Origin of the sequence: uncultured Microscilla sp. (genome assembly GCF_947493425.1) — a bacterium.
Classification (GTDB): Bacteria; Bacteroidota; Bacteroidia; order Cytophagales; family Microscillaceae; genus Microscilla.
This window is the reverse complement of the sequence record NZ_CANLRP010000056.1, coordinates 1-44,270: the sequence shown is the minus strand read 5'-3', so window position 1 is coordinate 44,270 and position 44,270 is coordinate 1. Positions and strand designations below refer to the sequence as shown.

Here is a 44,270-nt window from a genome sequence, read left to right as displayed (position 1 = left end):
ACTAATATGCAGGTTGATCAGCTTCAAATGGCGCAAATGGTGTTTGAGTTATACTGCAAGAGAGCCAAGATTGAAGGGGTATTTAAGTTTTGTAAGGAGGTTTTAGGTTGGGAAGATAACAGGATACCTGACTACAATGTGGTTAAAAACCTTATTTCTCTCATTTACTTTGTCGCAGGCTACTTTTATGAAATAGAGGATCAGCTTACTCAGGATAAAACTATTGAGTGGATTGCACAACTGGGAGGAGGAAAAGGGAAAATAACAAGGCATTTTATATTAAATGGCTTTGCACAACTCATTAACTACAAACTTGCTCAGCGATTTTTTGAACAACAAGACATCTCTCCAGAACAAGTCAATGATGCCCTAAACAGGTTTTCATTTGGTAACGAATAATCTGTAGAGTTTTAAGATAACATATAAAATTCCTTTTATTTATACCAAACAGGCATTTGGTACAATACATGTCTGTTATGTCTATACATCACCAAACAATCTTTTCACTATTATTTGTCAAATCTACAATAACAAATGCAGCGATTTAAAGAATTTATTACTGAGTTAGAGTTTCTAGAGGTTGAGTTTCTGGCAATACTTTTTGTCCTCATACCTATTTGGATCATCTACATGGCAATCAGAGATATTTTGAACAAACGCCAAACCATCAAGCACAATTTTCCGGTGGTAGGTCGCTTACGTTATTTGCTTGAGTCGATAGGTCCAGAGCTAAGACAGTATATTGTAGCAAGCAACCGCGAAGAGCTCCCCTTTAACCGAAGTCAACGCTCTTGGGTGTATGCTTCATCGAAGAAGCAAAATAACTATGAAGGTTTTGGAACCGATAAAGATATTTATGCTCCTGGTCATGTATTTATCAACCCCGCCATGTTTGCCTACCAGCTTCCCGAAAACCACCCCAACCTGAAAGACCCTCATTTTTTGCCTTGTGCCAAAGTGATGGGTGAATACAACCAACGCAAAAGACCTTTTCGTCCCTATTCGGTGGGCAATATCTCAGCCATGAGTTTTGGCTCGCTTTCGCGAAATGCTGTGACAGCCCTCAACCGAGGTGCCCAAACCAGCGGTTGTTATCATAACACAGGCGAAGGAAGCTTGTCACCTTACCACAGCCACGGCAGCGATGTAATGTTTCACTTTGGTACAGGTTATTATGGGGTACGTGACAAAGATGGTAACTTTTCGATGGACAAATTGGTAGAACTAGTTGAAAAAAACGCTTTTATCAGAGCAATTGAAATCAAATTGTCGCAAGGTGCCAAACCAGGCAAAGGAGGCATTTTGCCCGCCTCTAAAATTACCAAAGAAATTGCTGAAATACGTGGGCTTCCAATGGGCAAAGACATATTATCGCCTGCCTCACACACAGCTTTTACCAACGTGCCCGAAATGTTGGATTTTATAGAAGACATTGCCGAAAACACGGGCTTACCCGTAGGTTTTAAATCGGCGGTGGGGCAACTCAAAATGTGGGAAGAACTAGCCGACCTGATGGTACAACGGGGGAAAGGCCCCGACTTTATTACCATTGATGGAGGCGAAGGTGGTACAGGGGCTGCGCCTCACTCTTTTGCCGACCATGTATCATTGCCTTTTGCTTTTGCCTTTACCAGTGTATATCAAATATTCTTAGAGCGAGGACTTACCGATAGGGTTGTATTTGTTGCCTCTGGTCGTTTGGGCTTTCCAGCCAAAGCTTTAATGGCGATGGCCATGGGTGCCGACCTTATTCAGATGGCACGCGAACCTATGATGTCTATTGGTTGTATCCAGGCGCAAGTATGCCACACCAACAAATGTCCGGCGGGAGTAGCTACCCAAAACAAGTGGTTGTCTTCAGGTCTTGACCCTACTTTCAAATCGGTACGTTTTCATAATTATATGACTGCTTTCCGCAAAGAGGTATTACAAATATCCCACGCTTGCGGATATGAACACCCTTGTCAGATTACGATGCATGATGTAGAGGTGGGAATGGGCGCTAGTCGTAGTACTCAAACCCTTGCCGATAATTATGGTTATACCAAAACTCCAGTAGAGTTTAAAGGCATGCAATCGTTGTTAGACTGTCCTCACTTGGGTGGCTTGGGTAAAAACATTACCAGTGCAGAGGCTTTAACCAAGGCAAAGGCAACCCATTGACAATATGCATAGCTCTGAAAAGGTGCTGGATATTTAGTACTTGCTTTTAAGTGTTTATAAACTTGTTAATTAAAAACCCTGACAAGGTTTACAAAAATATCACTGTATCAACCCTGGCAAATCAAGTCAGGGCTTTTTTATGTTTGCTTATATAAAAAACCAACCAAAATAACCGTACCCTGCCCCTACCCACAAAAAACTATCAAAACGATCGGTGATGCCGCCTTGTCCTGGCAGTACTTTGCCAAAATCTTTGACTTGGTGCAGTCGTTTGTAATAAGAGGCTGCAAGGTCGCCCGCAAGCGCCAACGCTATGCTTGCCAATCCAGTAGCAAGGGCTTGCCACCAGGCATAGTCGAGCCAGGTTTTGGCAAGCAAAGCAGCTGTCAAACCAAAACAAGCTCCTCCTATAAAACCTTCACGGGTTTTGGCGGGGCTAATGTGGGTAAAAAAGGGAGTTTTGCCAAAAAGTTGTCCTGCTATCTGGCTAAAACCATCAAATGTAACTACCACAAAATAACCAGTAAGAATAACTGTGGAAGGTAAGCGAAAGGCAAACAATAAAAATCCAGCAACAAGTAGAAGATATAACAACCCTATTTGCCCATAGGCAGCAAATGACAAGGGGTTTTGCCAAGCTACACCCACCACTTCAACTAAAATGGCGAGCATCAATAATATGGCAAAAGCCATAAACCAGTAACCCTCTGCCAAAATACATATTTTGACTCCTAGAATAATACAAAGGTAACTGACAAGTTTTATCCAACGTTGCTGTTGCTCTTTGGGCGGTACTTTGCGGTTGCCCAATGCCATACCCACTATGCCGATGAGCATATAGGGCATAAGGTAGTAAAATACAGGATGCATTGATTAATTTTTTAAGACCCAGTACAAGCCCTTTACATTGGAGCGAGGCTCAGGAATGATAAGAATAATAATAATTTCTTCAATACAGGCAAGGGTACCCCAACCCAGTGCCAGGTAACACAGCCAGGCTTGAAACCCAAAAACAAACCACACAAACATAAATATGCCTTGCAAATAGCCCGTCACCTTAAACATATAAGTATGCAAGCCTATCAAACCTTTGAACTTAATAAACACTACCAAATAGGCCAAAAACCAGCAAAACAGGTACAAAATAAAAAGCCAGTACAAGCCTTTGATGTCTGCCAGACGAAACTGATACGCTGCAAAAAAAGCCAATACAAATACCCCTAAGTCTGCCCAGGAGTCAAGCTTTGCTCCTAGCTTGGTTTGCATATTAAACCCACGGGCAATGGCTCCATCCAGAATATCGGTAATGAGACTGATGGCAATAAAAACCACAAAGAGTTGTTCTTGTTGGCTCACAATAAAGTAAAGGATCAAAGGAAAAACCAGCAAACGATACAACGAAAGTATATTAGGGATTGTCCATATTGGTTCTTGAGAGTTTTGTGCCATGTTTCATATCAAATTATATAATATTTTACCTTAATGAAGTACCTAGGCAGCATTAAATATATCATACTATGCCCATTGCCCTTACTTGTAGCTAATCGCTCATTACTTGCCACTTCTATGGCCTCTAGGCATGCTCGTTTCGTAATACCTCTAACGGTGGCTTGTTTAATATTCCGCGACTATTGAGCATACCAATCATAATAGTGACAGCAGTAATGATAAAGTAGATCGCAAAGGTAGACCAGTAGTGGATATAGAAGGGTACTTTAAAAGCAAAATGTGCCAAAGCATAGGTACTGAATACGGCAAGTACAATACCCGACAAGGAAGCCAGGCTACCCAAAAAGAAATACTCTAACACATTGATCCAAAGAATTTGACGGCGACTGGCACCCAACGTGCGCAAAAGCACACTTTCTTGTACCCGCTGAAAACGACTGATAATAACCGATCCTGCCAACACCACTAAACCAGTAAGAATGCTAAATAACGCCATAAACTGAATGACAAAAGCCACTTGTCCCAATACATCGTCAATGGTTTTGACTACCAGCCCCAGGTCTATGACAGAAATACCAGGGTATTTTTCTACAAGGGCTTTTTGAAACCTGCCCGATACACTGGTATTGGGCACCCGCATCATCATTACATGAAACTGAGGGGCTTCTTCTAACACTCCTTTTGGAAACAACAGCAAAAAGTTTGGAGAGAAACTACCCCACTTAATTTGTCTGAGGCTACCCACAATAGTAGGTACCATTAACCCTTGTACATTAAAAGTGATCTTGTCGCCAATAGACAGCCCCATTCGTGTAGCATGTTGCTCATCTACTGATATATAAATAGGCGCGTTGACACTACTCACTTTACCCTGCCAGGTACCCTTTGATACTTTCTCCAGTTCGGTATTAATGGTATCACGATATGTTACGCGGTATTCGCGGTATAAAGTCCAACGGGGTATTTTTCTTTGTTGATCGTTCAATAAAGCTTTTCTGCTTCTTCCATTGATTTTGGCAATACGCATAGTAACTACTGGCATTTGCTGTTGCACTTTTAGGTTAAACTTGCGTACAATATCTGCCACCGCATCTTTGTCTTTGTTTTGAATATCAAACAACACCATATTGGGTTGCCCTTCGATGCCAGAGCGTGCCACCCGATTGATGAGCAAACCTTGAGTAAAATACAAAGTAGTGATCAAGGCAGTGCCCAAGCCTATAGATACCAATAAAATGAGGGTTTGATTGTTGGGGCGGTATAAATTGGCCAGGCTTTGGCGCCAAAGATAGTTCCAGGATACAGGAAAAAACCTGCGTACCAACCACATCACGGTGCGCCCTAGCCCATTGAGTAGCAAAAAAGCCAGCAATAAGGCAATCGTAAAAAAAAATGCAGGAGCAATGCGCTGCAACTGGAAATAAACAAACCCAAAAATAAACAGTAAAATCAACAGTATTACCAACCCACGAAGTGGGTCAATGCTTGATTTTTTTTCTTCTACTGAAGCCCGTAAAGTTCGCAGAGGAGAGATTTTTCTAATGCTTAACAAGGGTAACAAACCAAACAAGACTGCTACTACAACGCCTGTTATTGACAACTCCCACGACTAAAGCCAGTGGGATTCTTGCCCAACGCACAGCCTAACGGCTCACGTTAACGGACATTGGCATCTGTCCCTACCAATTGTTTTCATAAGATGAGAGAAAGATTTGGTTATCATCTATCTCATTGATCCAAATATACAAAATCATTTGCCATTCGGCAATTATTTTTCATCCCACGATTGAAACCAGTGGGCTTTCAAATAATATTTATCGTAAACCTTGCCATACAGCAGTGAACGAAATACTCATTGTGACATCAACTACCAAAAAATCACTAAATATTTTTGGTAATATCACTTGAACCAACACCCCCAAACAAGCTCCAATAAAAGCTCCGGCAAACCCCATCAATGCAATTTGCAACAAATAAATGGTAAACGCCTGGTTACCGCTTAAACCTAAACAACGTAAAACCGCTACCGTTTTAAGTTTGTCTTTGATATACACATGTACAGAACTAGCCACCCCTAAACAGCCTAAAAGCAAGGCAACAAAAGCCACCAAATTAAAAAACTCTGATAAGTTCTCGAACACCCGCCCTACTCTTTGCTTGCGATCGGCTACCGTCTCAAAACGGAGGCTTTCTTGCTGCAGCAAAGGTTTAACGCGTGTCTCAAGTTGCTCTAAATTGACCGAGGGAGGCAGTTTGAAATAATATCGATAATTGATACGACTTCCTTTTTTTATTAAATTGGTTTGAGACAAGTATTTCAAAGGAAAGTATACAATCGGCACGGCAGTAGTGCTTAGTTCGCTTTGCCCTGGAATCTGAAAGATGCTCCCAGCCACCCTGAACGTCACTTTGCCAATGCGTATCGAGTCACCCACTTTTGCACTGTATTGGGTCATAATAGTGTTGTCTACAATTGCTTGTTGTTGGCTTGAGTAGGTCTGAGCAGCAGACACTGGCTGAGTTTCAATTTTGCCATAAAATGGGTAGTTGCCTTTGAGTGCCCGCACACGTACCAAACGACTGCCTTGACTTTTGGGCAGATAAATCATAGATAGAAAAGCGACCTCTTCTGACACTTCGCCCAAGGCTGCTAACGAGTCAATCAACTGTTTTACCCGCGTTTTTTTATCAAGAGATTGTGCACTACTAATGACCAAATCAGCCCCTAATAAATCTTTAGATTGGGAGTCAATAGAAGCACGCATATTGTTACCAAAAGAGTTGATGGCCACCAAAGCAGCTATACCCAAAATGATGGAAGCAGTAAATAGCAACAAACGCGACAAGTTACGTCGGCTGTCGCGCCACGCCATTTGTAAGAGCCACCTGAAGTTATAAGCATTTTTTTTTATTGTTGGTTGATTCATAGTTATATCAGTGCTTTGACGAAATATAGTCGTTTTGTCGGCATTTATGCAACACTGTATATACAAAAATGACAATCTTTTGAAAGTTTTAACATCACTTGCCTGCCTAAAATCTAAGTACCCGTAACCCTCCTAAGGAAAAATAAAATAGTGGAGCTATTACTTATTTTGAACTATCACAGAAAATAGAAAACGTAAAAAAAGCAGTTATTTCAAAACAACCCATCTGTGTTTCGAATAACTGCTCTTATGATTAAATTCAATAATATTTATTGTACTTTTTCCAGCCATAAAAAGCTTACTGATTGTATTTATACCCAAACTTTCGGGTAATTTTCTTCTTGCGCATTTTTCGCACCTTAATATCCATTTTTATATCTTTATAAGGTCGATTTGCCCGGTCTTTTTCTTGTTGGGCTATTTTGTCTATTACCTCAAAACCTTTCACTACTTCACCAAAAACCGTATACTCTTGATCTAAAGGAGGGAACCCTCCAACTGTTTTATAAGCCTTGCGTTGCTCATCGGTGTATTTTATACCTTTGCGTAGTTCAATGGCGTTCAATTCTTTATCTGTTACAGGTCTGCCCTGTACTATGTAAAACTGACACGCATTAGAAGCCTTTTTGGGATTGCCATCACGTGCAGCTGCCAACGCACCTTTTTTATGTATATGGTTAGGTCTAAACTCTGCCTCTATTTTTGCCATGTTTGATCCACCCATGCCCAACATTTTGCCCTTGGGAGCATTGCGTGAATCGGGGTCTCCCCCCTGAATCATAAACCCTTTGATTATACGGTGAAATAATAAATCTTTATAAAACTTTTTCTTGATTAGTTTTATAAAGTTATTCTTGTGTTTTGGGGTATCTTCATATAAAACAAGGTACATATCACCAAACGAAGTGGTAATCTGTACCAAGTGATCTTTAGACGATTTTCGGCTTTGCGCCTGGAGCTTCAAACTACCAAAACTCAAAAATATCAGCAGGGCGACCTGGATAAAAAAGTACTTTTTTTTCATTTTTCTGCTATCGATTAGTTTTTGGGGTAAATTATACAAAATAAAATAAGCAGTCAATACATTCTAAGATGAATCACTCAGAAAATTGACTGCTTATTGCTATATACTATTTTAGTAACTTATACCAATTGCTCTAAGGCTATTTTGAAAGCTGCTTTTGCAATGTTTTTAGTATTGGGGTGGGCCTCCTGTACTTTTGCCAAAGCCTCTTTGATGATCTCAGATGTATCAGAAAAAATTCCCTCATCACTGAGCTCTACTTCACCTGACATTAAGTAACCAAATACCCTGGCCATACCACAGTTGGCAATAAAGTCAGGAATAATAGCCACCTGAGTATCAGCAAAATCGCTGATAGGTCCAAAGAAGATTTCTTCGTCGGCAAAAGGCACATTGGCACCTGCCGAAACCACTTCCAAATTGGCGGCAATCATTTGCTCTACCTGCGCTTTGGTTACCAAACGAGAAGCTGCCGCTGGAATAAAGATTTCGGCACCCATGCTCCATATTTTTTGGTTGGCCTCGTCAAAAGGAACCAGTTTATCGGCCACCAGTTTATTTCCATTCTTATTTACAAACAGTGTTTTTATCTCGTCAAAACTAAAGCCATCTGAGTTTAACAAGCCACCCACACGATCAATAATACCTACTATTTTTACTCCCATATTGGCAAGGTATACAGCAGCAGCGGCACCTACATTACCCCAGCCTTGTATAATGGCACGTTTACCAACAAAGTCGCCACCCCAAATATTGTAATAGTGTTTTACAGCTTCTGCTACTCCATAACCTGTAATCATATCAGCCACTACATATTTGTGGGCAGCATTGGAAGGAATATAATTTTGGTTTTCTATGACTTTAGAAACGCCTTGACGCAGTTGACCAATTTTTTTGATTTTTTGAGGCTCATTGGCATGGTAGTGTCCATTTACCACCCCTTCTTGTGGGTGCCATAAGCCATATTCTTCGGTAATGGGAATCACCTCAGCTATTTCATCCACATTCAAGTCGCCACCAGTACCATAATAATTTTTTAGCAATGGAATTACTGCTTTATACCAGCGTTCCAATACACCATGCTTTCGCGGATCGTTAGGATCAAAGTTAATTCCTGATTTTGCTCCTCCTATAGGGGGGCCAGAAACCGTAAACTTTACTTCCATTGTTTTAGCAAGCGACTCAACCTCTCGCTTATTCAACCCCTTTCGCATTCGGGTACCTCCACCAGCAGCGCCATTACGCAATGAATTGATAACCACCCAACCTTCAGCTTCTGTTTCTGAATCCTGCCACTCAAATACAATTTCCGGGCGTTTATTTTCAAATTTTGCTAAAAGATCCTTCATTTTACTTCTTGTGTTTTTAGAGGTTAAATTATAAATATGTCAGTAAATATAGAAGGTTTTTTGACCATTACCACTTCTATATATTTTAAAATGTTCTGCTTCTTACATACCCAAAGGAGACAAAAAAACATTGGACTGCGTAAAGACCACAGATATATGTTATTTTTGTAGTCATAAAAAGCAATGTGCAAATTTATAGGAAAACTTTGTAATTATACATGCATAAAACGTTGATAATCACACACTTTTTTTATTAGCAAATATTCTTCTTCTAATAAAGCAAATATTCCAAATTATCAATATTTTATTCTTCCTATTTATTTATACAACCAAAGCCTTAACAAAAAATCGCGTAATGCATCCACTGAACTTGTGTATTGATTTAGGCAATACAACGGGAAAAGCCGCTTTTTTCAGGCAACAAAAAATGCTTGAGTACCATGAACAATTGTCTGAAAAATCAATTTTACACCTGGTACAAAAAGAGCAACCCCATTATATTATTATCTCTTCGGTAAGAAGCAATCTTGACAACTTGCTTGATCAACTCAAGCAATATAGCAAGGTAGTAGTGCTGGACAGTACTTTGCCAGTGCCAATGATAAACCATTATGAAACCCCTCATACTTTAGGCACTGACCGCATAGCAGGTGTTGTGGGTGCAAGGGTGCTCTACCCGCAGGACAGTTGTTTGGTAATAGATGCAGGCACTTGTATTACTTATGATTTCATAGATCAACAAAACAATTATTTTGGTGGGAGTATTTCATTAGGTTTACAAATGCGTTTTAAAGCCCTCCATCATTATACCGATCGTTTACCACTGATAGAGGCGGCAACAACACGACCAGCACTGGTAGGTACCAGCACTCCAAAAGCGATGCTTAGTGGGGTAATAAATGGATTGGTTGCCGAAATAGAAGGGGTAATAGCGGGTTATAGTGAAATTTTTGGTAATTTTGCGCCGATTTTATGTGGGGGAGATGCTGCTTTTTTTGAATCAAAAATAAAAGAGTCCATATTTGTAGCCTCCAATTTGATACTCATCGGGTTGAACAGAATATTAATCTACAATGTCGAAAACAAACTCAAGTCGTAAATTTCATAGATTATTTTTGATTCTATGTCTAAGCGGGCTATTTCATATTAGTTACGCTCAGAACTTTGGTAACTCTCCATATTCACAAGTGGGTATTGGCGAAATGCTCGGTTCCACATTTTCTCACCAAGCAGGTATGGGAGGGGTAGGTGTCAGTAACAACTCTATAAGCTTACTCAATATATATAACAACATAAACCCTGCACTACTTGCCCGCAACCGCCTGACTGTTTTTGAAGCAGGAGTATTGGGACAAGTCAAAACATTAAAAAACACCAATGACTCACAACAAGATGCTGGGGGTAGTTACAACTACCTTGCACTCTCTTTTCCTATAGGCAAGGTATGGGCAACAGGAATAGGGCTTACTCCTTATAGTACCATTAATTATGAGTCAAGATCACGTATTAATATAGTTAATTCCGATTTTTCTACTGATTTGACTCAAAAAGGCGAAGGAGGTGTGAACTCTATTTTTATTACTAATAGTGTGGCTATATTCAAAAAACTTTTTATTGGCTTAAAGGTTAACTGGTTGTTTGGTTCTATCATCAATGAGTCCTCATCTGAGCTATTTTTAGGTTCAAGCCCTCTACGTACTACTGTTACTTATTTTAACCGTACTCGTGTAAACGATTTATTACTGGAACCAGGCGTGTCATTCCAACAAAACCTGGGCAAAAACCTGTTTTTAAACCTGGGAGGCACCTTTAGCATGGCTACAAACCTTAACGCCAAACGTTTTGTATCTTTTGACCGTCGCAATGATAATGATATCATTTTAGTTCAAGATACACTTACTAATAACCAGGCAACCAGCATTGACATGCCTAATCGCTTACGCTTCGGCGCAAGCATAGAAAGAGCTTACCGGTGGCAATTAGGCGCAGATGTGATACTCGAAAACTGGTCAGCTTTCAAAGTAAATAATTCTACTACCAACTTAAGCAATATTTACGGAGTAGCAATAGGAGGTGAGTATACCCCCAACGTAAGCAGCTTAAACAATTATTGGAAGAGGGTGACTTACAGAGCTGGATTTAAATATAAACAAAACCCCATCAATCCTGAACAGGTCCAAGATATGTCGATTAGCTTTGGAGTTTCGTTACCTGTACAAAAAAACCGATCATTATTAAATCTTTCGGTGGTACTAGGACAACAAGGCCGTATATCTGATGGATTGGTTCAGGAAAGATACGTACGCATCCATTTGGGAGCTACACTTAATGATAGATGGTTTGTTAAACCTAAAATTGATTAAAATTTAAAACACGATGAAACGTTCACTATTCTTATTTGTATTTATGGCGTTGTTTGTTAGTCTTACAAACGCCCAAGCACAACCTACCAAAGGCATCAAAGGTGGTAACCCTAATGACTGGCCTTCAGACGTAAGAGAAAAATTTATTGTATTAGGTGACAATGCCAGCCAAAAAAACTACGAGACAGCCCTGCCTGCCTTAGAGTGGTTGTTGGCAAATCACCCACAGTTACACAAAAATGTATACATTAAAGGAATACAGGTATACCATGGGTTGGCAAAAAAAGCTACTGACAAAGCCAACAAAGTAAAGTATCAGGACAAAGCCATGGATTTGTATGATCAACGCATCAAGTATTTTGGCAATGAAGCAAAAGTGTTGTCTTATAAAGCTTATTATGCTCCTTATTACTGGACTGGTCGTCGCACAGAAGATTTGTATAAACTATATGCAAAAATTGTAAAGCTAAACGGTAACAAGACTGAAGCCAACGTAGTATCTCATTATATGGGCATTGCTGCCGCCAAGAAAAAAGCCAATCAATTGACCGAAGATGAGGTGCTTAACCTTCACGAGGAATTGACTAAGATAGCAGAGGCTAACTCTGGCGCAAAGTGGGACAAAGCAAAACAAACACTCAATGCTCACCTGGCAAGTGTTATTACGATGAACTGCGACTTTGTATACAAATTTTATGTGCCTAAGTACAAAGCTGACCCTGAAAATGTAAAAATGATTGAGCAAGTATTGGCTCGTATGATTCAAGCAAGTAAAAATGCTAAAGAAGGCGAAGAACGTTGTACTAAAAAGCCTTTGTTTCTGGAGTTGGCAGAGAAACTTTTCAAGAAAAAGCCTACTTATGGTCGTGCTATGAACTTGGTAAATGCTTATCGTGATGATAAACAAAAAGCAAAAGGGTATTTGGAAAAAGCCATTGAACTAGCTGATACTGACCAGAAAAAAGCAGATGGTTATTTACAGTTAGCTGGCATGCAAAGAGGCATGGGGGCTTACGGAGCTGCTCGTAAAAATGCTTACACTGCCGCCAAGCTTAACCCATCTATTGCAGGCAAAGCTTACAATATGGTAGCTTATATGTATATGGCAAGCGGTAAAAGCTGTAATGGTACCAACCCTAAAAACCCTTGTCACGCCAAGGCTGTATACATTGCAGCTTATAACATGTTCCAGAAAGCTGGCAACAGTGGTGGTATGGCAAAAGCAAGACAGTATTTCCCAACCAAAGAAGAAGTGTTTACCCACTCTATGTCAGGTAAAGCTGTAAATGTAGGTTGCTGGATCGGAGAAACTGTAACTATTGTAGGTCAATAGCTGGTCAGGCTCCTATCAACATTATAAACAAAAAAACGTGGGACTCTCTTTATTTAAGGTTCCCACGTTTTTCCATTTAGTGTATGTTTTAAATTAGTAAATGCTGTACTTTAAGCTTTCATCTACGAATTTTATAAACCACTAAAAATCAACATGATATAAAACCATGGAAATTTGTAGAACAGCTTTAACTTGCAGCTTATCGCTTAAAGCTTGAGGCTATAGTAGCTACCAACTAACAATTATTACAACAACACTCACTTATATCATTCATGCGATATTCTTTTGTATTCGTTATATTATGCTCTATAATTGGACTAATTGCCTGCGAAACCAAAGACACTACTAGAAAAGCTTCTCAGTACAAAGGACCTTTGATAGAAATTACCAATGTCAATGCTTTTTACAGCGATTCGGGTAAAGTAAAGGTTAACCTTAGAACTCCTTTGCAACAAGAATATAAGAATGAAGATCGAGTATTCCCAAAAGGTTTAACGGTAAATTTTTATGATGCCCAATTGCAAAATAATGGCAGGTTGGTGGCAGACTCTGCTTTTTACTCCAAAAAAGAAAAACTCTGGACAGCCGTAGGCAATGTTGTGGTTACAAATTTGTTGGAAAATAAGTCGTTGTTGTCTGATACCTTGCATTGGAATACCACCAAAAAAATTTTTTATACCTCTGCTCCTATCAAAATCACTAGCCCCAAAGACAACTTGGCTGGCAAAGGCATAGAAGCACAACAAGATCTAAAGCGTTACCAAATAGGACAACCCAAAGGAATTATTACAGTAAAACAATAGTTTGTTGTATAAAGCACTCAAAAAGAAGTTACTTTATAGTCGAAAACACTTATTAAAAAATGAAATTAGTTGATTCTATTCTATTATCTGCATCTGTTGGCTTTTTGGTGATAGGCATCAATCAGGTTTTTGCAGGCCAGGGAAAAGAAAGTTACTGGATTTTTATGTTTTCAATCATTTGCTTATTTAGCTATCAAGCACGTAAATTAAAGCGAAAAGAAAAAGCTGCAGTAGCAGAGCAAACACCCAACAAAACCACTGGCACAAAGCCCAAAAAAGACGCGTCCAATTCAAACTATACTAAAAAGAAAAAACGCCGAAAATAATCCATGGAATTATACCAAACGATTGGTGTTCTTATTTCGCTGGTACTATCAGCCCTTTTCTCAGGTACCGAAATAGCTTTTGTGTCTGCCGATAAATTGCATATTGAGCTACAAAGCCAAAAAGGCAAGCTTCCTGAACGATTGCTGGCGCGTTTTATCGACAAATCTTCTTACTTTATAGCAGCCTTATTGATGGGTAATACTGTCACATTGGTAGTATATGGCATTTACATGGCCGAAATTTTAGATCCGCTGTTGCTTGCCTACTTGCCCCTAAGCATTAATAATGAGTTCAATATATTATTTATCCAAACTATCTTATCTACTATTATTGTACTCATTACGGCTGAATTTCTTCCTAAGTCTATCTTTTTGATCAACCCTACCCGCCTGTTGACATTCCTCTCAATCCCGATGTCATTGCTTTATTATATGTTATTCCCGTTTGTATACCTAATGGTTAATTTTTCAAAGTTTGTCATTATCAACATTTTTAGGCTTGATTACTCTGAAGACCGGGCAGTATACAACCTGGTAGACCTTGACAAGTATGTAAGCAATATAGCCCCTAACACCAACGAGGCAAGCGAAAGCCCTGAAATAGACCCCAAAATATTTTCGGCAGCCCTTGAGTTCCGAGATATAAAAGTAAGGGAGTGTATGGTACCCCGTACCGAGATTGTAGCAGTAGAAGAAAACAATACCTTGATTAAGCTGCGTAAAGCATTTGAGGATTCGGGGCACTCTAAAATTTTGGTATATCAAGAAAATATTGATGCAATCATAGGATACTGCCACTCGCTTGACTTGTTTAAAAAACCAGAAAACATTGCCTCTATCATCACTCCTATTATTAGTGTACCCGAAAGTATGCCTGCCCAGGAGTTGCTGGCACAGTTTATAGCAGAACACAAAAGCATCGCACTTATTTTTGATGAATTTGGTGGAACTTCAGGTATTGTGACTATAGAAGATGTAATAGAAGAGATTTTTGGTGAGATACAGGACGAACACGATAAAGAAGTATGGGTAGAGAAAAAAATTGATGAGAATAACTTTATTTTGAGTGCCCGCCACGAAATAGACTACTTAAATGATAGATATGATTGGGATTTGCCTGAAGATGAATACGACACATTGGGCGGACTAATACTACACCTCAACGAAGATATACCAAAACCTAACCAGGTTTTACACTATTCTCCTTTTGTTTTTACCATCTTAAGTATACAAGACCGCGCACGCATAGACACAGTAAAGGTGTCGTTGCAAAAAAATAAAAGTAAGCCTAAAAAACGAAAAAGCCCCCTAAAAGTTTCCCGAAATTCCTAATATTCCCAATATTTCTATGATTCTATGTCGAGCATTCCACATGAATCCGTATCTTTGCGGAATCCTAAAAAACCTACTGTGAATGACACAATATTTTTTGTTTAATTTTTAACGAAGCATATAGGAAGATGGCTATCATTAATTCAATTAGAAGGCGATCTGGGTTGGCTGTGCTAGTGATTGCACTGGCGATTGCAGCTTTTATTCTTACAGATTTATTTGGTAAAATGTTACAGGGCGGTGGTCCTGAAAGCATGACTGTGGGGCACATTCAGGGTGAACGTGTTTCATATCAAGACTTTAACAACCGAGTAAGTTTTGTAGAAGCTCAGTACCAGAGACAGGGATACCCTATTAATGATCAAACACGAAATAGCATTCGTGAGCAAGTGTGGGGCGATTTTATATTTAAAAAAGCATACCAACCACAATTTGAAGAACTAGGCATAACTGTAACTCCACAAGAGATTAAAGAAATATTGCAGGGTGACTCATTAATGCGTGACTCTCAGTCTCAAGTAATTCAACAACTTACTCGTACTTTTAAAGACTCTACGGGTAAATACAGCCCTCAAATGGCTGGAAGTTACTGGACTAACATACCTGCCCCTCAGAGAAATCAACTGAGAGAAGGAATTCGTAAAGATCGCCTGCAAAAAAAATACACTAGTTTGCTACAGTTCTCTACCTACATTACCAAGGCAGAAGCCAAACGTGACTACACTAACAAAAACACTAAAGGAGACTTTAAGTTTTTGTATGTACCTTATAGTAGTGTAGCTGATTCAACTGTAAAAGTAACTGACACTGAACTGGAAGCTTATATGAGAGATCACGCTGACGAATACAAGTCACAAGAAACGCGTTCTCTTGAGTATTATGCACTTTCAATAGACCCTTCGCCAGAAGACAGCACCAAGTTTGCCAACTTGATTCGTCAGACGGCTAAAGACTTCGCAAAGGCTGAGAACGATTCTGCTTTTGCTGTCATCAACTCTGATGACCCTCCTAACATGAATTTCCAAGACCCAACTAAACTCCCTAAAGAAATATGGGAAACTGTACCTACGCTTACCAAGGGTGCAGTGGTAGGTCCATTGAATAATAAAAATACTTACACTATCTACAAAATCAGTGATACTAAAGCTGACACAGCAAACTATTACGCCAACGTTTCTAACCTTTTGATTAAGGCTGACTCTACCATGAAACAAAGTGAGCAGGATAGTGCACGTAGAAAAGCTGAAGATATTCTCAAAAAATTACTGGATAATCCTGGTGATTTTGAAAATCAAGCAAATACCTACAATACAGATGGTACTAAAGGCAAAGGAGGCGCTTTGGGTTGGTCAAACTTAAAGACTTTCGTAAAGCCATTTAGTGAGGCTATCAAAGGCACTGACAAAATAGGTGTTATTCCAAAAGTAGTAAAGTCAGTGTATGGGTATCACATCATTAAAGTGATACACCCTAGTACTAATAAGCTGTACAAAGTAGCTACTATCAAGAAAACGTTATTACCAGGCAAAAGCACGATTGATGAGGCTTTCAAAACTACTGATAAGCTGGTAAATAACAGTAAAACACTGGAGGAGTTGAGAGCCAATGCAGCAAAAAATCCTAAATTGATCAAAAATACCGCGCCTAAGCTACAACCTTCGGCTACTAACCTGGGAAGCTATCAAGGGGCTCGTGAAATTATCAGATGGGCATTCAAAGATGAGACAAAAGTAGGGGAGATATTCAAACCTGTTGAATTGTCTGATCAAAATGTATACATCATAGCTGCTTTGACTGGAGCTACAGAAAAAGATGAGTTGAGCATTGAAGCAAACCGTGAAGCTTTGACCAACAAGGTTCGTCAGGAGAAGAAAAAGGCGCAAATTTTAGAAAAACTAAAAGCAGCCAAAGGCGCTAACCTTGAATCTATTGCTAAATCGTACGGCTCGTTGGCTCAGGTAAAAACAATGAACAACGCAAGTTATGACAATAGCTCTATTCAGGGAGCTGGCTTTAACCCGTTGGCAGTTGGATATGCCTTTGGTACTACTAAAGGGGCGGTGTCTAAGCCAGTTGGTGACCAAACTGGCGTATTTATGTTTGAAGTAACCAAGATTACTCCTGCTGGTGAAATCAAGGATTACTCTAAACAACAAAAAGAGTTGCTTACTCGTGCGCAAAGCCTTGCTCGTTTTTATATAGACCAGGCAGTGAGAGAGTTATCAGATATTGAAGATCAACGTTATAAGTTTTATTAATAGTCTGTAATCAAACAGCTAGGCAAAACTCATAAAAATCTTCCTATAGAATGCCATCTGACAATATGTTGGGTGGCATTTTTTGTTAACAACAACTCCACCAAAGGCTATAAGGAATGGTGAGAAATTAAATTACCATTCTTGAGGTAGAGGTTTTGTTTTGAGACGAGGCTATTTTTTGCGCCCATAGCAGCGCTACGGGCAATAAAAATAACGAAGTATCAAGGCGAAAAATCACCCCTCAGAGTGTAAATTTATTTTTGAACAATTCCTTAGGAATGGTACCAAAATAAATACGCATTCTTAACCTCATCTTTTGAGGCTATACTTTGTTAAAAAATAGCCGAATAGCGATGCTATTAGCCGATTTTTTGCCTCGTCTAGCAACAAAATATTTTATTAAACTATAGAAATTTATTTTTACACCATTCCTAAGCTTTTTGATTCAATGGTTTTCTCAAACTTACTCTGTACTTTTGCAGTTCCTGGGAACCTTTTTTTATATAGAAGTATTCTAAATAAAGTTTGTTTTCTCAGTAAAATCAATCAATATCTAAAAACAAAAGCCCCCTACAGTTGCTTATATCTATAGCTACTGTTTTAAAAACAGAGGCACTTAAAAATCAGAATATTATGAACACAAATACAGAAACCAATGCTGTCTTTGATATAAATAAAATCAGAGAAGATTTTCCCTTACTCACCCAAATGGTGAATGGAAAACCTTTGGTATACCTAGATAATGCGGCTACCACACAAAAACCCAAGGTAGTGTTAGATGCATTGAATAATTACTACCTCACTACCAATGCCAATATTCACCGGGGGGCTCATTACCTTGCTTCTAAGGGTACACAAGAGTATGAGGCTACCCGCGAAACTGTCCGCCAGTTTCTAAACGCAGCTTCTACAGAAGAAGTGGTATTTGTAAGAGGTGTAACTGAAGCAATCAATTTGGTGGCGTCTACTTTTGGCAGGCAACAACTTCAGGCAGGCGATGAAGTAATTATTTCTACGATGGAGCATCACTCCAATATTGTTCCCTGGCAGCTACTATGCGAAGAAAAAGGGGCTCACTTGAAAGTAATTCCTATTACAGATGAGGGCAAGCTTATAATTGATGAGTACGAGAAACTGCTCAATGAAAAGACCAAGATTGTCTCTATTGTGCATGCTTCTAACTCGTTGGGAACCGTAAACCCTGTGAAGGAAATGATTGCCATGGCGCATAAAGTAGGTGCCAAAGTGTTGGTAGATGGTGCTCAGGCATCGGTACATTTAAACATTGATGTACAAGACTTGAATGCAGACTTTTATGCATTTTCTGGGCATAAAGTATACGCTCCTACTGGAATAGGTGCCTTATATGGCAAAAAAGAGCTGCTTGAAGCAATGCCTCCTTATCACGGTGGTGGTGAAATGATCAAAGATGTTACTTTTGAAAAAACAACTTTCAATGATTTGCCTCATAAGTTTGAAGCAGGTACTCCTAACATTGCTGATGGCATTGCCTTCAAACAGGCGCTTGACTACATAGCTGCGATTGGCAAAGCAAAAATAGCTCAATACGAAGAGGACTTACTACAATATGCTTCTGCACAATTGCAGGAAATAGAAGGGCTAAAAATCATAGGTACTGCGGCTAACAAAGTGAGTGTAATATCATTTATAGTAGAGGGGGTACATCACAATGATATTGGTATTTTGCTCGATACCGAGGGCATTGCCATACGCACTGGGCACCACTGTACACAACCTTTGATGAACCGTTTTAATATTTTGGGCACTTCAAGGGTATCATTTGCGATGTACAATACCAAACACGAAGTAGATACCTTAATTAAAGGATTGCACAAGGCACTAAAAATGCTTCGCTAAACAAGGATACGAATAATTTTAATAGATTTATTGAAACAATAAAGACACGCTAATTCTTTTAATGATATGTTAAAAAACTGACACACATTCTAAATGTAACAACAAAAGTGACAATTATAGCGTAAAGACAAGAGAAGTATATGTCCAAGTTGTCATATAAATTACTGAAATGAACCATTTGTACACTATTTGTGTATTTTTGGTAAATAATAAACAAGCTAAACAATTTTCATTACCATAAATTTTATACAGTCATGGCAAATACACTTGCAATCACCGACGCAAACTTTGAAGAAATTGTAAATAATTCTGAGCAACAACCTATCTTGATTGATTTTTGGGCAGAGTGGTGTGGGCCTTGTAAAATGCTAAGCCCTATCGTAGAGGAGCTTGCTGGAGAATACGAAGGTAAAGCCATCGTTGCATCGGTAGATGTAGATAGCAACCCTAATCTTTCGGCTAAATTTGGTATCCGAAGCATTCCTACTTTATTGTTTTTCAAAAACGGCGAGATTGTAGACAAGCAGGTAGGCTATGTACCTAAAGCTGCTTTGGCTCAAAAACTTGATGGCGTATTGTAAACAAGGTTTCATCATACATTTATTCAAAGCGGGTATTGCCTTTGGGCAGTTCCCGTTTTTTTACTTTTACGCTGTCTTTTTGGCAGCACTCATGATATACTACACAAGGCATACAAACAACAATGCAGACACCAGATTTATGTTGTTTTACAAACTATCGAAACCTGCTATATAACCATTCCAACAAGCAATTTTCGCTTACACTACTCAAAGCATCATTGTCATTGTAAAACCTACAAAATGCTTCCTGACTTTATCAGCCACGCAAAGGGAGTTCAACTACTCTATATCTTCTGCTCAAAAAAATCATATAGCACGATTACCGCTACCATATCTCATATTTATTCTTAATTTTACATTATGTAATCATAATTATAACGATATGCGATTGACATTTTGGGGTGCAGCTCGTCAGGTAACCGGGAGTATGCATTTGCTTGAACTGGATAATGATTTTAAGGTGTTGATAGACTGTGGGCATGATCTGGAGCGGGAACGCAAACCTCTCACTGATGAGAATGGCTTATATAAGGGTATATTCCCTTTTGAACCTTCCCAAATCAACGCAGTAGTACTTACTCACGCTCATATAGACCATTCGGGTTTTTTGCCCAACTTGGTGCGTGAAGGTTTCGAGGGGGTTATTTATTGCACAGACGCTACTTATGACCTGACCAATCTATTGCTACATGATGCGGCTTCGTTGAACCAACGAAAACTAAAAAAAATTGCTAAAAGTAAAAAGTTTAATCCCGTTCATAAAGAACAGAAATACGCCAAACGGGAGCTTTTTTTGGCACCTCACGTAAATGAGGCGTTAGGGCACTTTCGTACTTTGCTGTTTCGGCAACGCAAAAAAATAGGCGATGGCATTTACATAACGCTTATACCCACCGGACATTTGCTGGGGGCAGCCAATGCCTTGATAGAAGTAGAAGAAAACGACCAAACAAAAAAATTATGCTTTTCAGGTGATTTAGGGCGTTACAATTATCCTCTCTTGGGCGACCCTGAACCTACACCAGAGGTAGATTACCTGATATGTGAGTCTACGTATGGTAATCGTTATCATCAATCGGAGGGTAGCCCTGAAGAAATTGTACTGGATGTAATCAAAAGAGCCTGTGTGGATAAACCTGGGCGTTTATTGATTCCAGCGTTTAGTGTTGGACGTACTCAGGCATTACTCTTTACCCTCAACAAACTTTGTACAGAGGGCAAATTGCCTCCTATTAAGATATACACAGATAGTCCACTGGCAAAAGCCAGCACTCAGGTATACCAAAAACACTTAAGTTTGCTTAATAAGGAAGCACAGGAGTTTCACAAATCTAACCAAAGCCTTTTTGATTTTGAAAACTTAATTTACCTCGAAACCTCCAAACAAAGTAAAGCAATCTCTAACTATAACCACCCCTATATGGTGGTATCTTCTTCGGGAATGATTCAGGGAGGACGCATAGAATATCATATCAAACAAAATATTCAGAACTCACTGGCTACAGTACTATTGATTGGCTATTCGGCAGAGGGTACACTGGGGCACGACTTGCTCAATGGACGTAAATACATTGTGGCCGATCGTCACGAACTTGCGGTAAATGCTACCATTGAACGCACCGATATTTTTAGCGGACACGGTGACTTGAATGATTTGATTAAATTTGTAAAGTGGCAATCACCCGAAAAACTAAAGAAACTATTTTTAGTGCATGGTGAATCCTCATCTATGGACGACTTCAAGGAAACTTTGGGCAAAGAAGGATACTCACAAGTAGAGATTCCTGAAAAAGGGCAAAGCTTTGAACTGTAAGGCTTAAAAGTCGGAAAACAAGTCTTTCATCTTGACCAAAATTTGTTTAGATAAAGAAGAAGTCTCTGAAGCTCGTAATTCTTTAGAGGCTTTTTCAAATATGCTGGAATTGCGTAACTCTCTTTCAGCAATAATTAAACTAATGGTTTCTAGCACCTCACCTTTTTGGTGCAATACCGGTAACAAGTCATCACGGGTAATTTCATATAAAATAGCATTGGTGGCCGCTTTAGCAGTTGCAGACCTACTGGCACCAGTGAGCAATGATTTTTCTCCCAAAAATTGCCCTGGTTTTACTAACCCCACCCTCAACTCATCGCCATCGCCAAATACATCTACAAAGACCTCTAGTAACCCTTCTAACACCACAAACATAGAATCACCTTCGTCGCCTGTTCTAATGACTACTTCGCCCTTGGTAAATTCTATTCGTTTGATACTTTTGCCCAAAACTGCCAGCTCTGACTCACCCAAGGGTTTGAATAGTTCTACTTTTCGTAATAAGGGGATGCAGTCGTCACCTGTGGCAGAGTCTAAGTGGCGGGTCGGCATTTTGTCATGATAAATATCTTGCTTGGGGTAAGCAATAGAAATACCCGCATGGCGCAACTGTTCCAATACGCTGGCAAGTACCCTACTACGCGCTACTGGAGGCGATACTCCTTTCCAGGAGTTAATCCAATAATGTATTTCGTACTCTACCCCTATTTCATTGATATTTTTGACCAACACTTTAGGCTCAGGGTTTTCATAAAACCCGTGCTGACTGGACACCGACTTAGCTGCTGACTGCAACACCCGCAAAGCCCGCGCTGTTTCTATAGAAAAATCCAGGCTGATGAGTACTTCAAAACGACTTTTATTGTCAGGGTAAGCATAGTTTACAATAGGTTTTACACCAATATTGCTATTAGGTACTCTCACAATATTATTTTGTGGAGTACGTATACTTGTTGTTCGCCAATTAATCTCTTCTACACAACCCTCTAAACCACCTTCGAGCACGATCCATTCACCTATTTTATAGGTTTGCTCTATATTGATGGCCAGCCCTGTAAAAATATCAGCAATCATAGAACGTAAAGCAAAACCTAAAACAATCCCTATCACTCCTGATGTTGCCCAAATGCCTGCAACCGATTGGTTATACACAAAAGCCATAATGCCTGTAATGGCTACACCCAATACAATGACTGCTACCATATTATGCAAAAAAGTAGGTACACGCCCTTCTATACGACGCGACATCCAGGTATCAAGCACAATTACCGTTAAAAAACGGGAAAAAAGAAACGCTGTCGATAACCATAAACCAGTTAGGAGAATATCATCGGCTATCTCAAGCCATAATTTTGCTTTAGGTAAACCAGTGTAATGAATGATTTCATTGCGAATAAGCCAGCTTATTATAAAAGAGGCAGTGAGCAATACAGGCAAGACAAACTGTTGTAATTTGCTTGTTTTCAAGGTTTGGTTCAGTTTAGTTCGTGTTAAGTATACAATAACTAAGCAATCATTTTGTTGGATAAGTTAATATTTTAAAATAAAAGTAAAAAAGCCTCCCTAAACAATCAGGAGGCTTATATCAATGATTCAATGAGGTGGCTATTTCTTTTTATTTATGTTCTCCACCTTTTGATTGGCTTCTTCCAGTACTTTTTTACGTCTTGCCTCTGCCGTTTCTATAATCTTGTTGGAGAGTTGTAGTTGTTTCTGAAATTCGTGCTCGGCTCTTGAGTAGGCTTTTTGTTTAATTTTGGTTCCTGTTTTTTCTGCCACTTTTTTAGCCGCAGCTTTTAGCAATGGGTTTTGTACCTCGTTGAGCTTAGCTGCAACAAATTTGTTATACTCAGCATCTGCTTGCTTTTTGGCTTCGTCCAGTTTTTTGCGGGCTTCGGCTTTGGCAGCATCTACTTTTTGACGAGCTTCAGCCATAATTGCATCTGCTCGTTTTTGGGCATCAGCCAAAACCTCTTTAGCCTTGTCTTTTCCTTCTTCTATTTTATCATCTACCACTTTTTTTACCTGGTCTTGCACACTACTACCAATCACCTTGATTTTAGGATCATTGACAGGTCCTGTAATTCCTAGCTTTACGTTTACCCGGTCTGACTTATCGAAGTTTACTCCCGCAAGACGGCTAATTGCTGTGGTGGCACTTTGTCCTATTTTACCCTTAGGGGCATCTATGTCTACTTTAAAGTTCAAGGTACCATCTACATCATTACTTCCGCGTACATTGAGGTTATAGTTGCCTACTTTCAGGTCAAAGGGTTGGTAAGTCATTTTACCGTTTTTAATCTCTGTTTGAATATTCACACCTGCAATATTCAACTCTTTTAGTTCCTGAATGCCTGTCACCATACTTAAGTTTTTCAGCATTCCAGAACCTTTTACTTGAGTTTGAGTAAGCTTGATAGACCCAAAACCGTTGAGAGAGTTATCAAGTAGTGGGGTCATGTATTGCGATAAGCCTCCACTTACTTTTAAGTTGGTAGATAAAAAACCCGTAATATTTTCTGCCATTGGTATCAGTTTTTTTACTACCGAAAAACTTGAATGAGCTTTACCAATTGACAAACGGTTAATATTCATTTTAAAATCATACTTTGGGTGGGTCACATCATACGTATCATAAGCACCGCTCATAGTAAAACCACCTTCCAGCATATTAAACTTTAAGCCATTGAGTAACACCCTGCCATCTTTTACTATTATTTTACCTTTGATATTCTTAATCTCAAGGTCTTCATAGTCCACTTCATCTATTTGAGAGTTAAGTACAAAGTCAATATTCTTGGGTACTGTCACCAAGGTTACCTCATCGCTTACTGTAGTAGAACTTCCATCAGAAGAAGTGGTGGTGGTAGTTATAGTGGTATTACCTGCTTTTCCAGTTTCTCCTTCAGTACTATCCATCCATTCGTCTACCACAAACCTGCGAGACTTGAACACTACATTTCCTTTGATTGTATGCCCTTTAAAAACATAAGGAATATAGTTGGAAATGGTACCAGTAGCATGAATATCGCTCTTGCCCGCAAACCCATGAAACTTTTCAAGGGTAATCGTTTTTGGGGTAAACTTGGTAATGGCTTCTGTAATTTTAAAGCCTTGTGGCAAATCTTCTTTACTTACAAATGAAAACTTGTTAATGTCTATCTCTCCACTAGTAGGCAACTTATCATACTGTTCTTTGTCTATGTAAGACATTTTGCCCGCCGTAGTAATATCCGCCCTGATGACTCCTGCAAGGCTCATCCCCTCTAAAGGGTAAATATGTGTGACCTTGGCTAAGTCAATGACTCCTTTCATTTGGGCATCATACGTAACATCGGCAAAGTTTACCACATTTGCCTTTACCGAAAAAGGTTTGTTATCCAATGTCCAGCTTAAGTTTTTCACGTGTACTTCAGAATCTTTATAATCGCCCGTAGTATTGGTTACCGATGCATCCAAGGTAAGTTTATCCAGTGCTTCCGGAAACTCCTTAGACTTGGCATACCCGTTGGTTAAGGTAAGTTTGGCAGCAAGGTTGGGCATGCTAGAGGCATTGTATACCCCTTTGGCAGTAGCATTTAAGCCAAATAAACCCCTCACAGTAATGCCAGGCATAGGAAACATCTTGCTCAAATCGGCCAGGTTGAGTTTTGCCACTACATTGGCATCTATTTTAAAGTTAGATAGCCCCTCTACTCTGGCTTTAGCATCTATCGGGTTTCTGCCTAAGTCAAGATGAAGTTTTTTAAGGTCTACTACTGTTTTTTCCAAGTCACTGGTTTTGTTGCCAACAGACACATCTACATTGATATTGTTGACTGGTGTAGGTAGGTCAGGGTATTGGAAAAGGGCATCAGATACCTTAAAGTTAAGACCAAAGGCAGGGTATTTTTTTTCGTTATAAGTTCCTTTTACAAAACCATCAAAGGCAAACTTACCTTCGGTTTTCATTTTCTGAAACTCTTCCATCTCGGTATATACACCAGGCACCAACGATAAAATGTTTTTAAACTCGTTTTCTTTGGCAGCGTATTTAATATCCATATTGATATCATTGCCTACCATTTGAACAAAGCCATCGAACTTAAACACAAACTCATTGATTTTGATAGCATTTTGTTTGAATGTAAACTTATTCTTCTCCATATCCATATTCAATGTCAGGTCAACATCTATGGATTTATTCTCTACATAGCTTACATTTTCGTAGCCAAAATCAATTTTATCTACAGTGGTTTTAGTTTTAAGATCAAACACCGCTTGGGTAAAGTTACCACTTCCTTTGTGGGTAAGTTTGGTAATACTGGCATACATAGGGGTAGCAGCGTCGGCATACACAATGTCAGCATTTTTAATCTTCCAGCGTTTGATACCAACATTAAAATTAGTTTGCGTAGTATCACTCTTGTCCTTTTCAGGTTTTTTCTCGTCTTTCTGGGTTGTGTCAGCCTTCATAATGTCCCAGTTGGCAGTACCATCTTTCAGTACTTTGGCATATATTTTAGGCGAATCAAGGTAAATCCCTCTCACCTGGATTTTGTCACTAAACAGCACACTCCAGATGTCTACCTCTACCTCAAACTCTTTGACTGCAGTAAGGGTATCTCCTTTGAACTGGTCTTTGCCAACCACTCCAAAATCTTCCATCGATACAGTAATATTGGGAAAGTTGCTAAACATACTCAACCCAAACTTGTCAATATCAAAGTATACATGGGCATTGACCGATTTAGCTATTTCTTCATCGATTTTGGCTTTGATGTCTTTCTTAAAAATAATAGGAATCAAAATACCGAGTAGGATCAGTACTAAGAAGAATCCACCAAAGATAAAAAACAGCCTTTTGATCCATTTTTTCATCTTGCTTTGGCTTTTTGGTTTTTCACTTTCCTTGTCCATAACCTTATTTATATTTTGGTTTAGAGGTTTTTATAAAAAAATCTGATCTATACTACTTGCTACAGGTATTGAGCAAGATAGCATTATTTGCCGAACGATTTATTAAGTTTTGTATGAATATTATTGATGTGTTGCTACGGGCATCCCCAACAAATTTACTTTTTTTATGGGGATGTTCAGTAGGATTCTAAAAAAAATAATCTATTCCGAGGCAAAGCTCATTTTTTGTACAAAAAACACTTTCCTTTTGCCAGTACGTTTATTTTTTATCCGTTGATACCCCCAAACCAAGTAAAAGTCTCCATACCAACGTCGAGTTTGCACTCCCATATTCTCTTTGATGCTATCGTCTGGGTTAGAAGTTTTCAGCTTTACAGACTTCACCTCATTGTTGGCTTTGCTTTGAGCAAAAGTTTTGGTACGTAACGCATCGTTAAAATAATAAGTCAAAGACGAAGAATCAGTCCCTACATGAAACATAGATACAGGGTAAATTTGTGGCACCTTTACTCTATTGAGTTTAATTACATTGTCCCATTGCATAAAACCTTTGGCATTAAGCACCATACCAATGCTGCGGCTATATTCCCATTCTCTGGGTAAAGGGTTTTGTGGAAATCTTCTGGGGGTAAAAAAAGCACCACCTGGCACCCTTACACTTTCTATGTACATGTCGCCACATAACAAGTAGGTATCTTTTTGCTTGACAATCCTATGCAACAATATTTTGTCTTGTACAGTATACTCCCTTTTGCCCTTTTTTTTGCGTCGGTTTACCTTGCGTTGAATCCGTTTTTGTTCTCGTTCGCTCAAATGCCCATAAAAGTTTTTTAGGTCATTGAAACTATAATAACGTTTTGACTTCAACTCGTTTTGTGCAGTCAACCGCGCTACAAATAATCCTTGATGGGCTTTTTGCTGTTGAGAGTGTGCGTATATCCCCACTACCAACTGTTCATTGCGAGGGATCGCTATTACTTGAGCATCTTGCAAATATTTATCTTTTTGATTAGGCAAGCTAATGCTTCTTACTTCTTGCCCTTTTTGGTATGACTTAAGCAAAACAGTAGGTTCGCCCCGATGCACGCTTACTACAGTGGCATTTACAAAATTGTTGAGCGTATCGAGGTATACAGCCTCTACATAAGCCCTCCCCTTAAAGCTTAATGGTAGTATTTTCGTTTTTTTAAGGATCAAGTTGGTATGTAACATGGCTGGTTCACCCTGTAGCATGCCTCCTACATACAAATCATTTTGAGACGCGGCAAAATGACTTACTTCTAACCTTTCAAGCAGGAATAGTTCAAATTTCTCTAAAAACCCGGCATTGGCATTTACCTTAATCACCTGATAAGTGCGGCTTTGTACTTTACCAAATAGTAAATACAGGGTATTGGTAGAGTAAGCAAAATCAATAAAAGGTAAACTCTTTTTCACTACTCCTTTGATTGTCCACTCTGTTTTTAGGTAATGGTCATATTTTCTAAATACATATTCTACAAACCCTTTGCCCACATTACTACGGGTTTTGTTAAACACCACTACTCCTTTTTGACCTATGGGAGCCATATATAAGTCGTCAAACCCTATGCGTACTGGAACTTCCAGGCGTTGGTTTTGAGCATATACTGAACAAGTCAATAGTACTGACAACAAAAAACATAAACAATAACCAATCAGTTGTTTCATTGGGGCTTAACAATTAGTCAAAACTTAAATATCACATCAAAAATATGTTTGAATATATAAAATCAACACCTGGTTGATAATTGGGTTTCTAAAAGTTATTTCCAAGGTAGCATAAACCCAAACTGCACTCTCAAGCTGCAAGTTAAAACTAACTAAAAGCTATTTGATCATTACAGTATTTCACTGTTTTAAAAAAAAAGGTACTGGCAGCTTGTACACCAGTACCCAAAATAACAAAATGATTGACGTTAGTGATAGTTTTTATATCAAAAATATATTTTACTTCTCTTTAAAGTCCAGTGCTACCGAATTGACACAATAGCGTAAACGGGTTGGCTCCGGACCGTCGCGAAACACATGCCCCAAGTGACCTCCACAAGCACTACAGTGTACTTCTTCGCGTACCATACCATAGCTATAGTCTTTTTTTACATTGACCGATTTTTTGGACAATGGTGCCCAATAACTTGGCCAACCAGTACCAGAGTCAAACTTAGCTTTAGACGAAAACAAAGGGTTTTTACAAGCAACACAAGTATATATGCCCTCTTTTTTATAGTTCCAGTATTTGCCTGAAAAAGCTTTTTCAGTGCCTTGCTCACGCATTACATGAAAAGCCAATGGACTTAAAACTTCTTTCCATTCCTGATTGGTTTTAGATACTTGAAAGTTAGTGTCTGCTGGCGAAGTAGTGACGGCATACTTTGGCTTCTGGAGACATCCTCCTAATAAAAACATAGTCGCATAAACTATTATAAATAATTTCTTCATTTATTTTGATGAGTTCTAGATTCTTGGAAACAGGTATATTGTATATATTATTATACATGTAACAACATGCTTTTATTCAAAGAACGCACATTAATCTGATAATGGTTGTTAAGCAGGTGTTAATCAAGCCCTAAGCATTTGTTAAAGCTGATATAGGGGCAAAAAAAGACAGGCATCGGATGAGCCTGTCTGGGGTAAAAATTGTATTATAAAAAGAAATCATTTATTAAATGACATTGTTTATTTTAGGTCTAAGCATTCAAACTTTATAAAAAATACTCAAGCAAGTTGTTTTTCTTGATCAAGCTCTTTCTGCATTTGTTTGGTTGTTTTGGTTGATCCATCAGGGCTCCAGCCTGGAGGCGAAAACAAATACATAAACTTATCTTGCCAAGTTTTAGCGTTCTTCACATCTTGCCATAAATCACGGTATTCGTGAAAAACGATATTGACTAATTTGTTAGAGTTAGGTCCTTTAATTACCCCAAACTCTGCCGGAACATTGTCGTCATACGCCTTGTATGTACCAAACAATCTATCCCAAAACATAAAAATGGCGGCATGGTTTTTATCAAGGTATTCAATGTTGCGTGAATGATGTACTGCATGTAACTTAGGCGTATTCATGAACTCTTCCATAACACCCAGCTTAGGGAGCTTAGAAGAATGCAACCAATACTGGTAAATGGTACTAATCCCCATTACAGTAACAACCATTACTGGGTGAAAACCTAAAATGGGTAACCACAACCAAAACAGTGACTTATAAAATAGGGTAAAAATACCATTGCGAATGGCATTACCAAAATTATATTGCTCTGAAGAATGATGTACCACGTGGGCTGCCCACAACACCCTTACAGTATGACTCAGGCGATGATACCAGTAAAAACATAAGTCATCGGCAAGGATTAACAATACCCACACCCACCAAATAGTCCAGTCAATATATTGGTAGCCCAACCACTCAACCCGCAAGTCAGCAAAACCTTTGTATAACATATAAAACACTGCTATAGAAGCGGTTTTAGTAAAGATAGCTACAATACCAGAAGTAATTGCTACTTGAAAACTACTCCAAAAATCTTTGGCATTATAGTGATCCTTGTCGTGTTTATAAGTAAGCAAGTACTCACTAATGATTAGCACAAAAAAGAAGGGAACACCATAATAAAGGGGGTTGGTAATCTCTAAATTCATCATATCTTAAAGAAAATTAATTTATCATCATATTACAATTAAAATGATGAGCCCAGATAACTTTTATTACTGACTATCAATTAATTATGTATTTAAAAAATCTACCTGACCTTTGATATATTAAAATCCAGTGACAAAGATAAAAGGAGAATCTTCATGCTACAATAAATCAAGGCTCTTTCTTACTTCTTTTACCTATGCTACTCACTCTATAGATACTGAGAAATTCATACAATTGTGTCAATATGTAGTTCAATATTTAGCTTTTAACACCTTTAGCCAACGCCTCTTCTACGATTTTAATACCAGATGAGGTACCAATTCTATCTGCTCCGGCAATAATCATTTCCTGGGCTTGTTCATACGACCTGATGCCTCCAGAGGCCTTGATGCCTACAGTATCGGGCAAAATATCACGTAATAAACGAACGTGTTCTACCTTGGCGCCTTCGGGTGCATACCCAGTAGATGTTTTCATAAAATCAACCCCGGCATCTACACATACTTTGCTGGCTTCCCTTATTTCATGGTCATTCAGGTAAGCAGTTTCGAGAATGACCTTCATCATTGCTTCTTCGGCATGAATGACTTGAGAAAACCAAGCCATCTCCTGTTTAATCCACGCATAAGCGTTGCATTTAATTGCAGAGATATTAATTACAATGTCCAACTCATTTACCCCTTCTTTTAAGGCACTTTCTATCTCTTGCATTTTTACTTCAGCTCGTTGGTAACCCAAAGGAAACCCTACCACAGTAACCAGTTGCACAGGGGCTTTGCCTAAGTCACGCCTGGCTTTTTTTGCCCAATAAGGAGGTACACATATTCCTGTAAAGTTATGAGTAACGGCTTCTTCCACCAATGTTTCTATACTTTCGTAAGTCACAGTAGGCTTAAGGTTGGTATGTTCTATATACTCATGAATGTTTTGCATATTTTGGGGAGTTTTTGCTGTATCAAGTACAAAGTTAAACTATTTCGGGTATTCTGTAGAGCTATTGTTGCTTAGATTAGCCAATATATGTTACAGTTATCAGGTAGCACCAAACACTACATACAAACTCCAATAGCCCTATATTCCAACGTCAGCCTACCACTGCATAAACATAAAATTGTTGGTTGTTAAGCCAAAGGTAGGGCGATATATGGCAGTGATTTTTGGCGTGATTGATGCTATTTTAACATTTTTTTGGAGCAAAAAAAGGCTAACATCAAAATATTCTGTTTCCTGATGAGGAATTACCAAAAAAAGATTTTAAAATGAGGACTCGTTAGAATTTAAATCAATTTTTAGCGTAATTTAGGAGTTGGTTGTTTTTACATTGTTGTAAAAGCAAAGCAAGGTTGAGTCGGATTCTTGGGCAAGAAAATGACACTTCTAAGTTGTTTAAAATACCATAAGAGTATGTTTAAAAATTAGTTTTCTTGTTTATTGTCAATGGTGAAACAGAGCTCCGAATCAAGTTCGGAATTTAGAAACTCGTTTACGCTCGGTTATAATCTGGGCTAAAAAAGTGATTTTTACGCGCTGACTTCGTTAATTTTTGCGTCAATAGTTTTAAAATCCTCCGAGGGCAAGCTCGGAGTTATGAACCGAACTTGTATTCGGGGCTTTAGCTATTCACTTAAAAATATATCTCGCCAGCACAAAAAACTCATCATTTTTAACTCCGAAGACAAATTTAAACATACTCTAAACCGTTGGTTAATAATTAATAATTACGAATGTTTGACTATCAGAAAGTGTTTTTAGATCACTTTGATCCAAAAACATTTTTAAATTATCAATGGAATGTGAGAGTATCCCCTGGCGAGGTATTGCCTTGGCAAGGGTTTTATACAGGACCTCTGGTTTTACGAGCTTATGAGATAGAAGACCTATGCGAACTATTATTGGGGGTAGATTTGTCTAACCTGGCGCAGGTTGTCACCCAAGAGCTTGTTTCAGTTACTCAATCTTCTAACACTAACACTTCTTTATTTTTACATTCTACTACTCCTGAACTTAATGCTTTTTTAGACGATTTAAACAAGCTTCAACAAGAAGTACCAGGCTTAGACTACGCTGCTTATAAAGAGGTCCAGTCGGTGTATTTTGCCCAACCAGATGACTTGTGTGTAGGCAGGGTAACTGCCTGGGAGACTGCCATTGAAACCGAAAAAGTGAGAGGTGCCTATATTGCAAACATAGATTATTATTACCTTTCACAAGCTTTGATTGTACTGGCAAAACAACACCTTGCAACTCCAGTACCTGTCATTAAACAGATGATTGATTTTTTGACAGCCCACCCTAATACAGTGGCAAGGGTATATGCACTTGAGCAAGAAATGCAAATATTTTTGGTATGGCTTAAGCGAATGGCACAGCTTGACCAGCTCAAAATTGATAGCAACTCACCTGAGATTTCACAACATTGGAACAATAAAAGAGTACTATACCCCTCGGTAGAACAAGCATTGGGCATACCCACAGAAAAAATCAAGCAACAAACTGTAAAAGAAACGTTGGCAAATGAGGGACAGTTTGCTGACGTTTACCAAAAACTCAAGGTAGAAATACCCCGTTTGCCTGGTTATATAATTATTCGAGAAAACTGTGATGAAGCCCATTTTGCCAAGCAAATACAACAGGCAGCACAGCTACTTCAAAGTCGATACGGGCTTACCACAGGTTGTTTTAAAGCCTGTAGCTCAGGTGATGGAGCACGTATTACTCCTAATATACCTTTAGCTGATGTTACGCTACTGACCCAACTGGCAAATGAGGCTTACACCTACGATGATGACTATTTACTCGAAGCTCATGTTACGTATTTAGAAACTGTGGTAAATGATTTCACCCTAAAAACTACCCCCTCAGCACATATACGCCAAGGCGAACAAGCCCCTGGTATTACCCTACAATTTATGGAAGGCACTTCTTGGAAGGGAAACTTATACCTGGATGCCCAACAAGCAACCAAATTGAATATATCAGCCGAACATTATACCTGCATTACTAACACAATGCGGGCACTGGCCAGTGGGTTTCAACAACATATTGCTGGGTTAAATATTGCTGGAATCGACTTTGCTATTGGTCGTTTAGGTGGGCATTTTGGTGATGAAATAATGTTGGGAGTGCAAGACCCTAACCTCTCATTTAACGGAGCTGAATGTTTGCGTACATTTATGGATAAAAAAAACGTGCTTGCTCAAGGGTTATATGGAGCAACATTGGTCATACACCCTCACATTGATTTTACCCTGCCCGAATTTCGACAAATAGTGGCCGAATGTTTTCCTGAGGCAGCTTCCAAAATGGAAGTAATTAGCATAGCTCCCGACTGTTGGGGTATGATTGCCACCGCCGGAAAAACCCCACAAGAAGCCATTGATCAACTGGTTGCTTTACGCAATGTTTTGGCAACAAAAAATATTATTCACTAAATCTTTAGGACACGCACCATCAAGCCAACCCTTCCTTATTCTTAACACTTATTCCCCCCTAAAAGCAAATTATACACAAATGCTTGGGAAGTAGACCTACTTAAAAAACCTACATACCAACCACAAAACTACATTACCTAATTTCTTCAGTTATCCTGCACCTAATGCCAGGGCAATCGCAAGAAAGCCAATTATTGCATTGCTAAAATCATAAACAACTGATTAACAGTTATTTGATCTTTTTACTAAAATACACAAGTAATTCATCAAGCAGCTGATAATCAAGCTATTACTTTGCAAGTAAATTTTTCTTGCGATTGCCAGGCACCTAATGCTCTCAGGTTGGCAAATTCAGCAAAATGATAGTACCTTCGTGTCAAATACCTAAGTGCTTGCTTAAAGCCGTATTTTGACCCAAAAAATAACAGATAATGAAACCATTTGTTCTCACTGAGTTTATTTTTATACTTTTAAGTATTACAGGTTTTATGCTCAAAATAGCCTTGGTGTTTTGGGGTACTCCGGTGCTTATCATTGGCTTGCTGGGTTTATCCATCAGTTATATTAGGAGAGGCTTGCGCCCTACTTTACTCAATGATCAGCCTGTTGCTGCCAGTGACCGCTTTTTTATTCCTCTTTACAAATTAGGGTACCTTTTATTTGCCATCAACACTTTGGGAGTACTGTTCAAAGCTATGCTTTGGGATACTCGTTTTTTAGGCTTCAGTATGTTTATACTCATGGCATACACAATATTTGTTGCTGTTCAAGTACTCAAAGAAAAACTTTTTTTCAAAAAACTCCTGGTCAAATCTATCTTCATTGCTACACTAGCACTTACCTTTTATCAAACACCTTTGTCTAAGCTGATCCAACTCTATTACCACGATCACCCTGAGTTTGCCCAAAAATTTATTGAATACCGAGAAAACCCTCAGAACGAAGTCAAGAAAAAAAACTATCTTGAAGCACGCAAAAAGATGTTAAACAAAAATGCAAAAAAATAACACCCTCTTTTATCTACATCAAGTATTTGCTTATGTTCTACATAGCCTTTTTGCCTTTGGGCATAAGCTAATTATCCTCTTGGCTCTTTTGTGGTTTGTTGCACTGTTGGGGTGTTCTACAAAAACAAGCAACCAGTCTCCGGTAGACTCTACCAAAACATCAGGCAAGGCAGCTTTGCAAGTAGACCAGGAAATGACCCAAAAACTAAAGTATGAAGTAGTATACAAACACCAAGGAGAACTTGCCAGAGTTTTTTTTAAAGGGAAATACGGATTTATTGACCAACAAAACAAAGAAGTGATTAAGCCTTCTTATGATTGGGCAAGCGATTTTGAAGGTGGTTTGGCTATTGTGAATATAAACAACCAGGAAGGACTCATCGATACTCAAGGAAAAGTAGTGGTGCCTATTGAGTTTCGTAGCATAGATATGCCTTCAGAGGGCTTAGCAAGAATAAGCGTAGAAATAAAAGACAACAAAGATTCTTTAGTTAAACACTACTTATGGGGGTTTGTAGATACTAAGGGAGAAATTGTAGTATCGGCAACATACGATTATGCCGAATCTTTCAAACAAGGGCTTGCCAAAGTAGCCCAAACCCGTAAAGATGAACAGGGTTATACCCAGAAAGTTTTTGGGTTGATAGACCGGGAAGGGCAAGCTGTCACCTCTCTCAAATATGGGTTCATAGGTGATTTTCATGGAGGGTTTGCTTTGGTTAGCTTAGACAATGGACAATATTGGGGATTTATAGACCGTCAAGGCAAAGAAATTACGCCTGTACAATATGATGAGGTAAGGGACTTTAAAAACAACCGGGCATTGGTGAAAAAAGATGGCTACTGGGGAGCCATAGACTCTACTGGACGCATCAGGGTAAACTTAAAATATCCTACTTTAGAAGACTTTAAAGGGCGATTTGCTCGCTATTTTGTATACAATAAATATGGTTTTATAGACCAACAAGGCAATATGCTTACTCCCGCAAAATATGACCAAACCCTTGATTTTTCGCAAGGTTTTGCGCAGGTAAAAAAAGACGGTAAATGGGGAGTAATCAACCAATTTGGAAAAGAAATTACCGCATTGAAATATGATACAGTGCTTGCCTTTAGCGAACAACGAGCACTTGTGGGAAAAAACGGCTGGCATGGCTTTATCAACACTCAAGGCAAAGTAGTGGTTCCATTGGTTTATCCCGAAGCCCGTAGTTTTGACAAAGGCAAAGCAAAGGTTACCTTTTTTGTGCCTAACGCTCAAGGCAAACAAATACAACACAAAGGTTTTGTAAACCAACAAGGTCAGCTTCTTATACCAGTAAACGCACAACTGTATATAGTAAAACAAGGGGCAAAGTATGGTGTGATGTATAAAGACATGCTTCGTACTGTCATAGGGTACGATTTTATTGAGGCATTACCAAACAAAACAGCACTTGCTGCAATCAAAAATAAAAAAACAGGTATTTTGGACCTTACTGGTAAACCACTTACAGAGTTTAAGTATGATCATTATCAACCACTATCACACAACTTACTATTGGTTGCTGCCAATAATAAATGGGGCATTATCAATCACCAAGGTAAGGAGGTAACCTCCCTTAAATATGACCAAATAATGCCTTTTGCCCAAAAACGGGCTAGAGTAAAAATAGATAGCTTATGGGGGTATATTACTCCAAAGGGCAAAGAAATTACACCTATACAATATGATTATGCCGAAGACTTTTTTGATGGGAAGGCGTCAGTAAGTCGTAATAAAAAAGCAAGCGTGATAGACCTGGCTGGAAGAGAGCAATAAAATGTAATACAAACAATTTACTCCATAAATACAACATAACATTTCATCCTATACAACACACCTAAAACCGCCTATAACAAATTGTATCCTATCAAAGTACCTAAAGTACAGCCCCACTTATGCAAGTAAAATCCAGCTAAAAACGAGAAATTATTACGAAAATGTTTCTAAATTGTGTAAACAACAGCACACATATCAGAAAAATACAGCACACGATCAATAAAACATGAATAATATAGATAGCAATCGTCAGGTAAACCCACTCACATCTGAAGAATTTACTGGGCTGAAAATTAAGCCTCCTAAAGAAATAGCTGCTGGAGCAGAAGCAGTCAAATCTGCCCTTCACCACATTGCCAAAGAATCTGGCATATTTCGAGGAAACCGTATACTACTCAACCTTAACCAAAAGAAAGGATTTGACTGCCCTGGCTGTGCCTGGCCTGACCCCAAGGTTCGTTCGGCTGTTGCCGAATACTGTGAAAATGGCGCAAAGGCAGTAGCCGAAGAAACTACCCTGGAACGGGTAGACCCTGCCTTTTTTAAAAAATATAGTGTAGGCGAACTTTCTCAAAAATCTGATTATTGGTTAGGTAAAAGCGGTCGTATTACTCATCCTATGGTGCTCAAAACCAATAGCCAACATTATGAACCCATCGCCTGGAAGGAAGCGTTTGCCATGATTGCTCAAGAACTCAATGACTTGATCTCTCCTGATGAGGCTGTTTTTTATACTTCGGGACGCACCAGCAACGAAGCTGCTTTTATGTATCAGCTATTTGTCAGGCAGTTTGGTACCAACAATTTGCCTGACTGCTCTAATATGTGTCACGAATCTAGCGGAGCTGCATTGAGTGAAACCTTGGGCATAGGCAAAGGCTCGGTTACATTAGAGGACTTTAATCACGCCCAGGTAATATTGGTCATTGGACAAAACCCTGGCACCAACCACCCTCGCATGTTATCGGCATTGCAGGAGGCCAAACAAAAAGGAGCTAAAATAATACATGTCAATCCTTTGCCCGAAACTGGGCTTCAGGCATTTAAAAACCCTCAAAAAGTAAGTGGTTGGATTGGCAAAGCAGACGCCTTAAGCGACATTTTTTTGCAGGTTCGAATCAATGGTGACATGGCTTTGCTGAAAGGCTTGCTAAAACTCATGGCAAACCAAGAAGCTGTAAATGAGGGTAGTGTGTTTGATCGGGAATTTATTGATCAATACACTGAGGGTTTTGAAGAATTTTGGGCTGATATTCAATCGGTAGACTTAGAACAATGTATTCGCGAAAGCGGCATTGACTCAACCCAACTTGAGGAAGCTGCCCAACTGCTATGCAACAATGATCGCATTATTGCTTGTTGGGCAATGGGGCTTACCCAACACCCCAACTCGGTGGCAATGATTAAACAGGTAGTGAATTTACTACTGGCCAAAGGTAGCATAGGGAAGCAAGGAGCAGGTACTTGTCCGGTACGTGGACATAGCAACGTACAGGGTGATCGTACAATGGGCATTTGGGAAAAACCTCCTCAAGATTTATTAGACCAATTAGAAAAGCACTTTGGTTTTAAGCCTCCTTCAGCGCATGGATATGATACAGTAGATGCTATCAAAGCAATGTATGAAGGGAAAGCTAAAGTTTTTTTTGCGATGGGGGGCAACTTTTTATCAGCCACTCCTGACACTGTGTATACAGCTCAGGCATTACAAAACTGTCAACTTACAGTACAAGTATCTACCAAACTTAACCGTTCGCACCTGGTTACCGGAAAACAAGCCTTGATATTGCCTTGTTTGGGCAGAACTGAACTAGATGTGCAACAATCAGGAAAACAATTTGTCACTGTAGAAAACTCTATGGGGGTAGTACACCAAAGTAGAGGACGTATCAAGCCAGCTTCGCCACACTTATTGAGCGAACCTGCCATTATCACAAAGTTGGCGCAAGCCACATTTGAACAAAGTAAGGTAGATTGGCAAGCAATGATGCATGATTATGATGTAGTACGCGACCATATAGAAGCAACTATTGAAGGGTTTGAACAATACAATGAACGAGTAAGGCAGCTCAATGGTTTTAACTTGCCCAATGTAGCACGTGAACGTAAATTTATACAAGGCAAAGCATACTTTACAGTACACCCTATACCTAAAAACACCCTTGCCAATGATGAGTTTATCATGATGACTATCCGCAGCCACGACCAGTTTAACACGACTATTTACGGGCTTAACGATCGTTACAGAGGTATTTACAATGAGCGTCGGGTAGTGCTTATGAACCAGGAAGATATGAAAGAAATGGGGCTGGTAAGCAAACAACAGGTAAACCTAAAAGGTAATTATGAGGGAGAGCAAAGAGTGGCACCAGCGTTTTTGGTAGTACCTTTTGACATTCCTAAAAGGTGCATTGCTACTTATTTTCCAGAGGCCAACGTATTGGTGCCAATTAATAGCGTAGCCAAGAAAAGTAATACGCCTACCTCTAAGTATGTAGTGGTGAGCATTGAAAAAAGCATCTAAAAAAAATCATAAAAAACTCTGCTAAATATATTAACTTAGCAGAGTTAAATTTACTGTTGATCAATAGCAAAAATATAGCTGAATAAAAATCACTGGAGCAATGTTATTCAACTGTATTTTATTAATAATAGTAGTAATAATAAATGGCACCTCCACTGGTAGTATTATTGCCTGAACCTGAAGACCCACCAGGATCTTCTGGGCAAGGGCACTTACCACCTGAAGTTAGTGCTAACTGTGACTCTGACAGCTCACAATCTGTGAATGACTCGAATAAATTTTTCATCTTTAAGCAACGAATTAAAAGTGTACAATATAAATGGTGCATTTGTATTATTGGGTGTTTTATTGGGGTTCTTTACCTCAGCTAAAGCACAATCTGTAAATACATCTGAAATTTACAAAAAAAATTACGAAAAAGCTCGAAAACTCAGACACAAATACCCGGATAGTACAAAAATATTCGCCAACCGAGCTTTATTATCTGCCAACAATAATAATCAAAGGGCTGAGGTGTATTGCTTGCTTGGAAAAATGGCTAAAGCACAAGAGTGGAATAATACCGCTATTCATTACTATCAACAATCGCTTAAGCTTTATACCAACGAAACAAGTAAAAACAAAGTCAGGCTGGCAATGATAGCTCCCTATCGCCGCCAAAAGAAGTATAACACTGCTTTAAGGTTGGCTAGGTGGGTAACAAAACATGCAGAAAAAAAAGGGGAGCTAGGCAACCTCAAGAACAGCTATTCATCGTTGGGGAATGTGTTTTATAACTTAAGCCAGGCAGATACTTTTTCTATCAAATGGGTTGACTCTTCTTTACACTATCACCGTAAATCAATAGAGCTAAGGAAAAAACATTTTCCTCATACTCAAGCTATGGCGTATTATAATTCGAGTTTTGCTTATGAAGCAATTTCACCCGATTCTGCCATACATTATACAAAATTGGCACTGCAACAACCTCACCTTGAGGCTTACCATAAGGCTTTGTACAACATTCGGTTGGCACAAATTTATTACAAAAAAAAGGCGTTTAAAACTGGTAAACACTACTTGAGTAAAACTCAAAAAATACACTATCAAGACCTGAATCTGCAAAATATGTATTGGTTTTACAGAGCAATGATTGCTTTGTTTCAACAAAACATTAGAGAGGCCAAGCAAGGGTTCAATAAATATGATTCAGTCATTAGTTTGCTTCGTAACAACGCACAAAACATGGCTGACCAAAAAGGGCTCACAGAAATGATCAGGGAAGATTACCAGGACGCTTGCAATGCTGCCATGCAAATGTACAAACATACTAAAAATGAGGTATATCTAGGGCTGATCAACCAATACAAAATCAAAAAACAGCAAGCAAGTAAAAAATACATTCGTACACATTTGCTTATAGAAAAACAAGACAGCCTACTATTGAGTAAAGTATATTCAACCACCGAGTCGAGAATGACAAAACCTACTCTTGAAACCCAACTAAGTAACGAAAATACACAACGATGGATTTTTTGGGGTATCATGACCATCCTCATCATGTTGGGCGGTATAGTTTGGTGGTATCAATTGCAACAAAAACAGGCAATGCCTCCTCCTGTAGAACAACCTCAGCTAATTATTACCAACCAAAAGTTAAATACCAAATTATTGAGTTCTTTGGCAGAGCAAAACGAGTTTGAAAAAATATTATCATTGCTCAACACCAACCTGGGGAACGATACCCTGAAACATTATACCCAAAACCTACCCAATGATGTCACTTTAAGTGCACAAGAAAAAGTATACCTTAAACTACTGTCAGAAGGTTTTAGTCAGTGGGAGATTGGGCAAATGCTTAACAAGAACAAGCGAAGTATTATAGAGTGGGATAAAAAACTTAAGCAAAAGCTGAACAAAGTTCAATAAAATTGATTTTATTTTACTTTGTGGAAAAAATAGGTAATTTTGGTTTTAATCCTTGTAAATTACAACCTTGCTCAATTCACCCCTGCTGTGCTTTTACGCCTGTTGATTTATTATTGCATACAACAGGTAATTAAGCCTTACCTAATATCAAGTAGCTTTAACATAATGATGATGGGTAAGACCAATACTTGCTCTATACAGCTATTTTTTTATACCATAAAAAAATAATTTATCAACAGTGTATTGTTGCTTGCTGTCAAACCTACTTGCTCCAAGCGACCAAATGCCTGGAGAGCAATAGGCTCACCATATAAAAGAAAGATTCTTAGCAATAATACAAGAATGGAAAATAGCGTAAAGCACTAAATTACATGTAGCTCATGCCAACAAAAACAAGTGAGATGTTCTACAATTTCACTTTTTTTCGTTATTTGGAACAAAAAATATTGAAAATTGCAATATAAGCACTTGATTTTGAAGTAATTATTTAATTTCTTACGAAGAATATTTGCGATAATTTTTTTTATTAAATTAAAGGATGATTAAAATGAAAAAGTTTGATACCCTAGAGGATGCTTTCCAACATTTTTTGGACAATGTTTACCCTAAACTAGCACCTGAAAGAAAGATTAAATATAAGGATGCTCGTTATGACTTTCTTAAAAGAAAATCTATCTCTCATAACAAAATAGAGTCTATTTTAGGGGACTATGCAACCATTAAAATGGAAATTACATTCGAAGACTAAACACCTTTGTACAATCTCTACTTATGACATAAAAATATTTGTCAATTAACAGACAGAAAGCCCACTTATATATAAGAGTGGGCTTTTCTTTTATTAAACTTGTTTAAGGTTTTTTCAAATAATTCAAAATGGTTCTTTTACCCATATACTTCGTTGTGAAAATGCTCATTTAGCTAGTGCATTGGGGATTAAATAAATATATTATTTATTCGAGGGTATTTTGTTTGCTGACGCACTTCAAAAAGTGCGCATAGCCAAAGCTACGTAAACTTTTTGAAGTAAAGTAAGCGGGCTAAAGACTCCGAATAATATGATAGGAATTTAGTTTCCAGTGCACTAGGCTAAACTCCGCCTTCCACGCCTCATCTATGTGAAAAATCATTCATTTTGCTCTCAATGCCAAAACCTTAAACAAGTTTATAACTTTCCTTAACCCACTCCAGGCACCACATTCAATTTTTAACTATTCAACCAATTTTCTTTTCAGTATTTTGAAAAAAACTATCTTGAACTCTCTTCCTTCATTGCATACAGACAATACTGTTATGCTCTAAAAATCAGCGGAAAGCAAGCCATGAATACAGAAAAACTTGAGAAAAGAGCAAACAGATAGGTTTAAACAACTGTTAAAGTAAATAATTACAAATCATTCATAGATATAAAACCAACTCTTATTTTTTTGATATTATGGCACAACCCAGTACATTTTTGATAGAGGCTTTACACAAAACAGCAGATAAACTTACCAAAGGGGTTCCCTACCAATGGGGGCATATGGGCAGTTGCAATTGTGGCAATCTAGCGCAAGAAATTACCCAGCTTAGCAAAGCCGAAATACATGAATACGCTTTGCAAACCCGTTTTGGTGATTGGTCGGAACAAACCTCAGAGTTTTGTCCTACCAGCAACTTGCCTATGGACATAGTAATCAGCGAGATGCTCAATGCTGGGCTTACTCGTACCGATCTCAAACACCTTGAGAAACTATCGGACAAACAAGTGCTCAAGAGGTTGCCTGCCAACAATCGCTACCTCATACACAACAAACGCGACGATGTAGTAAAGTACTTGCGTACCTGGGCAGATTTGCTTGAAGAACAGTTGCTCGAAAAAATCAACATTAAGAATGTAGTAGTCCCTGCTAAAGTGTTGGTATAAGGTTAGGGAGCAAACAAGAAATAACCTACCCATTTTGTAGCTGCTCTTTTGCCTTGAGACTTTGTTACTTTTGCAGCCGTAGCTCTGCTATGACTTTAAAAAGTGCCGCGTCTCAGAATAAAATAGCTAGCAAAGAACCAGTATCCTATTTTTTAATTGCTCCCTTACTTTGTTGTATGGGTTGATTGACTTACATCACATTTATTATTAAATTTCATTACGAACTAATGAGGATATATATGAAAAAAATATTAAATGGCATTGATCAACTCATCAACCACCCCATTTACCAATTAGTAGTGAGCATTTCGTTAATTGTAGTCAGTATCTATGACATGGTGCATGTGGTTGTCAAAGATTTTGTTCACTTACGCTTACACAAAGACCATTTCGTTATTTTGGTAGGCATACTCATGCTTATCAATGCCCTTAACGCGTTGTTTAAAGGGATTAGAGGGATAGAGAAAGACATAGAAGAGGAAGAGGAACACAATACTACAAGTGCTAAATAACGTTAAAATAGATAGAATGTGCTCAATGCTTTGTAACTTTGCATTCTATATCTATTTTTTCAGGCTTGTCTGTAGCTGCACCCTGTTAGATGCGGGCAATGTTTGATTAAACATTATTTATTATGTTTAAGACTACCGAAATAACATCTAACGAGATAGTTTCTGACAATCCTGTTCACCAAAGATTGACTTTTGCCTACGAAGAGGCTATCAAATATGTCAGTGGCAATTTGCTGGAGATAGGCTGTGGCTTTGGTCGTGGACTGGAAACTTTGCAAAAAGTATGTGACCAGTATACTGCTATAGACAAAAATGATAAGTTGATAGCATGGCTATCAGAACAATACAAAGATTTTACTTTTCTTTCACAAAACATCCCTCCTTTTACTGGGTTGCAAGACAATACTTATGATTTTGTGGTTTCTTTTCAGGTAATAGAACACATCAAAGATGACAACTTATATTTGAAGGAAATCAACCGGGTGCTGAAGCCAGGTGGCAAAGCTTTGATCACTACTCCTAATATTAAATATTCGCTTACGCGTAACCCTTGGCATATCCGTGAATATACTGCACAAGAGCTTGCCACATTAATGGGGAGATATTTTAGTCAGGTAGATACCCACGGAGTAAAAGGCAACGAAAAGGTGATGGATTATTATAACCAAAATAAAAAGTCGGTAGAAAAAATTACCCGTTGGGATGTTTTTAACCTACAGTATCGTTTGCCACGCCAAGTGCTACAAGTACCTTACGATATTTTGAATAGAATGAACCGTAAGAAGTTGCAAAAGCAAGATAATTCACTGGTAGCACAAATCAATTTTGACGACTATTACCTAAGCGATCGCCCCGACGAGAGTTTAGATTTGTATTATATAGCTACTAAATAGTCGGGAGTTTTTAGTTGGAAGTGCTGACGTGACTATAAGATCTTCACTAAAGACAACATGTTCGCCATCCTCCATTTTAAAATCTGTGAATGGCTCCAATAGACAATGTATCTTTAAAATCTATTGGAT

34 protein-coding genes are annotated in these 44,270 nt (G+C 38.6%); 21 read left to right on the top strand and 13 right to left on the bottom strand.

From position 1 onward, the window contains the following. Together Q0954_RS15840 and Q0954_RS15835 are read left to right on the top strand one after the other, a co-directional pair. Window positions 1–399 (top strand): transposase (locus tag Q0954_RS15840; protein WP_366916746.1); only part of this gene is annotated, 399 nt, incomplete at its 5' end. 135 nt (window positions 400–534) lie between these two features. Beyond that, entirely contained in the window at window positions 535–2,163 is a 1,629-nt protein-coding gene (locus Q0954_RS15835; RefSeq protein ID WP_299458469.1) for an FMN-binding glutamate synthase family protein, read from the top strand. 147 nt (window positions 2,164–2,310) lie between these two features. Here the strand turns inward: Q0954_RS15835 and Q0954_RS15830 are convergent, their stop codons facing one another. The 6 genes from Q0954_RS15830 to Q0954_RS15805 form a co-directional block, all read right to left on the bottom strand. Next, window positions 2,311–3,033, bottom strand: coding sequence for a phosphatidate cytidylyltransferase (locus tag Q0954_RS15830; protein ID WP_299458468.1), 723 nt, complete (start codon window positions 3,031–3,033; stop codon window positions 2,311–2,313). A gap of 3 nt (window positions 3,034–3,036) precedes the next feature. Further along, on the bottom strand, window positions 3,037–3,612 hold the full coding sequence (locus tag Q0954_RS15825; RefSeq protein WP_299458467.1) for a CDP-alcohol phosphatidyltransferase family protein: 576 nt from the start codon (window positions 3,610–3,612) through the stop codon (window positions 3,037–3,039). 124 nt (window positions 3,613–3,736) lie between these two features. Beyond that, window positions 3,737–5,164, bottom strand: a complete 1,428-nt coding sequence (locus Q0954_RS15820; RefSeq protein ID WP_299458466.1) for an FtsX-like permease family protein — start codon at window positions 5,162–5,164, stop codon at window positions 3,737–3,739. Between the two features lie 262 nt (window positions 5,165–5,426). Next, window positions 5,427–6,539, bottom strand: a complete 1,113-nt coding sequence (locus tag Q0954_RS15815; protein ID WP_299458465.1) for an ABC transporter permease — start codon at window positions 6,537–6,539, stop codon at window positions 5,427–5,429. A gap of 298 nt (window positions 6,540–6,837) precedes the next feature. Then, the gene (locus Q0954_RS15810; RefSeq protein ID WP_299458464.1) at window positions 6,838–7,563 is read right to left on the bottom strand and encodes a peptidylprolyl isomerase; all 726 of its coding nucleotides are present in this window, start codon (window positions 7,561–7,563) and stop codon (window positions 6,838–6,840) included. 119 nt (window positions 7,564–7,682) lie between these two features. Further along, window positions 7,683–8,912 (bottom strand): Glu/Leu/Phe/Val dehydrogenase dimerization domain-containing protein, encoded by a 1,230-nt coding sequence (locus Q0954_RS15805; RefSeq protein WP_299458463.1) that lies wholly within the window; start codon window positions 8,910–8,912, stop codon window positions 7,683–7,685. A gap of 355 nt (window positions 8,913–9,267) precedes the next feature. Here Q0954_RS15805 and Q0954_RS15800 point away from each other — a divergent pair, with 355 nt between their 5' ends. The 10 genes from Q0954_RS15800 (at window position 9,268) to Q0954_RS15755 (ending at window position 21,599) form a co-directional block, all read left to right on the top strand. Then, entirely contained in the window at window positions 9,268–10,011 is a 744-nt protein-coding gene (locus tag Q0954_RS15800; RefSeq protein WP_299458461.1) for a type III pantothenate kinase, read from the top strand. After that, window positions 9,986–11,275 carry a hypothetical protein gene (locus Q0954_RS15795; RefSeq protein ID WP_299458460.1) on the top strand — a complete coding sequence of 430 codons (1,290 nt, stop codon included), beginning with the start codon at window positions 9,986–9,988 and terminating at the stop codon, window positions 11,273–11,275. Before Q0954_RS15800 ends, Q0954_RS15795 begins: the two co-directional genes overlap by 26 nt. A gap of 13 nt (window positions 11,276–11,288) precedes the next feature. After that, window positions 11,289–12,608, top strand: a complete 1,320-nt coding sequence (locus Q0954_RS15790) for a hypothetical protein (RefSeq protein ID WP_299458459.1) — start codon at window positions 11,289–11,291, stop codon at window positions 12,606–12,608. 272 nt (window positions 12,609–12,880) lie between these two features. Continuing rightward, window positions 12,881–13,411, top strand: coding sequence for an LPS export ABC transporter periplasmic protein LptC (lptC, locus tag Q0954_RS15785; protein ID WP_299458458.1), 531 nt, complete (start codon window positions 12,881–12,883; stop codon window positions 13,409–13,411). Window positions 13,412–13,470: 59 nt separating this feature from the next. After that, window positions 13,471–13,737: a hypothetical protein gene (locus Q0954_RS15780; RefSeq protein WP_002694717.1), complete on the top strand. Its 267-nt coding sequence runs from the start codon at window positions 13,471–13,473 to the stop codon at window positions 13,735–13,737. Between the two features lie 3 nt (window positions 13,738–13,740). After that, the gene (locus tag Q0954_RS15775) at window positions 13,741–15,069 is read left to right on the top strand and encodes a hemolysin family protein (protein ID WP_299458457.1); all 1,329 of its coding nucleotides are present in this window, start codon (window positions 13,741–13,743) and stop codon (window positions 15,067–15,069) included. 128 nt (window positions 15,070–15,197) lie between these two features. Further along, window positions 15,198–17,327 (top strand): SurA N-terminal domain-containing protein, encoded by a 2,130-nt coding sequence (locus tag Q0954_RS15770; protein ID WP_299458456.1) that lies wholly within the window; start codon window positions 15,198–15,200, stop codon window positions 17,325–17,327. A 633-nt stretch (window positions 17,328–17,960) separates the two neighbouring features. After that, complete coding sequence (locus Q0954_RS15765) at window positions 17,961–19,205, top strand: cysteine desulfurase (RefSeq protein WP_299458455.1); 1,245 nt, start codon at window positions 17,961–17,963, stop codon at window positions 19,203–19,205. A 254-nt stretch (window positions 19,206–19,459) separates the two neighbouring features. Beyond that, complete coding sequence (gene trxA / locus Q0954_RS15760; protein WP_299458454.1) at window positions 19,460–19,786, top strand: thioredoxin; 327 nt, start codon at window positions 19,460–19,462, stop codon at window positions 19,784–19,786. Between the two features lie 382 nt (window positions 19,787–20,168). Continuing rightward, window positions 20,169–21,599 carry an MBL fold metallo-hydrolase gene (locus Q0954_RS15755; RefSeq protein WP_299458453.1) on the top strand — a complete coding sequence of 477 codons (1,431 nt, stop codon included), beginning with the start codon at window positions 20,169–20,171 and terminating at the stop codon, window positions 21,597–21,599. A gap of 3 nt (window positions 21,600–21,602) precedes the next feature. Here the strand turns inward: Q0954_RS15755 and Q0954_RS15750 are convergent, their stop codons facing one another. From Q0954_RS15750 to deoC, 6 genes are all read right to left on the bottom strand, one after another. Beyond that, window positions 21,603–23,066, bottom strand: coding sequence for a mechanosensitive ion channel family protein (locus Q0954_RS15750; protein WP_299458452.1), 1,464 nt, complete (start codon window positions 23,064–23,066; stop codon window positions 21,603–21,605). Window positions 23,067–23,204: 138 nt separating this feature from the next. Further along, window positions 23,205–26,498, bottom strand: coding sequence for an AsmA family protein (locus tag Q0954_RS15745; protein ID WP_299458451.1), 3,294 nt, complete (start codon window positions 26,496–26,498; stop codon window positions 23,205–23,207). A gap of 201 nt (window positions 26,499–26,699) precedes the next feature. Further along, window positions 26,700–28,187, bottom strand: coding sequence for a hypothetical protein (locus Q0954_RS15740; protein ID WP_299458450.1), 1,488 nt, complete (start codon window positions 28,185–28,187; stop codon window positions 26,700–26,702). A 279-nt stretch (window positions 28,188–28,466) separates the two neighbouring features. Then, entirely contained in the window at window positions 28,467–28,958 is a 492-nt protein-coding gene (gene msrB, locus Q0954_RS15735) for a peptide-methionine (R)-S-oxide reductase MsrB (RefSeq protein WP_299458449.1), read from the bottom strand. A 279-nt stretch (window positions 28,959–29,237) separates the two neighbouring features. Continuing rightward, window positions 29,238–30,161 carry a sterol desaturase family protein gene (locus tag Q0954_RS15730; RefSeq protein ID WP_299458448.1) on the bottom strand — a complete coding sequence of 308 codons (924 nt, stop codon included), beginning with the start codon at window positions 30,159–30,161 and terminating at the stop codon, window positions 29,238–29,240. Window positions 30,162–30,417: 256 nt separating this feature from the next. Then, complete coding sequence (gene deoC, locus Q0954_RS15725; protein WP_299458447.1) at window positions 30,418–31,092, bottom strand: deoxyribose-phosphate aldolase; 675 nt, start codon at window positions 31,090–31,092, stop codon at window positions 30,418–30,420. 791 nt (window positions 31,093–31,883) lie between these two features. On the opposite strand from deoC, the gene Q0954_RS15720 reads away from it, so the two are divergent. From Q0954_RS15720 to Q0954_RS15705, 4 genes are all read left to right on the top strand, one after another. Beyond that, window positions 31,884–33,590 carry a hypothetical protein gene (locus Q0954_RS15720; RefSeq protein ID WP_299458446.1) on the top strand — a complete coding sequence of 569 codons (1,707 nt, stop codon included), beginning with the start codon at window positions 31,884–31,886 and terminating at the stop codon, window positions 33,588–33,590. A 431-nt stretch (window positions 33,591–34,021) separates the two neighbouring features. Continuing rightward, the gene (locus Q0954_RS15715; RefSeq protein ID WP_299458445.1) at window positions 34,022–34,597 is read left to right on the top strand and encodes a hypothetical protein; all 576 of its coding nucleotides are present in this window, start codon (window positions 34,022–34,024) and stop codon (window positions 34,595–34,597) included. Continuing rightward, window positions 34,584–36,398, top strand: coding sequence for a WG repeat-containing protein (locus Q0954_RS15710; RefSeq protein ID WP_299458444.1), 1,815 nt, complete (start codon window positions 34,584–34,586; stop codon window positions 36,396–36,398). The genes Q0954_RS15715 and Q0954_RS15710 overlap by 14 nt, the downstream gene beginning before the upstream one ends. 226 nt (window positions 36,399–36,624) lie before the next feature. Next, on the top strand, window positions 36,625–38,922 hold the full coding sequence (locus tag Q0954_RS15705; protein ID WP_299458443.1) for an FdhF/YdeP family oxidoreductase: 2,298 nt from the start codon (window positions 36,625–36,627) through the stop codon (window positions 38,920–38,922). A 121-nt stretch (window positions 38,923–39,043) separates the two neighbouring features. Here Q0954_RS15705 and Q0954_RS15700 read toward each other — a convergent pair whose 3' ends face one another. Further along, window positions 39,044–39,208, bottom strand: a complete 165-nt coding sequence (locus Q0954_RS15700; protein WP_299458442.1) for a hypothetical protein — start codon at window positions 39,206–39,208, stop codon at window positions 39,044–39,046. Window positions 39,209–39,456: 248 nt separating this feature from the next. Between Q0954_RS15700 and Q0954_RS15695 the strand changes: the two genes are divergently transcribed. From Q0954_RS15695 to Q0954_RS15675, 5 genes are all read left to right on the top strand, one after another. After that, the gene (locus tag Q0954_RS15695) at window positions 39,457–40,830 is read left to right on the top strand and encodes a hypothetical protein (protein ID WP_299458441.1); all 1,374 of its coding nucleotides are present in this window, start codon (window positions 39,457–39,459) and stop codon (window positions 40,828–40,830) included. A 547-nt stretch (window positions 40,831–41,377) separates the two neighbouring features. After that, on the top strand, window positions 41,378–41,578 hold the full coding sequence (locus Q0954_RS15690; RefSeq protein WP_075163997.1) for a hypothetical protein: 201 nt from the start codon (window positions 41,378–41,380) through the stop codon (window positions 41,576–41,578). 687 nt (window positions 41,579–42,265) lie between these two features. Continuing rightward, entirely contained in the window at window positions 42,266–42,736 is a 471-nt protein-coding gene (locus tag Q0954_RS15685) for a hypothetical protein (RefSeq protein ID WP_299458440.1), read from the top strand. A 239-nt stretch (window positions 42,737–42,975) separates the two neighbouring features. Beyond that, on the top strand, window positions 42,976–43,248 hold the full coding sequence (locus tag Q0954_RS15680) for a hypothetical protein (protein WP_299458439.1): 273 nt from the start codon (window positions 42,976–42,978) through the stop codon (window positions 43,246–43,248). A gap of 122 nt (window positions 43,249–43,370) precedes the next feature. Then, complete coding sequence (locus tag Q0954_RS15675) at window positions 43,371–44,141, top strand: bifunctional 2-polyprenyl-6-hydroxyphenol methylase/3-demethylubiquinol 3-O-methyltransferase UbiG (RefSeq protein ID WP_299458438.1); 771 nt, start codon at window positions 43,371–43,373, stop codon at window positions 44,139–44,141. Window positions 44,142–44,270 lie beyond the last annotated feature (129 nt).

Coding starts and splice junctions, on each gene's coding strand:
- Q0954_RS15835 (WP_299458469.1), top strand. CDS start 535: ATGCAGCGATTTAAAGAATTTATTACTGAGTTAGAGTTTCTAGAGGTT.
- Q0954_RS15830 (WP_299458468.1), bottom strand. CDS start 3,033: ATGCATCCTGTATTTTACTACCTTATGCCCTATATGCTCATCGGCATA.
- Q0954_RS15825 (WP_299458467.1), bottom strand. CDS start 3,612: ATGGCACAAAACTCTCAAGAACCAATATGGACAATCCCTAATATACTT.
- Q0954_RS15815 (WP_299458465.1), bottom strand. CDS start 6,539: ATGAATCAACCAACAATAAAAAAAAATGCTTATAACTTCAGGTGGCTC.
- Q0954_RS15810 (WP_299458464.1), bottom strand. CDS start 7,563: ATGAAAAAAAAGTACTTTTTTATCCAGGTCGCCCTGCTGATATTTTTG.
- Q0954_RS15805 (WP_299458463.1), bottom strand. CDS start 8,912: ATGAAGGATCTTTTAGCAAAATTTGAAAATAAACGCCCGGAAATTGTA.
- Q0954_RS15800 (WP_299458461.1), top strand. CDS start 9,268: ATGCATCCACTGAACTTGTGTATTGATTTAGGCAATACAACGGGAAAA.
- Q0954_RS15795 (WP_299458460.1), top strand. CDS start 9,986: ATGTCGAAAACAAACTCAAGTCGTAAATTTCATAGATTATTTTTGATT.
- Q0954_RS15790 (WP_299458459.1), top strand. CDS start 11,289: ATGAAACGTTCACTATTCTTATTTGTATTTATGGCGTTGTTTGTTAGT.
- lptC (WP_299458458.1), top strand. CDS start 12,881: ATGCGATATTCTTTTGTATTCGTTATATTATGCTCTATAATTGGACTA.
- Q0954_RS15780 (WP_002694717.1), top strand. CDS start 13,471: ATGAAATTAGTTGATTCTATTCTATTATCTGCATCTGTTGGCTTTTTG.
- Q0954_RS15775 (WP_299458457.1), top strand. CDS start 13,741: ATGGAATTATACCAAACGATTGGTGTTCTTATTTCGCTGGTACTATCA.
- Q0954_RS15770 (WP_299458456.1), top strand. CDS start 15,198: ATGGCTATCATTAATTCAATTAGAAGGCGATCTGGGTTGGCTGTGCTA.
- Q0954_RS15765 (WP_299458455.1), top strand. CDS start 17,961: ATGAACACAAATACAGAAACCAATGCTGTCTTTGATATAAATAAAATC.
- trxA (WP_299458454.1), top strand. CDS start 19,460: ATGGCAAATACACTTGCAATCACCGACGCAAACTTTGAAGAAATTGTA.
- Q0954_RS15755 (WP_299458453.1), top strand. CDS start 20,169: ATGCGATTGACATTTTGGGGTGCAGCTCGTCAGGTAACCGGGAGTATG.
- Q0954_RS15745 (WP_299458451.1), bottom strand. CDS start 26,498: ATGGACAAGGAAAGTGAAAAACCAAAAAGCCAAAGCAAGATGAAAAAA.
- Q0954_RS15740 (WP_299458450.1), bottom strand. CDS start 28,187: ATGAAACAACTGATTGGTTATTGTTTATGTTTTTTGTTGTCAGTACTA.
- msrB (WP_299458449.1), bottom strand. CDS start 28,958: ATGAAGAAATTATTTATAATAGTTTATGCGACTATGTTTTTATTAGGA.
- Q0954_RS15730 (WP_299458448.1), bottom strand. CDS start 30,161: ATGATGAATTTAGAGATTACCAACCCCCTTTATTATGGTGTTCCCTTC.
- deoC (WP_299458447.1), bottom strand. CDS start 31,092: ATGCAAAACATTCATGAGTATATAGAACATACCAACCTTAAGCCTACT.
- Q0954_RS15720 (WP_299458446.1), top strand. CDS start 31,884: ATGTTTGACTATCAGAAAGTGTTTTTAGATCACTTTGATCCAAAAACA.
- Q0954_RS15715 (WP_299458445.1), top strand. CDS start 34,022: ATGAAACCATTTGTTCTCACTGAGTTTATTTTTATACTTTTAAGTATT.
- Q0954_RS15710 (WP_299458444.1), top strand. CDS start 34,584: ATGCAAAAAAATAACACCCTCTTTTATCTACATCAAGTATTTGCTTAT.
- Q0954_RS15705 (WP_299458443.1), top strand. CDS start 36,625: ATGAATAATATAGATAGCAATCGTCAGGTAAACCCACTCACATCTGAA.
- Q0954_RS15700 (WP_299458442.1), bottom strand. CDS start 39,208: ATGAAAAATTTATTCGAGTCATTCACAGATTGTGAGCTGTCAGAGTCA.
- Q0954_RS15695 (WP_299458441.1), top strand. CDS start 39,457: ATGGCTAAAGCACAAGAGTGGAATAATACCGCTATTCATTACTATCAA.
- Q0954_RS15690 (WP_075163997.1), top strand. CDS start 41,378: ATGAAAAAGTTTGATACCCTAGAGGATGCTTTCCAACATTTTTTGGAC.
- Q0954_RS15685 (WP_299458440.1), top strand. CDS start 42,266: ATGGCACAACCCAGTACATTTTTGATAGAGGCTTTACACAAAACAGCA.
- Q0954_RS15680 (WP_299458439.1), top strand. CDS start 42,976: ATGAAAAAAATATTAAATGGCATTGATCAACTCATCAACCACCCCATT.
- Q0954_RS15675 (WP_299458438.1), top strand. CDS start 43,371: ATGTTTAAGACTACCGAAATAACATCTAACGAGATAGTTTCTGACAAT.